The sequence below is a fragment of the Allobosea sp. OAE752 genome (assembly GCF_050433265.1).
GTDB lineage: Bacteria > Pseudomonadota > Alphaproteobacteria > Rhizobiales > Beijerinckiaceae > Allobosea > Allobosea spartocytisi.
This window is the reverse complement of the sequence record NZ_JBNPXO010000011.1, coordinates 56,352-111,420: the sequence shown is the minus strand read 5'-3', so window position 1 is coordinate 111,420 and position 55,069 is coordinate 56,352. Positions and strand designations below refer to the sequence as shown.

Annotated in this window: 53 protein-coding genes (2 of these 53 only partly in view); 15 read left to right on the top strand and 38 right to left on the bottom strand. The window is 67.2% G+C overall.

The genetic code is table 11. The features are described from left to right. Together cyoB and cyoA are read right to left on the bottom strand one after the other, a co-directional pair. A protein-coding gene (cyoB, locus tag GGC47_RS23480) for a cytochrome o ubiquinol oxidase subunit I (protein WP_142022671.1) crosses the window boundary here: on the bottom strand, positions 1–1,920 show its 5' portion. It extends 81 nt beyond the left edge of the window; the window shows 1,920 of its 2,001 coding nt (coding positions 1–1,920); its start codon is at positions 1,918–1,920; its stop codon lies beyond the left edge, outside the window. Positions 1,921–1,969: 49 nt separating this feature from the next. After that, positions 1,970–3,049: a ubiquinol oxidase subunit II gene (gene cyoA, locus GGC47_RS23475; RefSeq protein WP_081925532.1), complete on the bottom strand. Its 1,080-nt coding sequence runs from the start codon at positions 3,047–3,049 to the stop codon at positions 1,970–1,972. Between the two features lie 181 nt (positions 3,050–3,230). Here cyoA and GGC47_RS23470 point away from each other — a divergent pair, with 181 nt between their 5' ends. Beyond that, positions 3,231–4,556, top strand: a complete 1,326-nt coding sequence (locus GGC47_RS23470; protein ID WP_142022670.1) for an MFS transporter — start codon at positions 3,231–3,233, stop codon at positions 4,554–4,556. A gap of 24 nt (positions 4,557–4,580) precedes the next feature. Here GGC47_RS23470 and GGC47_RS23465 read toward each other — a convergent pair whose 3' ends face one another. Continuing rightward, entirely contained in the window at positions 4,581–5,378 is a 798-nt protein-coding gene (locus GGC47_RS23465) for an enoyl-CoA hydratase/isomerase family protein (RefSeq protein WP_142022669.1), read from the bottom strand. Further along, positions 5,375–6,568, bottom strand: coding sequence for a CaiB/BaiF CoA transferase family protein (locus GGC47_RS23460; protein ID WP_142022668.1), 1,194 nt, complete (start codon positions 6,566–6,568; stop codon positions 5,375–5,377). The genes GGC47_RS23465 and GGC47_RS23460 overlap by 4 nt, the downstream gene beginning before the upstream one ends. 313 nt (positions 6,569–6,881) lie before the next feature. On the opposite strand from GGC47_RS23460, the gene GGC47_RS23455 reads away from it, so the two are divergent. Continuing rightward, positions 6,882–9,284, top strand: a complete 2,403-nt coding sequence (locus tag GGC47_RS23455; RefSeq protein ID WP_142022667.1) for a heavy metal translocating P-type ATPase — start codon at positions 6,882–6,884, stop codon at positions 9,282–9,284. A gap of 64 nt (positions 9,285–9,348) precedes the next feature. On the opposite strand, the gene GGC47_RS23450 is transcribed toward GGC47_RS23455, so the two are convergent. After that, positions 9,349–9,690, bottom strand: coding sequence for a hypothetical protein (locus tag GGC47_RS23450; protein ID WP_142022666.1), 342 nt, complete (start codon positions 9,688–9,690; stop codon positions 9,349–9,351). Positions 9,691–10,282: 592 nt separating this feature from the next. Here GGC47_RS23450 and GGC47_RS23445 point away from each other — a divergent pair. Next, on the top strand, positions 10,283–10,438 hold the full coding sequence (locus tag GGC47_RS23445) for a DUF1127 domain-containing protein (RefSeq protein WP_081925531.1): 156 nt from the start codon (positions 10,283–10,285) through the stop codon (positions 10,436–10,438). A gap of 240 nt (positions 10,439–10,678) precedes the next feature. After that, positions 10,679–12,100 carry a methylenetetrahydrofolate--tRNA-(uracil(54)-C(5))-methyltransferase (FADH(2)-oxidizing) TrmFO gene (gene trmFO / locus GGC47_RS23440; RefSeq protein ID WP_370955823.1) on the top strand — a complete coding sequence of 474 codons (1,422 nt, stop codon included), beginning with the start codon at positions 10,679–10,681 and terminating at the stop codon, positions 12,098–12,100. 95 nt (positions 12,101–12,195) lie between these two features. Here trmFO and GGC47_RS23435 read toward each other — a convergent pair whose 3' ends face one another. From GGC47_RS23435 to yajC, 5 genes are all read right to left on the bottom strand, one after another. Beyond that, positions 12,196–13,104, bottom strand: coding sequence for a phytoene/squalene synthase family protein (locus GGC47_RS23435; RefSeq protein ID WP_142022664.1), 909 nt, complete (start codon positions 13,102–13,104; stop codon positions 12,196–12,198). 108 nt (positions 13,105–13,212) lie between these two features. After that, positions 13,213–13,590 (bottom strand): Mth938-like domain-containing protein, encoded by a 378-nt coding sequence (locus tag GGC47_RS23430; RefSeq protein WP_038365570.1) that lies wholly within the window; start codon positions 13,588–13,590, stop codon positions 13,213–13,215. Positions 13,591–13,601: 11 nt separating this feature from the next. Continuing rightward, positions 13,602–14,555 carry a protein translocase subunit SecF gene (gene secF, locus GGC47_RS23425; RefSeq protein ID WP_142022663.1) on the bottom strand — a complete coding sequence of 318 codons (954 nt, stop codon included), beginning with the start codon at positions 14,553–14,555 and terminating at the stop codon, positions 13,602–13,604. Between the two features lie 27 nt (positions 14,556–14,582). After that, a complete protein-coding gene (secD, locus tag GGC47_RS23420; protein WP_038365566.1) occupies positions 14,583–16,193 on the bottom strand; it encodes a protein translocase subunit SecD in 1,611 nt (536 codons plus the stop codon). Positions 16,194–16,263: 70 nt separating this feature from the next. Then, complete coding sequence (yajC, locus tag GGC47_RS23415; protein WP_166653019.1) at positions 16,264–16,539, bottom strand: preprotein translocase subunit YajC; 276 nt, start codon at positions 16,537–16,539, stop codon at positions 16,264–16,266. 338 nt (positions 16,540–16,877) lie between these two features. Between yajC and GGC47_RS23410 the strand changes: the two genes are divergently transcribed. Beyond that, the gene (locus GGC47_RS23410; RefSeq protein WP_142022662.1) at positions 16,878–17,780 is read left to right on the top strand and encodes an ATP-binding protein; all 903 of its coding nucleotides are present in this window, start codon (positions 16,878–16,880) and stop codon (positions 17,778–17,780) included. Between the two features lie 219 nt (positions 17,781–17,999). On the opposite strand, the gene GGC47_RS23405 is transcribed toward GGC47_RS23410, so the two are convergent. The 15 genes from GGC47_RS23405 to GGC47_RS23335 all read right to left on the bottom strand — a co-directional run bounded on the left by GGC47_RS23405 (position 18,000) and on the right by GGC47_RS23335 (position 34,899). Beyond that, a complete protein-coding gene (locus tag GGC47_RS23405; protein WP_142022661.1) occupies positions 18,000–19,256 on the bottom strand; it encodes a peptidoglycan DD-metalloendopeptidase family protein in 1,257 nt (418 codons plus the stop codon). 238 nt (positions 19,257–19,494) lie between these two features. Next, positions 19,495–20,157, bottom strand: a complete 663-nt coding sequence (locus GGC47_RS23400; RefSeq protein ID WP_142022660.1) for a protein-L-isoaspartate O-methyltransferase family protein — start codon at positions 20,155–20,157, stop codon at positions 19,495–19,497. Between the two features lie 32 nt (positions 20,158–20,189). Next, complete coding sequence (gene surE, locus GGC47_RS23395; RefSeq protein WP_142022659.1) at positions 20,190–20,951, bottom strand: 5'/3'-nucleotidase SurE; 762 nt, start codon at positions 20,949–20,951, stop codon at positions 20,190–20,192. Position 20,952: 1 nt separating this feature from the next. Continuing rightward, entirely contained in the window at positions 20,953–22,503 is a 1,551-nt protein-coding gene (gene serS, locus GGC47_RS23390; protein ID WP_142022658.1) for a serine--tRNA ligase, read from the bottom strand. Positions 22,504–22,706: 203 nt separating this feature from the next. Further along, positions 22,707–23,516 (bottom strand): twin-arginine translocase subunit TatC, encoded by an 810-nt coding sequence (gene tatC / locus GGC47_RS23385; RefSeq protein ID WP_038365557.1) that lies wholly within the window; start codon positions 23,514–23,516, stop codon positions 22,707–22,709. Next, entirely contained in the window at positions 23,513–24,193 is a 681-nt protein-coding gene (gene tatB, locus GGC47_RS23380; RefSeq protein WP_142022657.1) for a Sec-independent protein translocase protein TatB, read from the bottom strand. The genes tatC and tatB overlap by 4 nt, the downstream gene beginning before the upstream one ends. A 99-nt stretch (positions 24,194–24,292) precedes the next feature. After that, complete coding sequence (locus GGC47_RS23375) at positions 24,293–24,538, bottom strand: twin-arginine translocase TatA/TatE family subunit (protein ID WP_038365555.1); 246 nt, start codon at positions 24,536–24,538, stop codon at positions 24,293–24,295. A gap of 80 nt (positions 24,539–24,618) precedes the next feature. Then, positions 24,619–25,659 carry an ABC transporter ATP-binding protein gene (locus tag GGC47_RS23370; protein WP_429069123.1) on the bottom strand — a complete coding sequence of 347 codons (1,041 nt, stop codon included), beginning with the start codon at positions 25,657–25,659 and terminating at the stop codon, positions 24,619–24,621. A gap of 243 nt (positions 25,660–25,902) precedes the next feature. Next, on the bottom strand, positions 25,903–26,601 hold the full coding sequence (gene scpB, locus GGC47_RS23365) for an SMC-Scp complex subunit ScpB (protein WP_429069121.1): 699 nt from the start codon (positions 26,599–26,601) through the stop codon (positions 25,903–25,905). Then, the gene (locus GGC47_RS23360; RefSeq protein WP_429069118.1) at positions 26,598–27,428 is read right to left on the bottom strand and encodes a segregation and condensation protein A; all 831 of its coding nucleotides are present in this window, start codon (positions 27,426–27,428) and stop codon (positions 26,598–26,600) included. The genes scpB and GGC47_RS23360 overlap by 4 nt, the downstream gene beginning before the upstream one ends. Before the next feature lie 118 nt (positions 27,429–27,546). Next, the gene (nagZ, locus tag GGC47_RS23355; RefSeq protein WP_429069116.1) at positions 27,547–28,557 is read right to left on the bottom strand and encodes a beta-N-acetylhexosaminidase; all 1,011 of its coding nucleotides are present in this window, start codon (positions 28,555–28,557) and stop codon (positions 27,547–27,549) included. A gap of 94 nt (positions 28,558–28,651) precedes the next feature. Next, positions 28,652–29,746, bottom strand: coding sequence for a TRAP transporter substrate-binding protein (locus GGC47_RS23350; RefSeq protein ID WP_038365551.1), 1,095 nt, complete (start codon positions 29,744–29,746; stop codon positions 28,652–28,654). A gap of 229 nt (positions 29,747–29,975) precedes the next feature. After that, entirely contained in the window at positions 29,976–31,598 is a 1,623-nt protein-coding gene (locus GGC47_RS23345; RefSeq protein ID WP_429069112.1) for an SPOR domain-containing protein, read from the bottom strand. A gap of 100 nt (positions 31,599–31,698) precedes the next feature. After that, positions 31,699–33,465 carry an arginine--tRNA ligase gene (gene argS, locus GGC47_RS23340; RefSeq protein ID WP_142022653.1) on the bottom strand — a complete coding sequence of 589 codons (1,767 nt, stop codon included), beginning with the start codon at positions 33,463–33,465 and terminating at the stop codon, positions 31,699–31,701. A gap of 186 nt (positions 33,466–33,651) precedes the next feature. Then, complete coding sequence (locus GGC47_RS23335) at positions 33,652–34,899, bottom strand: deoxyguanosinetriphosphate triphosphohydrolase (RefSeq protein WP_142022652.1); 1,248 nt, start codon at positions 34,897–34,899, stop codon at positions 33,652–33,654. A gap of 86 nt (positions 34,900–34,985) precedes the next feature. On the opposite strand from GGC47_RS23335, the gene GGC47_RS23330 reads away from it, so the two are divergent. Further along, positions 34,986–35,336: a HesB/IscA family protein gene (locus GGC47_RS23330; RefSeq protein WP_038365549.1), complete on the top strand. Its 351-nt coding sequence runs from the start codon at positions 34,986–34,988 to the stop codon at positions 35,334–35,336. 6 nt (positions 35,337–35,342) lie between these two features. Here the strand turns inward: GGC47_RS23330 and GGC47_RS23325 are convergent, their stop codons facing one another. The 3 genes from GGC47_RS23325 to GGC47_RS23315 all read right to left on the bottom strand — a co-directional run bounded on the left by GGC47_RS23325 (position 35,343) and on the right by GGC47_RS23315 (position 38,216). Continuing rightward, positions 35,343–36,323 (bottom strand): HD-GYP domain-containing protein, encoded by a 981-nt coding sequence (locus GGC47_RS23325; RefSeq protein ID WP_370955859.1) that lies wholly within the window; start codon positions 36,321–36,323, stop codon positions 35,343–35,345. Positions 36,324–36,661: 338 nt separating this feature from the next. Next, positions 36,662–37,276: a cold-shock protein gene (locus GGC47_RS23320; RefSeq protein ID WP_038365547.1), complete on the bottom strand. Its 615-nt coding sequence runs from the start codon at positions 37,274–37,276 to the stop codon at positions 36,662–36,664. A gap of 184 nt (positions 37,277–37,460) precedes the next feature. Further along, positions 37,461–38,216 (bottom strand): SIR2 family NAD-dependent protein deacylase, encoded by a 756-nt coding sequence (locus GGC47_RS23315; protein ID WP_142022651.1) that lies wholly within the window; start codon positions 38,214–38,216, stop codon positions 37,461–37,463. A 108-nt stretch (positions 38,217–38,324) separates the two neighbouring features. Between GGC47_RS23315 and GGC47_RS23310 the strand changes: the two genes are divergently transcribed. Further along, a complete protein-coding gene (locus GGC47_RS23310; protein ID WP_142022650.1) occupies positions 38,325–39,509 on the top strand; it encodes an aminotransferase in 1,185 nt (394 codons plus the stop codon). Positions 39,510–39,653: 144 nt separating this feature from the next. Here GGC47_RS23310 and GGC47_RS23305 read toward each other — a convergent pair whose 3' ends face one another. Both GGC47_RS23305 and GGC47_RS23300 read right to left on the bottom strand, forming a co-directional pair. Continuing rightward, positions 39,654–40,046 (bottom strand): hypothetical protein, encoded by a 393-nt coding sequence (locus tag GGC47_RS23305; RefSeq protein WP_112763188.1) that lies wholly within the window; start codon positions 40,044–40,046, stop codon positions 39,654–39,656. 107 nt (positions 40,047–40,153) lie between these two features. Beyond that, entirely contained in the window at positions 40,154–41,683 is a 1,530-nt protein-coding gene (locus GGC47_RS23300; RefSeq protein WP_142022649.1) for a UxaA family hydrolase, read from the bottom strand. Positions 41,684–41,892: 209 nt separating this feature from the next. On the opposite strand from GGC47_RS23300, the gene GGC47_RS23295 reads away from it, so the two are divergent. After that, complete coding sequence (locus tag GGC47_RS23295) at positions 41,893–42,612, top strand: L,D-transpeptidase (protein ID WP_142022648.1); 720 nt, start codon at positions 41,893–41,895, stop codon at positions 42,610–42,612. A gap of 87 nt (positions 42,613–42,699) precedes the next feature. After that, the gene (locus GGC47_RS23290) at positions 42,700–43,014 is read left to right on the top strand and encodes a hypothetical protein (protein ID WP_038365539.1); all 315 of its coding nucleotides are present in this window, start codon (positions 42,700–42,702) and stop codon (positions 43,012–43,014) included. A gap of 392 nt (positions 43,015–43,406) precedes the next feature. Here the strand turns inward: GGC47_RS23290 and GGC47_RS23285 are convergent, their stop codons facing one another. Further along, positions 43,407–43,754 carry a phasin family protein gene (locus GGC47_RS23285; RefSeq protein ID WP_038365537.1) on the bottom strand — a complete coding sequence of 116 codons (348 nt, stop codon included), beginning with the start codon at positions 43,752–43,754 and terminating at the stop codon, positions 43,407–43,409. A 381-nt stretch (positions 43,755–44,135) separates the two neighbouring features. Here GGC47_RS23285 and GGC47_RS23280 point away from each other — a divergent pair, with 381 nt between their 5' ends. After that, positions 44,136–45,743 carry an SPOR domain-containing protein gene (locus GGC47_RS23280; RefSeq protein WP_248311218.1) on the top strand — a complete coding sequence of 536 codons (1,608 nt, stop codon included), beginning with the start codon at positions 44,136–44,138 and terminating at the stop codon, positions 45,741–45,743. 55 nt (positions 45,744–45,798) lie between these two features. On the opposite strand, the gene GGC47_RS23275 is transcribed toward GGC47_RS23280, so the two are convergent. Together GGC47_RS23275 and GGC47_RS23270 are read right to left on the bottom strand one after the other, a co-directional pair. After that, positions 45,799–46,518 carry a DnaJ domain-containing protein gene (locus GGC47_RS23275; RefSeq protein WP_038365536.1) on the bottom strand — a complete coding sequence of 240 codons (720 nt, stop codon included), beginning with the start codon at positions 46,516–46,518 and terminating at the stop codon, positions 45,799–45,801. Then, positions 46,515–47,255, bottom strand: coding sequence for a VWA domain-containing protein (locus tag GGC47_RS23270; protein ID WP_370955807.1), 741 nt, complete (start codon positions 47,253–47,255; stop codon positions 46,515–46,517). Before GGC47_RS23270 ends, GGC47_RS23275 begins: the two co-directional genes overlap by 4 nt. A gap of 93 nt (positions 47,256–47,348) precedes the next feature. On the opposite strand from GGC47_RS23270, the gene panC reads away from it, so the two are divergent. The 3 genes from panC to GGC47_RS23255 all read left to right on the top strand — a co-directional run bounded on the left by panC (position 47,349) and on the right by GGC47_RS23255 (position 49,372). Continuing rightward, positions 47,349–48,197, top strand: coding sequence for a pantoate--beta-alanine ligase (panC, locus tag GGC47_RS23265; RefSeq protein WP_429069104.1), 849 nt, complete (start codon positions 47,349–47,351; stop codon positions 48,195–48,197). Between the two features lie 213 nt (positions 48,198–48,410). After that, positions 48,411–48,863 (top strand): hypothetical protein, encoded by a 453-nt coding sequence (locus GGC47_RS23260; RefSeq protein ID WP_429069101.1) that lies wholly within the window; start codon positions 48,411–48,413, stop codon positions 48,861–48,863. Between the two features lie 5 nt (positions 48,864–48,868). After that, positions 48,869–49,372 carry a MarR family winged helix-turn-helix transcriptional regulator gene (locus GGC47_RS23255; protein WP_429069099.1) on the top strand — a complete coding sequence of 168 codons (504 nt, stop codon included), beginning with the start codon at positions 48,869–48,871 and terminating at the stop codon, positions 49,370–49,372. Between the two features lie 24 nt (positions 49,373–49,396). On the opposite strand, the gene GGC47_RS23250 is transcribed toward GGC47_RS23255, so the two are convergent. Together GGC47_RS23250 and GGC47_RS23245 are read right to left on the bottom strand one after the other, a co-directional pair. Further along, positions 49,397–49,834, bottom strand: a complete 438-nt coding sequence (locus tag GGC47_RS23250; RefSeq protein ID WP_038365531.1) for a DUF1489 family protein — start codon at positions 49,832–49,834, stop codon at positions 49,397–49,399. Between the two features lie 66 nt (positions 49,835–49,900). Then, positions 49,901–50,257, bottom strand: coding sequence for a VOC family protein (locus tag GGC47_RS23245; protein WP_429069097.1), 357 nt, complete (start codon positions 50,255–50,257; stop codon positions 49,901–49,903). A 34-nt stretch (positions 50,258–50,291) separates the two neighbouring features. Between GGC47_RS23245 and GGC47_RS23240 the strand changes: the two genes are divergently transcribed. Together GGC47_RS23240 and GGC47_RS23235 are read left to right on the top strand one after the other, a co-directional pair. Continuing rightward, positions 50,292–51,059: an SDR family oxidoreductase gene (locus tag GGC47_RS23240; RefSeq protein WP_429069094.1), complete on the top strand. Its 768-nt coding sequence runs from the start codon at positions 50,292–50,294 to the stop codon at positions 51,057–51,059. Then, positions 51,056–51,907 carry an aminoglycoside phosphotransferase family protein gene (locus GGC47_RS23235; RefSeq protein ID WP_429069091.1) on the top strand — a complete coding sequence of 284 codons (852 nt, stop codon included), beginning with the start codon at positions 51,056–51,058 and terminating at the stop codon, positions 51,905–51,907. Before GGC47_RS23240 ends, GGC47_RS23235 begins: the two co-directional genes overlap by 4 nt. 148 nt (positions 51,908–52,055) lie before the next feature. Here the strand turns inward: GGC47_RS23235 and GGC47_RS23230 are convergent, their stop codons facing one another. From GGC47_RS23230 to GGC47_RS23220, 3 genes are all read right to left on the bottom strand, one after another. Further along, positions 52,056–54,041, bottom strand: coding sequence for an acetyl-CoA carboxylase biotin carboxylase subunit (locus GGC47_RS23230; protein WP_185748002.1), 1,986 nt, complete (start codon positions 54,039–54,041; stop codon positions 52,056–52,058). A gap of 40 nt (positions 54,042–54,081) precedes the next feature. Then, a complete protein-coding gene (locus tag GGC47_RS23225; protein WP_185748001.1) occupies positions 54,082–54,777 on the bottom strand; it encodes a cation efflux transmembrane domain-containing protein in 696 nt (231 codons plus the stop codon). 176 nt (positions 54,778–54,953) lie between these two features. Further along, positions 54,954–55,069 carry the 3' portion of an SDR family oxidoreductase gene (locus GGC47_RS23220; protein WP_038365528.1) on the bottom strand. 646 nt of this gene lie beyond the right edge of the window, so 116 of the gene's 762 nt are visible here — the last part of the coding sequence; the start codon falls outside the window, past its right edge; it ends in the stop codon at positions 54,954–54,956.

Genomic DNA, 55,069 nt, shown 5'->3' with positions numbered 1-55,069 from the left:
GTTGAAGGTATGGGCGATCGCCGTCGCGATCACCGCGATGAAGGCCAGCGCCGCCAGCCACCAGATGTACCAGACCAGCGCGAAGCCGCAGATCGTCGCGAAGGCGGAGATGATCAGGCCTGCGCCGGTGTTCTTCGGCATGTGGATCGGCTTGAAGCCGGTCAGCGGTCGCCGGTAGCCGCGCTTCTTCATGTCGGCCCAGGTGTCATGGTCGTGGATGACGGGCGTGAAGGCGAAATTATAGGCCGGCGGTGGCGAGGAGGTCGACCATTCCAGCGTACGCCCATCCCAGGGATCGCCGGTCGTGTCGCGCAACTGCTCGCGACGCAGGATGCTGACGCCGATCTGGATGAGGAAGCAGAGGATGCCGAGCGCGATCAGCACGGCGCCGAAGGCCGCGATCACGAACCAGATCTGCAGCGACGGATCCTCGAAATGGTTCACCCGACGGGTCACGCCCATCAGGCCGAGCACATAGAGCGGCATGAAGGCGACGTAGAAGCCGATCACCCAGAACCAGAAGGAGAGCCTGCCCCAGAACTCGTCGAGCTTGAAGCCGAAGGCCTTCGGGAACCAGTAGGTGATGCCGGCGAAGGCGCCGAAGACCACGCCGCCGATGATCACGTTGTGGAAATGCGCGATCAGGAACAGGCTGTTGTGCAAGATGAAATCGGCTGGCGGCACCGCCAGCATGACGCCGGTCATGCCGCCGATGACGAAGGTCAGCATGAAGGCGAGCAGCCACATCATCGGCAATTCGAAGCGGATGCGGCCGCGATACATCGTGAACAGCCAGTTGAAGATCTTCGCGCCCGTCGGGATCGAGATGATCATCGTCGTGATGCCGAAGAAGGAGTTCACGCTGGCGCCCGAGCCCATCGTGAAGAAATGGTGCAGCCAGACGAGGTAGGACAGGATGGTGATGACCACCGTCGCATAGACCATCGAGGTATAGCCGAAGAGCCGCTTGCCGGAGAAGGTCGAGGCCACCTCCGAATAGACGCCGAAGACCGGCAGGATCAGGATATAGACCTCCGGGTGCCCCCAGATCCAGATCAGGTTCACGTACATCATCGGGTTGCCGCCGAGATCGTTCGTGAAGAAGTTGGTGCCGACATAGCGGTCCAGCGTCAGCAGCGCGAGCGTGCTGGCCAGGATCGGGAAGCTCGCCACGATCAGCACGTTGGTGCACAGCGCCGTCCAGGTGAAGACTGGCATCTTCATCATGTCCATGCCGGGCGCGCGCATCTTCACGATCGTCGCGATCAGGTTGATGCCCGACAGCGTCGTGCCCACGCCCGCGATCTGGAGCGCCCAGAGGTAGTAGTCCATGCCCACCCCGGGCGAGTAGGCGGCCCCCGACAGCGGCGGATAGGCGAGCCAGCCGACCTTGGCGAACTCGCCGACGAAGAGCGAGGCCATGACCAGCACGACGCCGCCGACGGTCATCCAGAACGAGAAATTATTGAGGAAGGGGAAGGCGACGTCGCGCGCGCCGATCTGCAGCGGCACGACATAGTTCATCAGCCCCGTGACCAGCGGCATCGCCACGAAGAAGATCATGATCACGCCATGCGCCGTGAAGATCTGGTCGTAGTGATGTGGTGGCAGATAGCCCTCGTTCGCGCCGAAGGCGATGGCCTGCTGCCCACGCATCATCAGCGCGTCGGCGAAGCCGCGCAGCAGCATGACGATGCCGAGCACCATATACATGATGCCGATCTTCTTGTGGTCGACGCTGGTGAACCACTCGTGCCAGAGATAGCCCCAGGCCTTCATCCGGGTGATGAGCGCGATGAGCGCGAGGCCGCCGATCACCACGCCAGCGAAGGTCGCGAGCAGGATGGGCTCATGATACGGAATCGCCTCGAGCGTGAAGCGTCCGAACACGAGCTTCCACCAGTCGGGATAGGAATTCATGGCTTCCTCGGATCGCTAGGCTTGGCCAGGCGGCCGTTCAATTGGCGGCTCAATTCGCGACTTGGGCTGTCACGCCGCCCTTGCCGTAGACATCGGCCGGCGTGCAGATCGCGGTGACGAAGGGGCGCGGCGGCAGGGGCGCGCCGCCCCGGCGCACCGACTTGTCGTATTCGAGCGCCATGACGGTGGAGATGCCCTCCTTGCCGCCGCCGCCCTTGGCATCCATCGCCATCATGTCGCGCATGCACATCTTGGCGCGGTCGACGCACATGTTGAGGATGGCGTCGTAGAGATCGGGCGCGACGCTGCCGAACTGGCGGGCCGGCTCACGCTCGCTCGGCCGCTCGAAGACGAGATATTCCTCGCGGCCGAGCTTGTCGCCCTTGTCGCGCGCAGCCTTCACCCAGTCCTCGAATCCGTTGCCTTCGACACCACGGAAGCGGAAGCGCATCCCGGAGAAGCCCTCCCCGCTATAGTTCGCCGAGAAGCCCTCGAAATCGCCGGCATGGTTGATGACGGCGTTGAGCTTGGTCTGCATGCCCGGCATCGCATAGATCTGGCCGGCGAGCGCGGGGATGAAGAGCGAGTTCATCACCGAGGAGGCGGTGATGCGGAATTCGATCGGCTGGTTCACCGGCGCCACCACCTCGTTGACCGAGGCGATGCCCTGCTGCGGGTAGAGGAACAGCCATTTCCAGTCGAGCGCCACGACCTGGATGACGAGCGGCTGCTTGCGTACCTGCGCCTCGCCGCCCTGCGGCGTCGCGATCGGCGCCGTCGCGCTGATGCGGTTGAGCGGCCGATAGGGGTCGAGCAGATGCGTGCCCATCCAGGTCAGCGCACCGAGAATGACGATGATCAGCAGCGGCACCGCCCAGATCACCACTTCGAGCGGCAGCGAGTGATTCCAGTCCGGATCGTACTCGGCCTTCGCCGAAGCGCGGTAGCGCCAGGCGAAGAACACCGTCAGCGCCATCACCGGCAGGATGACGGTCAGCATGAGCCCCGTCGAGATCAGCATGAGGTTACGTTGCTGCAATGCAACATCACCGGAGGGCGACAACAGCACCGCCTGACAGCCCCCAAGCAGGGCGAAAAGCGGCAACAGCGCCAGAAAACGACGATTCATCAAGAGACCAAGCCCTCCGTGACCGGAAAGTCGCCGTCCTTCTATCGCATTCTATTGCACTGCACAGAGGACAGAATGTCCCATTGGCAGATGATCGACGCTCCGCTTTTATCCGCCGCATCCATGGCGTCCGGAGCGGGGGAATGTTATCCCTTTTCCGCGCGAACGAGGAAGCCCCCGAATGAGCGCCCATGTGGCAAGCCCGGCATCGAGCCATCCGACCGACGAACATGGTCGCGATCACGTCACCCCGGGCGAGATCGCGCTCGGCGTCATCATCGGCCGGACATCGGAATATTTCGACTTCTTCGTCTTCGGGCTGGGCTGCGTGCTGGTATTCCCCCAGCTGGTCTTTCCCTTCGCGGATCCGCTGACCGGAACGCTCTATTCCTTTGGCATCTTCGCCCTCGCCTTCCTGACGCGACCGATCGGCTCCGTGCTGTTCATGTCGATCGATCGCGTCTATGGCCGCGCCACCAAGCTCACCGCCGCGCTGTTCCTGCTTGGCGGCTCGACGGCCGCGATCGCCTTCCTGCCAGGTTACGAGACCATCGGCATCTGGTCCGGCATCATCCTGGCGACCTTCCGCCTGCTGCAGGGCATCGCGCTCGGCGGCGCCTGGGACGGCCTGTCCTCGCTGCTTGCGCTCAACGCCCCGCAGAACCGGCGCGGCTGGTATGCGATGCTGCCGCAGCTCGGCGCCCCCATCGGCTTCATTCTCGCCGCCGGGCTGTTCGCCTTCTTCGAGGGCTCGCTCTCGACCGAGGATTTCCTCGGCTGGGGCTGGCGCTATCCCTTCTTCGTCGCCCTGACGATCAACGTCGTCGCGCTGTTCGCTCGCTTGCGCATGGTCGCGACGCAGGAATTCGCGCAGCTCATGGAAACGCGCGAACTCATGCCCAGCCCGGTCATGCAGCTCATCCGCAAGCGCGGCAGCACGCTGGTCCTCGGCGCCTTCGTGCCACTGGCGAGCTTCGCGCTCTTCCACATCGTCACGATCTTTCCGGTGAGCTGGATCAACCTCTTCACCAACCGCTCGGTCTCGGAGTTCCTGATCGTGCAGGGCGCGGGCGCCGTGGTCTGCGCCGGGGCGATCATGACGTCGGGCCTGATCGCCGACCAGATCGGCCGGCGCCGGACGCTGATTCTCTCCGGCCTGATGATTGGCCTGTTCAGCCTGGGCAGCGTCATCGCTCCCCTGCTCTTCGGAGACAGCCAAGCCGGCCAGACGGTCTATGTCATCATCGGCTTCGGCCTGCTCGGCCTCTCCTACGGCCAAACCGCAGGCGCCGTCGCCTCGAGCTTCGGCCGGGAGTATCGCTACACCGGCGCGGCGCTGACCTCCGACCTCGCCTGGCTGATCGGCGCCGGCTTTGCGCCGCTGGTGGCGCTGACGCTCTCCAGCAAGCTCGGCCTCGCCTGGGTCGGGCTCTATCTGCTCTCGGGCGTGATCTGCACGCTCGTCGCGCTCTGGTTCGACCGGCGGCTGGAAGCCCGCTACGGCTGAACGAAGCGTCTTCCGCCGCCTGCCTCAGCGCCCCCGCCAGACCGGGGGACGCTTGGCGAGGAAGGCCTCCATGCCTTCCCGGAAATCCTCGCTCGTGTAGCAGAGCGTGACCAGGTCCTCGCCGGCGACAGCTTGCGCCGTGGCGGTCGTCAGCCGCCGCATCGCCTCCTTGGTCGCCCGCATGGTCAGCGGCGCATGCCCGGCGATGGTCGTGGCGAGCTCGGTCGCCCGCAACATCAGCGCGGGATGATCCGGCAGCAATTCGCTGTAGAGCCCGGCCCGGCGCCCCTCCTCCGCCTCGACGAGCCGCGCCGTGAAGACGATGTCCTTGACCAGCGCCGGGCCGAGCAGGGCGAAGAGCCGGGCATAATTCGCCATCGACAGGCTGTTGCCGAGCGTGCGCGCGATCGGGAAGCCGAAGCGTGCCGTCACCGTCGCGATCCTGAGATCGCAGGCGAGCGCGATGGCCGCCCCGCCACCGGTGACGGCTCCGGAGATCGCCGCCAGCGTCGGCACGGCGCAGCGCTCGATGGCATCGATCACGCCTTCGATCCGCTCCTCATAGGCCAGAGCATCCGCCGCGCTCGCAAAGGAACGGAACTGCGCGATATCGGTGCCCGAGGCGAAAGCCTTGTCGCCGGCGCCGGTCACGATGATGACGCGCGGGTCGCCATGGGCCGCCGGATCGCGGCAGATCTCGGCCAGCCGCTCATACATGGCGAAGGTCATGGCATTGCGCGCTTGCGGCCGGTTGAGCGTGATCGTCCCGATCCCGCCCTCTACCGCATAGAGAATGTCTTCGCTCACTCCGGCCTCCGTCAGATCACGCCCTCGGCCCGCAACCGCGCGAGCCCGGCTTCGTCATAGCCGAGTTCGGCCAGGACCTCGTCATTATGCTCCCCGGCGGCCGGCGTCGGCGTCGCCACCGTGGAGGGGGTGCGCGAGAGCGTCACCGGCTGGCCGACGACCCGGATATCCCCGAGCTGGGGGTGTTCCAGCGGCTTGGCGATGCCGAGATGGCGCACTTGCGGGTCGTCGAACATCTGGTCGACCGCATAGATCGGCCCGGCCGGCACGCCATGCGCCTCCATTACAGCGAGCCAGTGCGAGCTGCCAGCCGCGGAGAGGCGCTCCTCGATCATCCGCCGCAGCTCCGGGCGCTGGTCGAAGCGCTTTTCCATGCTGTCGAAGCGGGGATCGCTGCCCCATTCCGGCCGCTCGACAGCCCGGCAGAAGGAGCGCCATTGCTCCTCCCCGCCGACGCCGAGATTGATGGCGCCGTCCCGGGTTTTATAGACCCCCATCGGCGTGGAATAGGGATGGTCGTTGCCGGCCTGCGGCGGCACCGAACCTTCGACGAGATAGCGCGCGGCCTGGAAATCCATCATCGCAATCTGCGCCTCGAGCAGCGAGGTCTGCACCCATTGCCCCTTGCCGGACAGGGCCCGCTCCTGCAGCGCCACCAGCGCGCCGACGGCCCCGTAAAGCCCCGCCGAGGAATCGGCCAGTGCGATGCCGGCGCGCACCGGCCCCTGCCCCGGCAGGCCGGTCACCGACATCATCCCGCCCATGCCCTGCGCGATCTGGTCGAAGCCGGCCCGCGTCCGGTACGGGCCGGATTGCCCGAAGCCGGAGATCGAGACCAGGATCAGCCGTGGATTGATGGCATGCAGGGTCTCGAAATCGAGGCCGAGCCGTTCCTTGACGTCCGGCCGGAAGTTCTCGACCAGGAGATCGGCTTCCTCGACCAGCCGCATCAGGATCGCCTTGCCCTCGGCCGTCTTCAGGTTGATGGCCAGGGAACGCTTGTTGCGATGCAGATTCTGCATGTCGTAGCCGAGGCGCGGGCCGCTCATGTTCTCGTTCGGATCGAAACCCGGCGGGCTTTCGACCTTGATCACGTCAGCCCCGAAATCCGCGAAGATTCGCACGCAGGTCGGCCCGGCCCGCACCCGCGTCAGGTCCAGCACCCGCAGCCCTCTCAGGGCCATCGATGGCTCGGCTTGTGCCATGCCGTTTTTCCTCCCTGCCCTGCCGGACGCGTGGCCGGAACGCGCCGACTGCATCGGGACGGCTCAGCCGCCAGCGCACCGGTCGCGTCCTGCCGCAATGACCCAGCCGGGCTGTCCGCCAGCTTTGAGGAGCTATCGATTTCTAGCTGCATACTGCATGCAGAAACAAGACCAGCGGCAATGCAAGGTTGCGCCGGCCTGGGATCGCGGCATCGGCGCGCTGTTCGCGGCGGCGATCATTTTTCTCTTGAACCTGAAGTGGCTACAGCTTGTAGAAGCTGTGTCCCGTAGCGAAGGCAGACGGAGACAGGCCATGGCGACCCGCACCGAATCCGAACCGAAGACCCTCTCCTGGAAGGTCGGCGGCATGGATTGCGCGAGCTGCGCGACGAAGATCCGCGGCGCGGTGGAACGCATGCCCGGCGTCAGCGACGTCAGGCTTTCCGTCATGTCGGAGACGCTGACGCTGGCGCTCGACGAGGCGCAGACCAGCGCCGGCGCCGTGGAAAAGCGCGTCAACGGGCTCGGCTATACAACCTCCGCGCTCGCGGCCGCCCCCGCTCGGAAGCCGGCCGCCGAAGCGGCGCCCTGCTGTGGCGGTCACGACCATGACCACCATGGTCATGCCCAGGAATCGCACGACCATGAATCGCATGACCACGGCGCGCACGCCCATGACGGCGCCGGCTGCTCGGGTCACAATCATGGACACGACCACGCTGGCCACAATCACGCCGGCCATGACCATGCTGCCCATGGCCGGCACGGGCAATCGGCCGGAGCCGCCGCGAAGGCCGACGAGGGCCACGGCCTGCCCGGCCATGTCCACGAGGTCACGCCGGACGGTGTGAGCTGGTACCAGACCGGCAAGGGCCGGCTGGTGCTGGTGACGGGTGCGCTGCTCGCCGCCGCCTGGATCGTCGGCACGGTCCGGCACGACATCGCCTATTGGGCTTTCGTCGTCGCCTGCGCGATCGGCGTGGCGCCGGTGGCGCGCCGTGCTCTAGCGGCGGCACGCTCCGGCATTCCCTTCACCATCGAGATGCTGATGACGATTGCCGCCATCGGCGCGCTCTTCATCGGCGCCGCAGAGGAAGCGGCGCTGGTCGTCTTCCTCTTCGCCGTCGGCGAGGTGCTCGAAGGCGTGGCGGCCGATCGCGCCCGCGCCTCGATCCGCGCGCTCGGCGACCTCGTACCGAAGACCGCCATCGTCGAGGAGAACGGCGCCACCCGACAGGTCGATGCCGCCAGCCTGACGATCGGCCAGATCGTGCTGGTGCGCCCCGGCGACCGCATTCCGGCGGATGGCGAGATCACCGACGGCATCTCCGGTATCGACGAGAGCCCGGTGACGGGCGAGTCCGTGCCGAAGACCAAGGGGGTCGGCGAGCCGGTCTATGCCGGCTCGGTCAACCGCGAGGCGGCGCTGCGCGTGCGCGTCGACAAGGCAGCGCAGGACAACACCATCGCCCGCATCATCCGCCTGGTCGAGGAGGCGCAGGAGGCCCGCGCGCCGACCGAACGCTTCATCGACCGCTTCTCGCGCTGGTACATGCCGGCGATCGTCGGCCTCGCCCTGCTGGTCGCGCTGGTGCCGCCGCTCCTCTTCGCCGGCGAGTGGTCGGTCTGGGTCTACCGCGCTCTGGCGCTGCTGCTGATCGGCTGCCCCTGCGCGTTGGTCATCTCGGTTCCGGCCGCCATCGCCGCCGCGCTGTCGGCCGGCGCCCGCCAGGGCCTGCTGATGAAGGGCGGCGTCGTCATCGAGACGGCCGCCCGCACCGGCCTCGTCGCCTTCGACAAGACAGGCACGCTGACCCAGGGCAAGCCTCGCGTCACCGACATCGTCGCCCTCGACCGGGAAGAACGCGAGGTTCTGGCCTTCGCGGCCGCCGTCGAGGCCGGCTCCGCCCACCCCCTGGCGGAGGCCGTTCTGGAGCGCGCCCGCGCTGACGCGGTCGCCTTCGCACCGGCTGCGGAAGCGGCGGCGCTGGCCGGCCAGGGCGTCACCGGCAAGGTCGGGAGCCGCGCCGTGTTCGTCGGCGCCCCGCGCCATGCCACGGCCCGCGCCCCATTCGACGATTGGGCCAAGGCCTCTGTCGAGTCGCTGGAATCGGCCGGCAAGACCGTTGCCGCCGTCATCGTCGACGGCACGCTGGCCGGGCTGATCGCGCTGCGCGACGAACCGCGGGAGGATGCCGCCCCCGCCATCGCCGAACTCAAAGCGATGGGCGTCCGCGCGACCATGCTGACCGGCGACAACGCCCGCACCGCGGCCGCCATCGCCGGCGCGCTCGGCATGGAGCACAAGGCCGAGCTGATGCCGGACGGCAAGGTCGCGGCGCTGCGGGAACTCGCCGCCGGCACGCCGGTGATGATGGTGGGCGACGGCATCAACGACGCTCCGGCGCTGGCCGCGGCGAGTGTCGGCATCGCCATGGGCTCGGGAACCGACGTGGCGCTGGAAACCGCTGACGGCGCCGTGCTGAAGAGCCGGGTGCGCGACATCGCCGCGATGATCCGGCTGGCCCGCGCGGCGATGGGCAATATCCGCGCGAACATCGCCATCGCGCTCGGCCTCAAGGCCGTGTTCCTGGTGACGAGCGTGCTCGGCTATACCGGGCTCTGGGTCGCGATCCTGGCCGATACCGGCGCGACGGTCCTCGTCACGGCGAATGCGCTGCGGCTGCTGCGCTTCGACGCGGGTAAGGCTGCGTGACTCTGGGCGCACTTATATAAGACGGCCCGGTGGCGCGATCGCGTGCCGCCGGGTTCCGCATTGTTCAGACCTTGATATCGGCGACAGTGCCGGTGCGGCGCCCGCCCTTCGTGTCCATCTGGCGCAGGATCTCGTCGCGGACCTTGGCGAGGACATCGCCCTTGGCCTTGGCGTCGAGCTTGTTGAACTGTTCCTCGGTCATGCCGAGCTTCGACAGGACCGCCTGTTGGACCCGCTCCTCCGGGCTCATCCGCGCGAATTTCAGGAAATCGGCCTTGACCGAGGAGGAAGCCGAAGCGTCGCCCCCCTTGCCATCCGCTTCCGTCGCGGCGGTGCTCGTTGAACGCGTCCCGAGCGGGAATGTGGAAACCGGCGCGGGGGACCGGCTGGAGATGGCGACCGACATGGCATCCTCCGGATGTGATCCATATGCCCAGCAAGCCCCGGGCCGCACCGCCAGGCGGGGAAATGCCTTCTTTTTCAGTGAGATAATCGCGAGAGCCCATTCGCCCCTCGCCCAAGCGGCACAAATTGCCCGGCAAAAGCAGCCGATGGGCGGCTCGGAATCGGCTTCGCGGCTCGCTCCGCCGCTTCCGGGAATCGGCCCGGCTTCCGTTGCCGGCCGGCACCTCCGATTGCGACCGGACAATGACGATCGCTCCATTTTGCAGCGCAGAGCCTCAGCTGTCCCCGCCATGCATCAGTGAGCACATGCAACATGGTCAAAACGCAGGCACCCGTTCGTTCGACCTGGATCGCGAATGGAGGAAAGACAAAATAATAGGCAGGAAATCGGTTGCATTTGAAACGAGGCACGTCTCCAGCGCAGGGCAACGGCACAAAAGTAACCGACATCTTAATGGTTCATGCGTAAGGCGCATAACGGAATTGAGGCAGAGCCTCTGTAAGCGGCAGACCGCCTGGCTTATATGCACTGCACAACGAGATTGTCGCTGTGGGCACCGCCCCGCTCCGGAATACACGCAAGGAAAACCACCATGTTCGTCACCATGATCGCTGCCAAGATCCGCGCCTACCTCCGCTACCGCGAGACCGTTCGCGAGCTCTCCCGTCTGACCGACCGTGAGCTCGACGATCTCGGCCTTTCGCGCTCGGAGATCAACTTCATCGCCCGCTCGCACGCCGCGGCCTGAAGTGACCGAATACGAACCGCCACGCGTCGTGCGTGGTGCGTTCCGTGTAGTTTCTCCTGAGGCTCGTGTTTCCCCTCCCCTCGAGCTTCGGTCGAAGAGCGAATGCCCGCCTCCCGGCGGGCATTTTGCATTTTGGGGCCGTCTGACCCCGCCGTCATTGCTTCGCCGCTACGCGTCTCGCAATGATGCAGCCCGAATTCATCCCTTGACCTGAAAGCCGGCTGCGGACACATCCGAGCCATGGCAACCTCGTCAGTTCAACCCGTACACGTCATCGGCGGCGGCCTCGCCGGCTCGGAAGCTGCCTGGCAGATCGCTCAGGCCGGCATTCCCGTCATCCTCCACGAAATGCGTCCGGTGCGCGGCACCGACGCACACAAGACCGAGGGGCTGGCCGAGTTGGTCTGCTCCAACTCCTTCCGCTCCGACGATGCGTCGAGCAATGCCGTCGGCCAGCTCCATTGGGAGATGCGCCGGCTCGGCTCGCTGATCATGGCCAAGGGCGACGCGCATCAGGTCCCGGCCGGCGGCGCGCTCGCGGTCGATCGCGACGGCTTCTCGCAGGCCGTCACGGCCGCGCTGGAGGCTCACCCGCTCGTCACCATCGAGCGTGGCGAAATCGCCGGCCTCCCGCCTACGACATGGGACAATGTCGTCATCGCCACCGGCCCGCTCACCTCCTCGGCTTTGGCGCAGGGCATCCTGTCGCTGACCGGCGAGAGTTCGCTCGCCTTCTTCGACGCGATCGCGCCGATCGTCCATTTCGACTCGATCGACATGGATCAGGCCTGGTTCCAGTCGCGCTATGACAAGGCCGGTCCGGGCGGCACCGGTGCCGACTACATCAACTGCCCGCTCGACAAGGACCAGTACGAGGCCTTCATCGACGCGCTCCTCGCCGCCGAGAAGACCGAGTTCAAGGAGTGGGAAGGCACGCCCTATTTCGACGGCTGCCTGCCGATCGAGGTCATGGCCGAGCGCGGCCGCGAGACCCTGCGCTGGGGCCCGATGAAGCCGGTCGGCCTCACCAACAAGCATAACCCGACCGTGAAGGCCTATGCGGTGGTGCAGCTTCGCCAGGACAACGCGCTCGGCACGCTGTTCAACATGACCGGCTTCCAGACCAAGCTGAAATATGGCGAACAGGCCGCGATCTTCCGGATGATCCCCGGCCTGCAGAACGCCGAGTTCGCGCGGCTCGGCGGCATCCACCGCAACACCTATCTCAACTCGCCGAAGCTGCTCGACGAGCGGCTGCGGCTGAAAGCCGATCCGCGGCTGCGCTTCGCCGGCCAGATCACCGGTTGCGAGGGCTATGTCGAGAGCGCCGCGATCGGCCTCCTCGCCGGACGCATGGCGGCGGCCGAGCGGCTCGGTCGCGACCTGCCGCTGCCGCCCGCGACGACGGCGCTGGGCGCGCTGGTCAACCACATCACTGGCGGCCACATCACCACCATCGACGAGGGACCGCGTTCCTTCCAGCCGATGAACATCAATTTCGGCCTGTTCCCGCCGATCGAGGGCGTCGCCAAGACGGGCCCCGACGGCAAGCGCCTCAAGGGCCCGGCCAAGAGCCTCGCCCGCAAGCAGGCGCTGACGGCGCGCGCCAAGCAGGTGATGGAGGAATGGGCCGGGAGTGAGCAGGCGGAAGCGGCCGAGTGAAGCGCTGACCGTCATCCCCGGTTGGAAGCGAAGTGCAGCGCCGGGGGCTCTTTTGGAGGAGATGCTCGGTCCGAGCCCGAGCATGACGGAGCCTTTCAGCTTTTCCGCGCCGCCCGCCACAGGATCCACTGCCGGCGCCAGGCCGGCAAGGCGATGATGGTGCGATAGGGATCGTAGCCCTTGCCTTCCATCTTGCGCAGATAGGGCTCGACCAGCGCGACCGGCAGGAAGGCTGCCTGCACCGCCGGCGGAATCGTGTCGCTCAGGCTCGCGAGCTGCTTGAGATGGTTGCGCGCGATCTCGCGCAATTCCTTGAGCGTATAAAGCACACCGGGCCCGCCGCGCCCGCGCACGATGTCGTCCCGCGTCACGCCGTTGCGGGCCAGGATGTCGGCCGGCAGATAGACCTGCCCCTCCGCCGCATGCCAGGGGAAGGCGCGCATCAGCCCGGCCAGCGCATAGGCGACGCCGGCATGGCCGCAAGCCACCGCCCCGCCGGGGTCACGCCCGCCGGCCAGCACGATGCAGGCGAGCCGGATCAGGGCGCTGGAAGTCTCTCCCGCATAGCCATCCAGATCCCGCAGCGACGGCATGGGGTCGTCATAGAGATCGAAGGTGCGGGCATCGATCAGCCCGGTCAGCGGCGCGATCGGCAGGCGATAGCGCTTCACCGTGTCGAGCAGCGCCGCAGCGACAGGGTGGCCCTGCACCTCGCCATTCGGCTGGCCTTCGAGCAGGTCGCGCCACCATTGCATCCTGACCTCGCCCGGCAGCGGCTCGCTGACGAGCGCCCTCACCCGCGCGATCTCCTGGCTGAAGGCATAGAGCGCGAAGAGCCCGTGGCGGCGCGCCTCAGGCGCGTAGAGCGTCGCGATATAGCGATCCTGATCCTGCTCCCGGATCAGCGCCGCGCAATGCGCATAGGCCTCCGGCAGGCGCGCAGGCACCCTATCGTCGCGCTGATCTGTCTGAACCTGCGGTGTCGTACCGTCTCGGCCCGCCATGCCCGGCCTCGCTTTCGTCCTCAGTCTAGGCCAATGCCCCCGCGGGGGCTACGCCCACGATTCATGGCTGCCAAAACGCCGCAGCCGGATGCGGCCCGTGCCGCGATCTCAGGGGATCGCGATCAGCGCCGCAGCAACGCGGCGATCCTCGGCGACGAGGACATTATAGGTCCGCGCGGCGGCGCCGGTCGCCATGCCTTCCACGGTGATGCCGGCCTGCTTCAGCGGCTCGCGCAAGGCCGGCGGAATGAAGGCGATGTCCGGCCCGGTGCCGATGATCAGGAAGTCGATCGCCCCGGCCTCATCGAGTATCGGCTGGAGGCTGTCGAGCGTGACCTCGGAGAATTGCGTCACCGGCCAGAGCCGTATCCCGGCCGGCGTCGCGATGATCGAGCCCTTGTGGCTCATCTCGGCGAAACGGAAGCCACCGGCTCCGATCGCATCGAGCGCCCAGCGCCCCGGCACGAAGCCCTCGAAGCGTGCCATGGCCGCCGGTCTCAGCCGGCCTCGGGCTTGGCGCCGGCGAGCGTCTTCTCGCGGGCTTCCTCGCGCTGGCCCTGGCCGCGAACGTCCATGTAGAGCAGCACCGGCGTCGAGACGAACATCGCCGAATAGGTGCAGACCACGACGCCGAACAGCATGACGAGCGCGAAGCCCTCGATCGCCGAGCCGCCGAAGATGACGAGCGCGAGCAGCGACAGGAAGGTCGTCGTCGCCGTCATCGCGGTGCGCGACAGGGTCGAGTTGACCGAAAGGTCGAGCAGCTCCGGGATCGGCATCGTCTTGTAGCGGCGCAGCAATTCGCGCGTGCGGTCGAACACCACGACCGTCTCGTTCAGCGAATAGCCGACGATGGTCAGGATCGCCGCAATCGAGGTCAGGTTGAATTCGAGCTGCGTGATCAGGAAGAAGCCCATCGTCAGCACGATGTCGTGCAGCGTGCCGAGGATCGCGCCAATGGCGAGCGGCATCTCGAAGCGGAACCAGAGATAGATCAGCACGCCCATGATCGCGAGCACGACGCCGAGCGCGCCGGCCTGAACCAGCTCGCCCGAGACACGCGGCCCGACCGTCTCGACGCGGCGGAACTCATAGGTCGAGGCGAAAGCGTCGCGCGCCTTCGTCACCACGCCCTGCTGCGCCGCCTCGCCGCCCGCCTGGAGCGGAAAGCGCATCGACAATTCGGTGCCGTCGCCGAACTCCTGCACCTCCGCCTCGCCGAAGCCGAGGGCATTGGCGGTCTGACGCACTTGCGCGATCTCGATCTTGCCGCTCTTGGCCTGCATCTCGATCAAGGTGCCGCCCTTGAAGTCGATGCCGAAATTCAGGCCGACCGTCAGGAAGAGCGCCAGCACCAGAATCGAATAGGCGGCCGAGATCGGATAGCTGAACCGGCGGAACCAGACGAATTTGAAGCGGGTATTGTCGGGAACGATACGAAGCAGGCGCATGGCCAATCTCCTGGAGCTTGGGCTGCGTCAGAACGGGAGGTGCTTGGGCTTGGCCCAGCGATACCAGACGGCGATCAGCATCCGAGTCAGCGTCACCGCCGTGATGACGGTGGTGAGGATGCCGAGGATGAACACCACGGCGAAGCCGCGCACCGGGCCGGAGCCGAGCGAGAACAGCGCCACGGCCGCGATCAGCATGGTGACGTTCGAGTCGATGATCGTCGCGAAGGCGCGCTGGAAGCCGGCCTCGAGCGCCGAGACGAGGCTGCGGCCCTGATGCTCCTCCTCCCGCATGCGTTCATAGATCAGCACGTTCGAATCGACGGCCGTGCCGATGGTGAGCACGATGCCGGCGATGCCGGGCAGCGTCATCGTCGCCCCGATCAGCGACATCAGGCCGAAGATCAGGCAGACATGGACGAAGAGTGCGACGCTCGCGATCAGCCCGAAGATGCCGTAGGTCCCGAGCATGTAGAGCACGACGAGAACGCCGGCGATCAGCGTCGCGAGCTTGCCGGCATGGATCGAGTCGGCGCCGAGGCCCGGACCGACCGTGCGCTCCTCGACGATGGTCATCTTGGCCGGCAGCGCGCCGGCGCGCAGCAGGATCGCCAGGTTGTTGACCTGCTGGACGGTGAAGTTGCCGGAGATCTGACCCGAGCCGCCGGTGATCGGCGACTGAATGACCGGCGACGAGATCACCTTGTTGTCGAGCACGATGGCGAGCGGGCGGCCGAGATTTTCGGTGGTGATCTGGCCGAAGCGCTGCGCGCCGCGGATGTTGAAGCGGAAATTCACGATCGGCTGGCCGGTGCGCGAATCGAAGGAGGGCTGCGCATCGACGAGATCGGCGCCGTCGACGACGGGCTGGCGCAGCACCGGCACGGGCTGGCCGCCGGAATCCTGCGAGGGCAGCATGTCGACATCGGTGCTGTTGGCATCGCCCAGCAGGCGGAACTCCAGCTTGGCGGTGTCGCCGAGGATTTCCTTCAGCCGCTGCGAATCCTGCAGGCCGGGCACCTGGACGAGGATGCGGTCGAGGCCCTGGCGCTGGATGTTCGGCTCGGTCGTGCCGAGCGCGTCGACGCGCCGGCGCAGCACTTCCATCGCCTGCTCGACGGCGCGGCGGATGCGCTCGTTCGAGCCGGCTTCCGTCACGGTGAGCTGGATCAGTCCGTCGGGCTGCTCGGTGATCGCGATCGACTGGTTGCCGGACGGGCCGAAGGCGCCGAGCGTGCCGACCGGCTGCGAAAGCTCTTGCAGCTTGGGCAGCACACGCGCGCGCTCGGCCGCATCGGGGATGCGCATCTGCACGCCGCGCGTCGTCGTCTGGATGCCGCCCTGGAGGCTGATGCGCTCCTCGCGCAGGATGCGGCGCGTATCGTCGCGCAACTGCGTTACCTGGCTGCGGATCAGATCGGCGCGGTCGATCTCGAGCAGGACGTGCGAGCCGCCCTGCAGGTCGAGGCCGAGCACCACCGCATGGGTCGGCAGCAGGAAGCGCGGAATCCAGGAGGGGGCATTCTCCTCGATCGACTTGCGCGTCTCCGGCGAGAACAGGTTCGGCACGGCGAGCCCGCAGCCGAAGAACAGCACGAGCAGGACGAGAATGACCTTGCGGGCCTGGAGACGAAGCATCTGCGTGAACAGCCTTGTTGTGGGGGCTGGCCTCACGAGGAGGCCAGTCGTCGTCTTGGGCGACGTCGCCTCAGTTCTTGACCGGCTCGCTCTTCGAGCGGACGTCCTGGATCATGCCGCGCACGATGCGCACCCGCACGCCTTCGGCGATCTCGGCCTCGACCTCGCCGTCGTCGACGACCTTCGACACCTTCGCGACGAGCCCGCCGGAGGTGACGATCGTATCGCCGCGACGCACGTTCTTGATCATCTCCTGATGCGCCTTGGCCCGGCGCTGCTGCGGCCGGATGATCAGGAACCACATGATGACGAAGATCAGAAGGAACGGCACCAGCTGAATCAGCATGTCGGAGCCGCCGCCGGCTCCAAGCGACTGGGCAAAAGCGGGGGTGATCACAAAAACACTCCTCTGGTGCGACGGCAACGAGCCGCCAAGCCGCAAGACACGCCGCGAAAAGACACGACAAAAGCATCGCCCGGCCGGAAAATCGCGCGGACTATAGCCAGCAATGCCGTGAAATCAATCGGACACGCCCACTCGCGCAAGCGCGCTCCTCACCTATGGGCTTGCCGCCATTCGCGCAATGCCCTTGCGCAAGATCGCACAACGCGGTTTAGCTAGGCACGCAACCGTACCGGACGGTACGGTACGGTTGTCAGCCAAACCATGAAGGCGCATGCCAGATGACCGACAAGACCACCGAGAAGACCATCGACCAGACCGCCACCGAGACGCTCGCGACCCTGCTGCGGATCGCTTCCGCGCTGGAGCGCATCGCCCCCCTCCCGCGCAAGCCGATCGACCTTGCGGCGGCGGACGCCTTCGTCTGGCACGCGGCGGGCTCGGAGCTCGTGCCGGTGCCGAAGGTCAACCGCGTCGCCCTGTCCCTGCTGCGCGGCGTCGATCGCGTCCGCGACACGCTGGCCGAGAACACCGAGCGTTTCGCCCGCGGCCTGCCCGCCAACAACGTCCTGCTCTGGGGCGCGCGCGGCATGGGCAAGTCCTCGCTGGTCAAGGCGGTCCATGCCGACACCAACCAGCACCTCGCCAAGGGCGAACGGCCGCTGAAGCTGATCGAGATCCACCGCGAGGACATCGAGAGCCTGCCCGCCTTGATGAGCCAGCTCCGCAGCGATCCGCACCGCGCCATCGTCTTCTGCGACGATCTGTCCTTCGACGGCGACGACACCTCCTACAAATCGCTCAAGGCTGCGCTCGATGGCGGCGTCGAGGGGCGGCCCGAGAACGTCGTGTTCTACGCGACCTCGAATCGCCGCCACCTGCTGCCGCGCGACATGATGGACAATGAGCGCGCGACCTCGATCAATCCCGGCGAGGCGATCGAGGAGAAGGTCTCGCTCTCCGACCGCTTCGGCCTCTGGCTCGGCTTCCACAAATGCAGCCAGGACGAATATCTCGCGATGATCGACGGCTATGTCGCCCATTTCGGGCTCACCGTCACCCCGGAGGAGTTGCGCCGCGACGCGCTCGAATGGGCGACGACGCGCGGCTCCCGCTCCGGCCGCACCGCCTGGCAATACATCCAGGATCTTGCCGGCCGGCTCGGAAAGAAGCTGGAGGGGTGAAGCTCGAACGTGATGGTCGGGCCTGTCCCGGCCATCCACGTCTTCATCGACGCAGCGCACTGCTCAGGATCTGGATGCTCACCACAGGAGCGAGCATGACGGTATCCGAAAAAGCAAACAAAACGGGGCGCCTCTTCTGGAGGCGCCCCGTTCCGTATTCGATCGGCGGGGTCTCGCGGGTACCGATCGAAGGCTGAAGCCGGATTTGGGCAGCTTCGATCAGTTGTTCAGATAAGGCGTCGGATCGACCGGGGTCGAACCCTTGCGCAGCTCGAAGTGCAGCTGCGGCGACGAGACGTTGCCGGTCTGGCCGGAGCTGGCGACGACCTGGCCCCGCTTGACCGTATCGCCGCGCTTCACCTTGAGCTCGCCATTATGGGCATAGGCCGAGACATAGCCGTTGGGGTGACGGATCAGGACCAGGTTGCCATAGCCCTTCAGCTCGCTGCCGGCATAGGCGACGGTGCCCTCCTCGGCTGCCTTGACCGGGGTGCCGTCCGGCACCGCGATGTTGATGCCCTCATTGCCACCCTTGCCGCTGAAGCCCGAGATGACGCGGCCCCGGGCCGGCCAACGGAAATCGGCCTTGTCGGCGCTCGACGTCGCCGCCTCCTGCTTCGGCAGGCTGGCGGTCGTCTTGGGCTCGGGAGCGGGCTCGGCCTTCGCGGCCGGTGCAAGCTTCTCGGTCGCCGGAGCGCTGGCGACGGCGACGGGCTTCGTCGACTCGACCGCCGGCGTCGCAACCTTGGGCTGGCGGAGCTGCGCCGGGGCTGCCGCAGGCTTGGCCTCGGCGACGGCGGCCTTGCGGGCCTCCGCCTTGGCCTTGGCCTCGGCAGCGAAGCGGGCACGCGATTCCTTCATCGCCTGCGCATCGGCCTCCGCCTTGGAAGCAGCCGCAGTCCTGGCTTCGGCGACCGGCTTGACCTCGGCGGCGCTACGAGCCTGCGAGCGGACCTCGGTCGCAGCCTGGCGCACCGGCGCCGCTCCCTGAACGAAGCCGCGCGACTCGGGCGTGGGGGAAGCCGCACGCCGAACCGGCTCGGCCGCGGCCGTAGCCGCTCCACTGGCATTGTAGATCGGGATCGTCAGGCGGGTGCCCGGCGCCACATTGGCATTGCTCAGCCCGTTCGCCGAGATCAGCGCCGCGCGCGGCACGCCGTAGCGGGAAGAGATCATGTCCAGCGTTTCGCCCTGGGCGAGCACGATCGGCGTGCCGCCCTGCGCGGTCCAGCCAGCGGCGCTGCCCCCGACAGGCTGCGCCGACGGAGCGGCCGCGACCGGAGCGACCGGCGCCGGCCGCATTGCGGCGGAGGCCTGCGGCGGCGGCAGCGACTGCGAGCGCACGACCGGAGAAGACGGCACCGGCTGCAAAGCGCCGGAGCTGGAGCCGATCGAACCGGTGGTCACCGGGTCGCGCACAGGCGCGGCCTGCGCCGTCCTGAACGGATTGTCGAAGGGAGTCTCGGTGAAGCGCATCGTATCCGACGAGCAGGCGCTGACACCGAGGGCAAGCAGACAGACCGTCGAAAGACGGCAAAGGAGACGGGATTTGACCGTTCCGGCTTGGCTACGCATGGACAGAGTACTCGCGAACGACGCAACTCGATGAAGGCCATTAAAGTCCCGTTCAGGTTACGAAAGCGTTTCTCTCGCGAGTCCCGATTCACCTTTTTCGATTTTTTGCCGGCGTGGCCGCGGTCCGGCGGGAAAGCCGTCAAAGGGCCTGCGAGCGGCCCGGAATCAGCGGCGGCAGCCGCAGGATCGGCCCCGTCGCGTAATCGAACTGGCAGTCACTGAGGCGGGTCACCACCACGCGCCGCGCCACGCCTTCGACGCGCAGCGCCCCGACCAGCCGGCCGCCGGGCGAAAGCCGCATCAGCAGGGCCTCCGGAACGGAATGCGTCACGCCATTGACGAGGATGCGGTCGAACTGGCCCAGCGTGCGATCGGGCTGGAAGCCATCGGCGTGGCGCAGATCCACCACCTTGCCGAAACCGCTGCCGGAGACGCGCTCATGCGCAGCGAGCGCCAGTGAGCGATAGCGCTCGAGCGAGACGACCTCGCCGCCGAGAGCGGCGAGAAGCGCCGTGACATAGCCCGAGCCGGTTCCGACCTCGAGCACGCGCGCGCCTGCCTGCAGGTCGAGCGCGCCGATCAGATTCGCGACCGTATGCGGCGCCGTCATCGTCTGGCCGCAGGGCAGCGGCACCGAGACGTCCTGCCGCGCGAGATCGGCGAAGCGGGCCGGCGCGAAGCGGTCGCGCGGCACGCGCTCCATCGCCCGCAGCAGCGCAAGATCGCGCACACCCCGCGCCCTGAGCGACAGGAGAAAGGCGACGGTGCGCTCGCCCTCGCTGGCCGGCACCTCCTCCCCCATCTCTGCCCTCCCCTCAGCCTTCCCGAATCGCCTCAGGCGAAGACCTGCGCGAAGCGCGTCAGCGTCGGCTCATGGGTCAGGTCGAGTTCCAGCGGCGTCACCGAGATGCGGTTCTCGGCCATGGCGCGCAGATCCGTGCCGTTGGCCGGCTCCTTGCGGCTGCGCTGGAAGGCGATCCAGTAATAGGGATTGCCGCGCCCGTCCTTGCGGGGCTCGAGCTTGACCAGCTCCTGGTCGCGCCGGCCCTGCACCGTGACGGAGACGCCCTGCACCTCGCCCGGCCCCGCATTGGGGAAGTTGAGGTTGAACAGCACGCCCTCGGGAATCCCCTCCTCCAGCAAGCGGCGGATGATGCCCGGCGCATGATGCTCGGCGCAGTCCCAGCGGATATTGTTGCGGTCGCCCGGCGTATAGGCCTGGCTGATCGCGATCGAGGGGATGCCGAGCAGCGTGCCCTCCATCGCCGCGGCGATAGTGCCGGAATAGGTGACGTCCTCGGCGACGTTCGAGCCGCGATTGACGCCCGAGAGCACGAGGTCGGGCCGCACCTCGGTCATGACCGAGCGCACCGCCATGATGACGCAGTCGGTCGGCGTGCCCGCCACGGCGAAGCGCTTCTCGCTGATCTGACGCAGCCTCAGCGGATTCGACAGCGACAGCGAATGGGCGACGCCGGACTGGTCGCTCTCCGGCGCCACCACCCAGACATCGTCGGAGAGCTGATGCGCGATACGCTCCAGCACTTCCAGCCCCTCGGCATGGATGCCGTCATCGTTGGTGACGAGGATTCGCATCTCAGGCTGCCTTCTCGATCCGCGTCACGCCGCGCATATAGGGCACCAGCAGGTCCGGCACGGTGATCGAGCCGTCGGAATTCTGGTAGTTCTCCATCACCGCGATCAGCGCGCGGCCGACCGCCGTGCCCGAGCCGTTGAGGGTGTGCACGAAGAACGGGCCCTTGCCGTCCTTGGTCTTGTAGCGCGCATTCATGCGCCGCGCCTGGAAATCGCCGCAGACCGAGCAGGACGAGATCTCGCGATAGGTCTTCTGCCCGGGCAGCCAGACCTCGATGTCGTAGGTCTTCTGCGAGGCGAAGCCCATATCGCCGGTGCACAAGGTCATCACGCGATAATGCAGGTCGAGCTTCTTCAGCACGGCCTCGGCGCAGGCAAGCATGCGCTCATGCTCCTCGCGCGATTTTTCGGGCGTGGTGATCGAAACGAGCTCGACCTTCTCGAACTGGTGCTGGCGCAGCATGCCGCGCGTGTCGCGACCGGCGGAACCGGCTTCGGCGCGGAAGCAGGGCGTGAGCGCGGTATAGCGCAGCGGGAGTTCCTCCTCTGAGAGGATTGATTCCCTTGCCAGGTTGGTCAGCGGCACCTCGGCGGTAGGGATGAGCCAGCGACGGGCAATTTGATCTCGAACCGCCAACAATTCTCTATTTGAAACGAGATTGTCAAAAAGATTTACCCATCCACCTGCACTTGGGATTTTAACTTGTATTGTACGAATCTCTTGACCGTCACGGTCAATACCGTAGCCACTCAGACGAATTTCTACACTATCCGATATATTTCCAATTTTGGCACGAAGGACATCGTCCAAACTTGTTGTTGCGCTCTTTTGGAAAATTTCGTTCAAAGACCCCGTTAAATTCTGCGTAGCAAGAAACTGATCTTCTTCAAATTTTGGCAGTTGAGCAGTACCAAACATAACATCGTCGCGCACCAGCAGCGGCGGATTCACCTCGGTATAGCCGTGCTCCTCCGTGTGCGTGTCGAGCATGAACTGCCCGATCGCCCGCGACAGCCGCGCGATCTGCTTTTCCAGCACGACGAAGCGCGCGCCCGAGAGCTTGGCCGCCTTCTCGAAATCCATCTGGCCGAGCGCCTCGCCCAGCTCGAAATGCTGCTTGGGATCGTTCACGCCCTTGAGCAGCCCGCGCTCCTCCGGTTTCACGCCATGGACATGCAGCACGACATTGTCGTGCTCGTCCGCGCCATCGGGCACGTCGTCGAAGGGGATGTTCGGGATCGCGGCGAGCTTCTCGTCGAGCGCGTCCTTGGCGGCCTTCTCCTGCGCCTCCAGCGTCGGCTGCTCTTCCTTCAGCGCCGCGACCTCGGCCTTCAGCTTGTCGGCGAGCGCGACATCCTTCGCGCCCATCGCCTTGCCGATTTCCTTGGAGAGCGCATTGCGGCGCTCCTGCGTGGCCTGCGCTTTGGCGATCGACGAGCGGCGCACATCGTCGAGTTCGAGCAGCGAGGACGACAGCGGCGCCAGGCCTCTGCGTTCAAGCCCCTTGTCGAACGCCGCGGCGTTCTCGCGAATCCATCTGATGTCGTACATCGTCGTCCGGCCATGCCATCGCTGCGGAATGCAGCGTTGGATGCTCTAGACCGGGATCGCGCGCGAGGGAACCACCGACATCGGCATTCGGCGCCCCGATCACGTCATGGTCGGGCTTGTCCCGACCATCCACGTCTTCGTTCGGAAGCAGCGGCGTTCAAGACGCGGATGCTTGCCACAAGGGCGAGCATGACGACAGCACCCTACTCCGCGTCCTCGGCTGCCTTCGCGGCCTCGCCCTTCTTCTCCACGCGGCGCACCGAGAAGATCGAAAGCTCGTAGAGCAGCAGCATCGGCACGGCGAGCATGAGCTGCGAGATCACGTCCGGCGGCGTCAGAACCGCCGCGACGATGAACACGAAGACGATGGCGTAACGGCGCTTGTCCTTCAGGAACTGCGAATCGATGATCCCCGCCTGCCCCAGCAGCGTTAGGATCACCGGAAGCTGGAAGGCGATGCCGAAGGCGAAGATCAGCGTCATGATCAGCGAGAGATATTCGCTCACCTTCGGCAGGAGCGCGATGCCGGCCTGCGTCTCGGTCGCCGCCTGCTGCATGCCGAGCGAGAACTTCATCAGCACCGGCATGGCGAAGAAGAAGACCAGCAGCGCGCCGAGCGTGAAGAACACCGGCGTCGCCACGAGATAGGGCGCGAAGGCGGCCTTCTCATTCTTGTAGAGGCCGGGCGCGACGAATTTGTAGATCTGCGTCGCGATCACCGGGAAGGCGAAGAAACCGGCGCCGAAGGCCGCCACCTTGATATGGGTGAAGAGCAATTCGAGCGGGCCCGTATAGATGAGCTGCGCATTGGCTGCGCTCCCCGCCGCCCAGACATAGGGCTTCACCAGGATGTTGTAGATCTGCGTCGAGAAGCCGAAGCAGATGAAGAACATGATCAGGAAGGCGATCAGCGACTTGATCAGCCGCGAGCGCAATTCGATCAGATGGTCGAGAAGCGGCGCGCGCGAGGCCTCGATCTCGTCTTCGCCCTCGCGAGGATTGGCGACGCTCATGCGGAAGTCTCCTCGCCCTTCGCCGTCTTCGTCTTACGCTTGCGGGCAGGCTTGGCCGGCTCCGCCGCGGTCGCTTCCGGCAAGGGCGTGTCCGGCTCTGCCGGCGCCACGGCCGCGATCGGCTTGACGCGCCGCGCGCGGGCCGGCTTGGGCTCAGCGCCATTCGTCTTCGCGGCGGGCTCGACGGCTTCCGCTGCCGGAGCGGCAGCGACAGGCGCAACCTCTTCGGGCTTTTCTTCCGGTTTGGCCTTGCGAACTCGCTTCGGCTTGGCGGCCGGCGTCTCGGCGGCAATCTCCACCGGCGGCAGCTCGGGAGCCGGCATCGCGGCGAGCTTGGCTTCCGCCTCCTTCAGCGCGGCCGTATCGGGCTTGGCCACATCGCCGGCCGTTCCGGAAGCCGAAAAATCCTTCGGCTCCTCAATCGGCTTGTAGTCCGTATGGGTGTTGAGCGAGCTCGACACGCTGCCGCCGACATCCTCGACCTGCTTCTTCAGGTCGGCGAGCTCGGCCTCGCGCATGGCCTCGTTGAACTGGCCCTGGAATTCGGCCGCCATGCGCCGGACCTTGCCGATCGTCTGGCCGACCGTGCGCAGGACTTTCGGCAGATCCTTTGGACCGATCACGACGAGCGCGACCGCCCCGATCAGCACCATTTCGCTCCAGGCGATGTCGAACATCGACGGCTCTTCCTATCGGCGCGCTCGCCGTTCGGCCACAGGGCCGAACGGTCGGGCCGCGCGCATCACCAACACCACGCCCTCGGGGCGCGCGCCGCGTCAGGCCTTGTGGTCGGCCTTGGCCTGCGCCTGAGCCGCCGCGTTGCTGGCCTGCGTCTGGTCGATCACCTTGGGGTCGACAGTGGTGGCGGTCGGCGTCGGCTCGTCATCCTCCGCCATGCCCTTCTTGAACGATTTGATGCCCTTGGCGACATCCCCCATCAGCTCGGACACCTTCCCGCGCCCGAACAGAAGCATCACGATGACGCCGACGACGATCCAGTGCCAAATGCTCACGCCACCCATGGCGAAACTCCTCCGAAATTGCCCCGACCGGGGCCTGTCCCCGACCAATTCTGGCCCGGTCGTTCGCTCGGCGGCGGAACCTATTGATCCGCCGCGGGAAACACAAGGACTTCGTCCGACGGAATGTCGACGCCGACCTCGTCGCCCACGCCGACCTCGTCCGACAGTGCCATGCGCGCGGTGAGCGGCCGGTCGAAGCCGTCGACGGCCACGAGCACATGATCGATCTCGCCGAGAAAGCGCCGAGCGACCAGCCGCCCCTTGAGATAGTACCCCTTCGGCACGATCCGCACCCGATGCGGCCGGATGCAGACGATCGCCTCGCTGCCTTCCGCCACGCCCTGCGCCGCGAAGCGCCCGAACGGCGTCTCGACCGTTCCGCCCGAGACCCGGCCCTCGATCTCGGTAAAATCGCAGAAAAATCGGGCGGCAAAGAGGCTGGCAGGCCGGCGGTAGAGCTCCTCCGCGGTGCCGATCTGGGCGATCCGCCCGGCGCGCATCAGCACGATGCGGTCGGCGATGCGCATCGCGTCCTCGGGGTCGTGCGTGACGATGATCGAGGTCGCGCCCGTCTCCTCCAGCAGCGCGGCGGTCTCGTCGCGCACCACGTCGCGCAGCCGCCGGTCGAGGTTGGAGAAGGGCTCGTCCATCAGCAGGACGCCGGGGCGTGGCGCAATGGCGCGCGCCAGCGCGACACGCTGCTGCTCGCCGCCCGAGAGCATATGCGGATAGGAGCCGGCCAGATGCTCGAGCCCGACGCGCGCCAGCGCCCGCAGCGCCGTGGCGTCGGCGGCGCTTCCCGACCGGTCGCGCAGCCCGAAGCGAACGTTCTCCCGCACGCTCAGATGCGGAAACAGCGCATAGTCCTGAAAGACGAAGCCGATGCCGCGATGTTCCGGCTCGACGAAGGCGGTGGGCGACGAAACATCACGCCCTTCCAGCAGCACCCGCCCCGCGCTCGGGCGCTCTACTCCGGCCGCGAGCCTCAGCAGCGTCGTCTTGCCGCAGCCAGACTGGCCGAGCAGCGCGACGATTTCCCCGGGTCGAACCGAGAGGGACACGTCCGACAACGCCGTCACCGTGCCGAAGCGCTGGGTCACGCCATCGAATCCGAGCGTCATCGGGATCGCGGCTCCCGCCGTCCCGCGCCGGCCCCAGCCGAGCCAGCTTCTCGCAGTTTCGCTTCCCGCCAATCCTTGTCCTCTCAGCAAATGGGCCGTCATCCCGGGCAGAGCGATGCCTAGACCTAGACCCGGGATCCATGTCTGAACCGATCCAGGTAAGCTTCAGGCATGGATCCCGGATCGGCGCCGCCAGAGGCGGCTTGTCCGTGATGACCAGCGAGGAGAGCCGAGTGTTCGCCCTCACTCCTGTTGCGGGCCGCCCTCGCCGTCGTCAAGCGGGCTGAACAGATCGCCGAGCGGATCCTCGTCGTCGCGTAAGGACGGATCGTCATCGGGAACCGGCACGGTGAGGTCGCGCGTCAGCCGGCCCTCGATGAAGCCCGCCCCCTTCAATTCGTCGAGCCCCGGCAGGTCGTCGATGCGGTCGAGCCCGAAATGATCGAGAAAGCCGCGTGTCGTGCCATAGGTCACCGGCCGGCCCGGCGAGCGCCGCCGCCCGCGCAATCGCACCCAGCCAGCCTCGAGCAGGATGTCGAGCGTGCCCTTGGCGGTGGCGACGCCGCGGATCTCCTCGATCTCGGCGCGCGTCACCGGCTGGTGGTAGGCGATGATCGCCAGCACTTCGAGGGCCGCCCGCGACAGCTTGCGCGGCGGCTCGGCCTCGGCGGCGAGCAGATAACCGAGATCGGACGCCGTCCTGAAAGCCCAGCCGCCGGCGACCTGCCGCAGATTGACGCCGCGCGCCGCGTAGAACGCGACGAGACGGGCCAGGACCTGCCCGATATCGATTCCCGCCGGCACCGAGCGGCTGAGTTCCTCCTCCGACAGCGGCGCCGCGGAGGCAAAGAGCAACGCCTCGACGATGCGCAGCGCCTGCGCGAAGGCTTCCGCCCCGCCGCCATCCTCCTCGTCGCGCGTCTCGGCCATCGCCGCCGTCATGAGGCGTCCTGTCCGACGAAGGGCAAGGCCGGTGGCCGCGCCGAGCGGCGGCGGACATGGATGGGCGCGAAGGCGTCGTCCTGCCGGATGTCGAGCATGCCTTCCCGCACCATCTCCAGCATGGCTGAGAGTGCTGACGCCCTGACAGTCGCCCTCATCTCACCCACCGGCAGCCCATGCGCCTGCATGTAGCGCGTCAGATAGGGGTCGATATCGGTCCAGTCCCCCGCTTCGCCGACGAGTTTCTGCAATGCCTCGCGCGCCTCGACCAGCGACCAGACGACGCGATGGCCGACCGAGATATGCCCCTGCACCCGCTTCTGCCGCTGATGCGCATAGGCGGCGAGCAGATCGTAGAGCTCCGCCTCCCAGACCGGCCGGGCCCCCGCGACGATCTCCTCCGGGGCACCGCGCGCGAAGAAATCCTGCCCGAGCCGGTCGCGCGAGGCGAGCTTGTTGGCCGCGGCGCGGATCGCTTCCAGCCGGCGCAGACGCAAGGCGAGCGCGGTGGCGAGATCGGCCGCGCTCGGCTCCTCGCCCCTCGGCGGCTCGGGCAGCAGCAGGCGCGACTTGAGATAGGCGAGCCATGCCGCCATCACGAGATAATCGGCCGCCAGTTCCAGCCTCAAGGCCCGCGCCTCCTCGACGAAGGTGAGGTACTGCTCAGCCAGCGCCAGGATGGAGATGCGGTGCAGGTCGACCTTCTGGCGGCGCGCGAGATCGAGCAGCAGGTCGAGCGGCCCTTCATAGCCGTCGACATCGACGACAAGCGCAGGCTCGTCCTCGCGCCGCGCGCGATCTTCCGCGAATGGCAAATCGGCCGTCATGCTGGCCTGCCCTCACCCGCCTTGCCCATCTCTCGCCGTCACCCCGGACGCAGCGAAGCGAATATCCGGGATGGCATGCGGGAAGATGTGATCAACCCCGTGGGACAGATTCGGCTTTTCAGCCGTCCAGCGCAAGGGCGCCGGCAACCTCGACGCGCGCGGCGGTGACATCGAGAGGCTCGGGCTCGTGGCGGATGCGGCCGAGCGCAGCGGCAGCCCGACGCGCGCGCGCGCCGGTCATCTCCGGCACCGCCCCGGCGATGGCGACCATCTCCTCCATGATGCCGTGGCAATGCAGCACGACGTCGACCCCGGCGCGGATGGCGGCCCGGGCCTTCGCCTCGAACGTGCCGGAGAGTGCCTTCATCGAGATGTCGTCGGTCATGATCAGCCCGTCGAAGCCGATCTCCTCGCGCATGATCCCGCGCACGATCTTCCGCGACACGGTGGCCGGGTGCTTCGGATCGAGCGCAGTGAAGACCACATGCGCCGTCATTGCCAGCGGCATGTCGGCGAGATGGCGGAACGGCCGGAAATCATGCGCCCTGAGCTCGTCGAGCGTCGCATCCACCACCGGCAGGTCGTGGTGGCTATCCGCCCGCGCCCGGCCATGGCCGGGCATGTGCTTGACGACCGGCAGCACGCCGCCGGCGAGAAGCCCCTCCGCCGCCGCCCGGCCGAGGCGCGCCACCTGATCCGGCTCATAGGCATAGGCGCGGTCACCGATGACGTCGTGGCTGCCGGCGACCGGCACGTCGAGCACCGGAAGGCAGTCGACATCGATGCCGACACTTTTCAGGTCATGCGCCATCAGTCGCGCCGAAAGCCGCACGATCTCGCGCTGGCGCACCGCATCGTTGATGGTCAGGAAGGCCCGCGCCGACGCGTATTTCGGCCAGTTCGGCGGCCCCATGCGCTGCACGCGGCCGCCTTCCTGATCGATCAGGATCGGCGCCTTCCAGCCGACGGTCTCGCGCATCTCGGCCGTCAAGGCCGCGACCTGCTCGGGCGACTGCGTGTTGCGCCGGAACAGGATGAAGCCCCAGGGACGGGCATCACGGAAGAAGGCGCGCTCGTCGGGCGTGAGGCTTGTGCCGAGGCAGCCGGCGATGAAGGCGCGCGAGGTCATGGCACCGGGTTAGAAACTGGCGCGGGCGCGGTCAAGCACCACGCGTCCCCTCCCCCGCTTGCGGCGGGGAGGGAACGGCGGAGTGCCGACCGCCTCACTTGATCTGTTGGAAGTTCTGCGCGTTGAAGGCGTCGAAGGGCAGCTCCGCGATGCGGAACCAGAGCTGCTCCTTCTTCCAATAGGGCAGGAAGGAATCGTAGAAGGTCTTGAACTGCGGGTTGCTGGCGGCGAGCTCCGCATACATGGCGAAGGCCTCCTTATAGGCGGCCGCCATCACCTCCTGCGGGAAGGCGCGCAGCTCGGCCCCGGTGCCGACCAGCCGCACCAGCGCATCCGGGTTGCCGTGATCGTATTTGGCGACGCAGAGCGCGTTGGCCTCGGCGCAGGCCGCCTCGAGAATCGCCTTGTAGGACGCCGGCAGCGCGTTCCACTTATCGAGGTTAGCGATGAAGCTGACGTTGGCGTTGCCCTCCCAGAAACCGGGATAGTAGTAATATTTCGCCACCCGGACGAAGCCGAGCTTCTCGTCGTCGAACGGCCCGGAGAACTCGACCGCGTCGAGCGTGCCGCGCTCCAGCGCCGGATAGATGTCGGCCCCGCCGATGGTCTGCGGCACCACGCCGAGCCGCGCCATGATCCGCCCGCCGAGCCCGGCGATGCGGAACTTCAGCCCCTTCAGATCCTCGAGCGTCTTGATCTCCTTGCGGAACCAGCCGCCCATCTGCGCGCCGGTGTTTCCCGAGGGGATCGTGTAGCAGTTATAGGTCTTCATGAAGGCGCGGCAGAGCTCGAGCCCGCCGCCCTGATAGAGCCAGGCGTTCTGCTGGCGGGTGTTGAAGCCGAAGGGCAGCGAGGTCTCGAAGGCGAAGGCCGGATCCTTGCCGATATAGAAGCTCGACAGCGTGTGGCTGCATTCGACCGTGCCGTTCTGCACCGCGTCGAGCGCCTGCAGCGCCGGCACGATCTCGCCCGGCGCGAAGACCTGGATCTGGAAATTGTTGTCGGTCGCCTCCGCCACGCGCTTGGCGACATGGGTCGAGATTCCATAGAGCGTGTCGAGGCTCTTGGGATAGCTTGAGGTCAACCGCCAGCTGATCTTGGGCTGAGACTGCGCGAGCGCCGGCGCCGCGATGGCGGCGCTGCCGGCGGCGCCCACACCGGCGACCTTGACGAAGTTGCGACGATCCATGGGTATCCTCCAGCTGGTGCTTTGCGTCGCGCCGGCGGCACGCGGCCTTCCGACGCATCGTTGATTGTTGTCAGCTAAGTCGCATGCGCCTTCGGGCGCGACAAGTATGCCCGGCGCCATGCCTGCTCGCACGAAAAGCGCAGGCGGCCGGAGCATGGACGCAGCGAGACGGCCAAACAAAAGGGCAGCGCCCGAAGGCGCTGCCCTTTCATGGCGAGACGAGGCTGTCTCAGTTCTTGGCGATGAAGCACTGACCGCCCGCGGCCTGAAGCGCCGAGCACATCGAGGTGGCGTCATCGCGGGAATAAGGCCCGACGCGCAGGCGATAGACCGTCTTGCCGCCAGCGAGCTCCGTCTTGCGGACGATCGGCGACTGACCGCCGAGCTGCTGCGGATATTTGCGCTGCAGCGCCGCGAAGGTCGCCCGCGCCTCCTGCTCACTGCCCGGCGCCCCGAGCTGGACCACGAAATCGCCGGTTCCGGCGCGGATCGCGGCGTTGGCGGGAGCCGGCGTCGGAGCGGCAGGCGCTGCGCTGGCGAGGCGGGTCGGAGCGGCGGGCGTGGTCGCGGCCGGCGGTGTCGTCGCGCGCTCCTGCGGCTTCGGCGCAGCCGGCGGCGGCACGGCGGCCGCGATCGGCAGATTCGCACTGGCCGGGCTGCCCGCGATCGAGCGGCTCGGCGCCGAGCCGGTCGCGATCGGGCGGTTGCCATTGGCGTCGGCAGCGGCCGCCTGCGCCGGCGAGCCGTCGGGACGGATCGAGACGGTGCGGACCTTGCGCGGCTCGCCGAGGCCCGGCACCGGCGGCATCGGGGTCAAGGCGGGCTCGGGCATCACGATGCTGCGCTCGGCGCCGCTGGGCGCCGGAGCGGTGACGGTTTCGCTCGAAGCGGTGCCCGGTCCGGGCAGAACCACCCGCGAGGGCATCGAGCGGGCCGCTTGCTGGATGTCGACCGGCTGCTCCTGGCTGTCGACGAGCTTGGTCTTGCCCTGCGGGTCTTCGGCGGAGCGCTCGTAGATCTGCTTGTTCTGGTTCGGAATTTCCCGGCCGCCCGGATTGGCGGGCTCGACCTTGACCGGGCCGCTATCGGCCGCGATCACCGGCGGCGCGCCGCTCTTCGAAGACGAGCCGCCGCGCAGCAGCATGGTTCCGCCGACGCCGATGACGCCAATGGCGATCACCGCAGCCGCCGCCCAGAGGCCCTTGCGAGAGCGCCGGGGCTCGAGATCGGGCAGGTCGTCTTCGGCATATTGAGGATGGTAGGTCTGCTGCCGCGCATCGAAGCCCTGGTCCGAAGCCTCGGCGTCATAGGCGGGTTCCTGCTGATAGACCGGGGCCCGGTAGAAGCCCTGCTCCTCGTCAAGGTCGCGCGCGGCTGGCGCCCCTTGGGCCGGCACCGGCCGGGAATAGGCGGCCGGCTCGGGATGAGCGTAATCCTGCTCCGCGGGCTCGTCGTCGTATTGATAGTGTTGCCGGGGCTGAACCGGCGCGGCCGCGGGCTTGCGCTCGGGCTCGGTCCGGCGCAACAGGGCCTCGAACTCGTCGAGGGCGCCGCGCATCTCGGCCGGCGGCTCGGCGACGGGCAAAGGAGCCTGCGCCGCACGCGGCGGCACATAGACGGGCTGCTGCGGCACCACAGCGAAGCTGGGCTCCTGGCGCGTCGCCGGCGCAGCAGGCTGCTGCCTGCGCTCGGTGAAGATGTCCTTGAGCGGATCGTCCTGACTGACGATACGGGTCAGCTCCGCCAGCGGATCGGGCGAGTGCGCGGGGCGCTGCGCCTGCCCTGCCCCCCGAAGCTGGCGCTCGAGATCCTCGAGATCGAGCGCGAAACGATTCCTAGCTGGCTCACTCATGGTACGATCCATTCCAGCACAAGCCGCTTCCCCCTATGGAAGAACCGGGAACTCTGTGCGGTCAACCTGACCTTGTGCGCGCCGCCGGAATAGTGCCCCGTCAGCGCATCTCTTCCGGCGCCGCAACTCCGGCGACAGCCAGACCGGAAGCAAGGACGCTGCGCACCGCATGTACGAACGCCAATCTCGCCAAGGTCGACTTTCGATCAGTTTGATTAACGAACCGTAATTGCGGCGAGTCTTTGCCCTTGTTCCAGAGAGAATGGAACGCGCTCGCCAGTTCATGCACGAAGAATGCCACGCGATGCGGCTCGTGGGCCGTGGCCGCGCCTTCGATGATCCGCGGATAGGCGGCGATCATCTTCACGATGCCGACCTCGGCCTCATCCACCAGAATCGACAGATCCGCCTGCGACAATGCAGCGGGGGACAGGTCGAGATCGGGGAACGCCTCGCGGGCCTGCCGGAAGATCGAGGCGCAGCGCGCATGGGCATACTGGACATAGAAGACGGGATTGTCCTTCGACTGCTCGACCACTTTCGCAAGATCGAAGTCCAGTGTCGCGTCGTTCTTGCGGAAGATCATCATGAAGCGCACCGCGTCGCGGCCGACCTCGTCGATGACCTCGCGCAGCGTGACGAAGTCGCCGGAGCGCTTCGACATGCGCACCTGCTCGCCATTGCGCAGCAGCCTGACGAGCTGGCAGAGCTTGACGTCGAGCGAGCCCTCCCCGTTGGTCACGGCCTTCACCGCGGCCTGCATCCGCTTGACGTAGCCGCCATGGTCGGCGCCCCAGACGTCGATCATCTCGGCAAAGCCGCGCGTGAACTTCGAGCGGTGATAGGCGATGTCGTTGGCGAAATAGGTATAGCTGCCGTCCGACTTGAGCAGCGGCCGGTCGACATCGTCGCCGAACTGCGTGGCGCGGAACAGCGTCTGCTCGCGATCCTCCCAGTCCTCGTCCTTCTGGCCCTTGGGCGGCGGCAGGCGGCCTTCATAGACCAGGTCGCGCGCGCGCAGATCCTCGATCGTCTCAGCGACGGCATCCTTGTTGCCGTCGACGGCCTGCAGCGAGCGCTCCGAGAAGAAGACGTCGTGGACGACGCCGAGCGCGGCGAGATCGTCGCGGATCATCGCCATCATGCCGTCGATGGCGGCCTGCCGGACGAGCGGCAGCCACTCGCTCTCGGATTTGTCCTTCAGCGCCGGACCGTACTGCTTCGCCAGCGTCTCGCCGACCGATTTGAGGTAGTCGCCCGGATAGAGCCCCTCGGGAATCGCCCCGATATCCTCGCCCAGCGCCTCGCGATAACGCAGGAAGGCCGAGCGGGCGAGCACGTCGACCTGCGCGCCGGCATCGTTGATGTAGTATTCGCGCGTCACGTCATGGCCGGCGAAGGCGAGCAGGCGGGCGAGCGCGTCGCCGAACACCGCGCCGCGGCCATGGCCGACATGCATCGGCCCGGTCGGATTGGCCGAGACGTATTCGACATTGATCTTCGGCGCAGGCTTGCCCCTGCCGCGGCCATAGTCGAGCCCCGTCTCGATCGCGGATTTCAGGATCGCAGTGAACACCGCCGGCTGCAGCGTCAGATTGATGAAGCCCGGCCCGGCGATCTCGGCCTTGGCGATCTCGGGATCGCGCGACAACTCCTCGACCAGCAACGCGGCCAGCGCGCGCGGATTGGTGCCGGCCTCCTTGGCGAGCACCATCGCGGCGTTGGTGGCGAGGTCGCCATGCGCCGGGTCCTTGGTCGGCTCGACCACGACACGCCCGAGATTGAGCCCGGCGGGAAGCGCGCTTCGCTCAGCAAGCGCCCAGAGCGCGGCGTGAAGGCGAGCGGAATAGGTCTCGAACAGGTTCATCGTGGTCATCTTGTCGGCAGGAAACTTCCGAGCCCTCATCCTGAGAAGCGTTTCTGCGAAGCGCGTCTCGAAGGATGATCCAGGAGGCTCCGGAAACCGCTGGAGCATCCTTCGAGACGCGGCCTTCGGCCGCTCCTCAGGATGAGGGCTCACCAAGCTCGAACATTTTTGTACGGCCGCCCGGCCCTATCGCAGCGAGGGGGTGACGTCAAACAGGCGGCGATGCTCGTCGAGCGCGTACCAGTCGGTCATGCCGGCGATGTAGTCGGCGATGCGGCGCATGCGGCGATGCTCGTCGAGCCCGTCGCAACCCGCCGCCCACTCCTGCGGCATCGCCAAGGGATCGGCGCTGAAGCGCGCAAACAGCTCCCGCACCACCTGCGCGGCCTGGGCGCGGATCGGCGCGATGCGCGGATGACGGTACATATTGGGATAGAGAAAGCCCTTGATGTCCCGGTCGGCCGCCTCGATCGCCGCCGAGAAGGCGACGACCGGCTGCCCTGCCCGCCTGATCGCATCGGCCTCAGTGGGCGCGAGCGCCTCGAGCCGCCGCTGCGATTCTGCGATCACATCCTCGACGAAGCGGGTGATGACGCGCCTGACGAGCTCATTGGTCAGGCGCGCTTTTTCGAGCCCCGGATGCAGCCGCTCGATCTCGTCGAGCAGCCCGGCCAGGAACGGCACCGAGCGCAGGGCGGCATGGCCGAACAGCCCGGCCCGCAAGCCATCGTCGATGTCGTGGGCGTTGTAGGCGATGTCGTCGGCGAGCGCGGCGGCCTGCGCTTCGGCCGACGCATAGCTGTCTAGCCAGAGATCCTGCCGATGCTGGTATTCGACGATCGCCGCCGGAATGCCGGTTTTGGCGTAGCGCGCCGTCGGCTTCCCTTCGGCGTCGAGCAGCGGGCCGTTGTGCTTGACCAGCCCTTCCAGCGTCTCCCAGCTCAGGTTGAGCCCGTCGAAATCGGCATAGCGTTGCTCGAGCCGGGTCACGATCCTCAGCGTCTGGGCGTTGTGGTCGAAACCGCCGAACCCCGCCATGCATTCGTCGAGCGCATCCTCGCCGGTATGGCCGAAGGGCGTGTGGCCGAGGTCATGGGCCAGCGCCAGCGCCTCGGCCAGATCCTCGTCGAGACCAAGCGCACGCGCCAGCGCCCGGGCGATCTGCGCCACCTCGATCGTGTGGGTCAGCCGCGTGCGGTAATGGTCGCCCTCATGCGAGACGAAGACCTGCGTCTTGTGCTTGAGCCGCCGGAAGGCGGTCGAATGGATGATGCGGTCGCGATCGCGCTGGAATTCGCCCCGCGTCGCCGAGGCGGGCTCACCGACGAGCCGGCCGCGGCTCATGCTGGAGCGGCACGCATAAGGAGCGCGCCAGCGCTCACCGGGCTCAGCGCCCGCTGAGAAGACCGATGTCGGGATGTGCGGATGCGGCATGGCAGCCTCGTCGCCGCCCCGTGCTTGTAGAGGCGCTGCCGGGCCATTACCTTTACGGACAACCAGGGTGCAAGGAACATCTGCCCATGTCGACCGATCTTGCGGTCAACCCGCGCGGCATCGCGGTGACGGCAAACGCCGCGAAACGGATTCTCTCGGTGATGGCAAAGGAGCCGCCGGGCGCGATGCTGCGCGTCAGCGTCGCCGGCGGCGGCTGCTCCGGCTTCCAATATGTCTTCGATATCGAGGAGAAGAAGGCGCCCGACGATCTCGTCATCGAGCGCGATGGCGCGACCGTGGTGATCGACGAAACCTCGCTCGACCTGCTCGAAGGCTGCACCATCGACTTCGTCGACGACCTGATCGGCCAGTCCTTCCGGATCACCAATCCGAACGCGACCAGCTCCTGCGGCTGCGGCACGTCCTTCGCGGTCTGAGCCGGTTCAGGCCGCGTCCTCGGCCGCAGCGCTGGCCGCAGGCCGCGCCATCATCTTGCCGAGCCGCGCCACGGAGCTGCTCAGGACCACATTGCCGAAGGCGCGCAAGAGGTCCCGGTCGAGCTTGTCGCCCATGCCGATCAGCGTGGCGAAGGCTTCCTCCGGCGACATGGGCGCCTTGTAGGAACGACGTTCGATCAGCGCGGCATAGATGTCGCAGATCGTGATCATCCGGACCGGATCGGGAATTCTGTCGGCGCCGATGCCATGCGGGTAGCCGGAGCCGTCGAGCATCTCGTGATGCGACAGCACGGCGGCGAGCACCGCCGGCGCGAAACCGCCCTGCGCGACCAGCATGTCGTGCCCGATCTGCGGGTGCTGGCAGATGACGGCACGCTCTGTCGGCGTCAGGCGTCCTGGCTTGCGCAGGATATCGAGCGGGATTCGCGCCTTGCCGACATCATGCAGCACGGCGGCCGTCGTCATCAATTGCCGGTCGCTCTCGCCGAAGCCGAGCTTGCGGGCGAAGGCGGCGACCAGTCCAGAGACCAGAAGGCAGTGCTGGTAGGTGGCGTCGTCATGCTGCCAGACCATATCCAGCCAGGCATCGAGATTGCCGTCATCGGCCGCCCGGTTGATCGCCTCGACACTGTCGTTGATCGCCTGCACGGGCAGCGGCCCGTCGGAGCCGGCGGCTTCGAGCAGGCCGGCGAATGCGGCGGAAGCCCTGACGAATCGCCGCTGCAGAACCGTTTCCGGCCCACTGCCCCGCAGCAAGCCGAGCATGGCCCCGACCTTGTCGAGCAGCGCCGACGGCGGCGTTTCGGCCGGCAGGATCGCCTGGGCCCCGAGAGCGTTCGCCTGCATCTGGCTGCGCGGCGACATGTCCCGCAGGAGGAAGAGGAAGGGGGCGCCGGACTGTCGGTGAGTCGCGAGCGCCGCGCTCGCCGAGACGATCGTCGCGGGCCGGGAGAGATCGAGATCCACGATGAGCAAACGACCAGCGGCCTTGCGGATCTCGTCGATCTCGGCGAGGTCGAAGGCCCTGCACGCTCCCCAGACCGAGAGCGCGCGTTGCAGCGACTGACGCTGCTGATCACGATCGCTGACGAGAAGGACGATGGCGCTAGGTCTCCGGCAAGACCTCCATCTTAGCCCGGCCGATTGACGAAGCGTAAAAACCGCAGCCGGAATTCGCCCCAGGCGGGTGCCGGCGCGATAAAAAACCGGCAAGGGACGATAACCTTGCCGGCGTGCTTACCGGATTCTCAATTTAGAGCTCCCAACAACCCCAGAGGGGTTTCGATGGGGTTTGTCGAAGGCCCTCAGTGCGATGCGGCGGCGCCGCCCGGCTCGAGCCGGATCTCCGCAGCCATGAGCCCCTTCGGCCCCGGTCCGTAGCGCACCAGCACGGTCTGTCCCGGAACGAGCTCGACGAGCCCGTAGCGGCGCAGCGTCTCCATATGCACGAACACGTCCGGCGCCCCTTCGCCCTTCGAGACGAAGCCGAAGCCGCGCAGCCGGTTGAACCACTTCACCACCATCGGCTCCAGGCCGCTCGTCGGCGCCACGGTGACGTTGGTGCGGGCGAGCGGCATCTCCGAGGGATGCCGCGCCACTGTCGTATCGATCGAGAGAACGCGGACCGCCTGACGCCCCCGCGGCTTCTCGACCGCCTCGAGCACGATGCGAGCACCTTCCGCTATCGCATTGAATCCGTCGCGTTTCAGGGTCGTGACATGGAGCAGCACATCCGCCCCGCCGGTCTCGGGAACGACGAAGCCGTAGCCCTTCGACACGTCGAACCATTTGACGTAGCCGCTGGTCTCGACCGGGACCTCCGAAGCGTGAGGGCTTGGCCCATCGAGGCGCACGACACGGTTGAGTGACTGGATGGGACCCATCGGTGGTCGCCCGCTCTCACCGAATTCGTCGGACATTTGCCGCTCACCCCACGCAGAACGTCTTGATTCGTGACATTACGATAGCACTGCTGCGGATTCGGGGAACACCCCCGAAGATCTCGTCCACATAATCTCCAGCGGAAAGTTCACTTTTTCGATCGGGAAAGCTGGAGCCGTGAGCGAGTCGGTGCCTTGTCTCGGATCGGCGCAGGCCTGTCGCTCAGGACAGGAGCGGCGCCAGGGCCTTGCCGCTTTCGGCCCGGATCACGAGATCGGCGATCGCGTCGAGCTCCGTCGGCTCGCGGTTGAGGATGACGAGCCTCGCCCCCTGCCGTTTGGCGATGACGGGCAACGTCGCCGCCGGAAAGACCACGAGCGACGAGCCGACGACGAGGAAGAGGTCGCATTCCAGCGCCAGTCCTTGCGCCCGCATCATCGCCTCCTGCGGCATCGCCTGCCCGAAGGAGATCGTCGCGGATTTCACCGGCCCGGTGCACATCAAACAGGACGGCGGCTCGCCCGTCGCCTCGAAGGCCGGCCGGATCGCGGCGAGCTCATGCCGCCAGCCGCAATCGAGGCAGGTCGCATAGGTGCCGTTGCCGTGAAGTTCGATCACCTGCTCCTCCGGCACGCCGGAAGCCTGGTGCAGCCCGTCGATGTTCTGCGTCACGATGGCGGGCGAGCGCCCATCCGCCACGAGTCGCGCCAAAGCGCGATGGCCGATATTGGGCTGCGCGTCGCGGTAATGGTCGTCCATCGTGAATTTGCGCCGCCAGGCCTCCCTGCGCGCCTCGCGGCTCGTCACGAAGGCCTCGAACGGGATCGGCTTGTTGACCATCCAGGGCGAGCCCGGCGAGCGGAAATCCGGCACGCCCGATTCGGTCGAGATGCCCGCGCCGGTAAAGCTGACGATCCGGTTCGCGCGATCCAGCATCGCGTGCAGCTCGGCGATCGCATCCTCTGTCTCGTCCTGCATCGGCTCGCCCGGTTTTATGGAAATGGAACACCTCCAGATATGGAACGCCGCTGCGACGCTTCCAAGGCGATTGACGCAAGGCCGGCGCCGCAGCAAACCAGACTGATCATGCCGACACTCTCCCCCGCCGCGCTGAATCCCGACCTGATCGATACCGGCACTCCGCCGATTCCGGAGGCGCAGGGCTGGGCCAGGTCCTATGACGGCCGCCATGGCCCGCTGATCGACCTGTCGCAGGCCGTGCCCGGCTCGGCCCCGCCGGAAGCGCTGCTGCGGAAGCTGGCGGAAGCGGCGGCGGAGCCCGGCAGCGCCCGCTATGGCGGCATCACCGGCGATGCCGCTTTGCGTGAGGCCTATGCCGCCGAGATCGCGGGCATCTATGGCGCGCCCTTCACGCCGGCGGAGATCGCGATCACGTCGGGCTGCAACCAGGCCTATGTCGTGACGATGATGGCGCTGGCCCGGGCCGGCGACAACGTGCTGCTGCCGACGCCCTGGTATTTCAATCACGAGATGACGCTGACCATGCTCGGCGTCGAGGCACGCCCGCTGCCCTGCACGCCCGAATCCGGCTTCGTGCCGGATGTCGCCACTGCCGAGGCGCTGATCGACGAACGCACCCGCGCCATTGTGCTGGTGACGCCGAACAACCCGACCGGCGCCGTCTATCCGCCGCAGACCATCGCCGCCTTCGCCGCGCTCTGCGCAAGGCGCGGCCTCTGGCTCGTGCTCGACGAAACCTATCGCGACTTCCTGCCCGAGGGGCTTGCCAGGCCGCATGAGGTTTTCTGCGCAAGCGACTGGCAGGATTCCGTGATCGGCCTCTACAGCTTCTCGAAGGCCTATGCCGTTCCGGGCTGGCGCCTCGGCGCGATCACGGCCGGCGAACAAGTCCTCGCCCAGATCGGCAAGGTGCTCGACTGCGTGCAGATCAGCCCCGTCCGGGCCGGTCAGGCCGCCGTGACCTGGGGCATCGACGGCATCCGCGACTGGCGCGAGCGCAACCGCGCCGAGATCAACACCCGTGCCGGCCTCTTCCGTGAGACGATGGCGCCGCTGAACGGCTGGCGCGTGCTCTCGGCCGGTGCCTATTTCGCCTATGTCGCGCACCCCTTCGCGGGCGCGAAGGCGGCCGAAATCGTGCGCCGGCTGGCGCAGGAGCGCGGCGTGCTCGCCCTGCCCGGCCCCTATTTCGGCCCCGGACAGGAAAACCATCTGCGCATCGCCATCGCCAATGTCGCCGCCGACCGGATCGGATTGCTGGGCGAGCGGCTCAGGGGCTTTTCGTTCTAACCTGATCTGAACGCCGTCATCCCGGACAAGCCGCGGTAGCGGCGCTGGTCCGGGATCCATCGAAGGGCGCTGCGCTCCATGATGGATTCCGGGCCTCCGCTTCGCTCCGCCCGGAATGACACGATAGTTCCAAGGCCTAAAGGCCTACCGAAACATCTCCGCATAACGGTCCCGGTAGGCCCAGACCAGCGGCAGCCCCAGGACGACGAGGACCGCTGCCACCGGCAGACCCTGCGGGTTGATCGTGGCGTGGAAGAGCACGATTACCGCCATCACCGGCGCGATCAGCGCGAGCCCGAAGGCCGGCACGACGTTGGAGATCAGGCTCAGGCCCCCGGTCAGGTTGATCGCCTTCACGAAGGGCCAGAAGAAGCCGGAATCCTGCAAGGCCGCCTCGAAGGCGGCACCCCGCGCGCTGGTCGGCGGATGGATCAGGTTCATGCCCGTAGCGAGCCACCAGAAACCGTCGACGGCGCTGATGAGGAAAATCAGCCCAAGCAGGATGCGCGGGGCGGTCACGAGAAAAAGATTCTTCATGGGAATCCAGGCCGATGCGAGAACAGGCCGGCGCCGCTCTCGAGCAGCGCCGGCCTGTTCCTTGATCGCTTCGGCCTCTCGCCGGGTTCAATCGGCGAGACGAAAAACTACATCGTCGCGCCGATCTGCCACGGCACGTATTCCGCGTCGCCATAGCCGAGCAGCTCAGACTTGGTCTTCTCGCCCGACGCGACCTTCAGCAGCTTCTCGAAGATCTCGCGGCCCTTCTGCTCGAGGCTGACGCCGTCGAGCACATCGCCGCAATTGATGTCCATGTCGTCGATCATCTTCTCGTAGATCGGCGTATTGGTGGCGAGCTTCACCGAAGGCGTCGGCTTGCAGCCATAGGCCGAGCCGCGCCCCGTGGTGAAGGCGAGGATGTTGGCGCCGCCGGCCACCTGCCCCGTCGCCGCGACGGGGTCGTAGCCGGGCGTGTCCATATAGACGAAGCCCTTCGCCCTCACCGGCTCGGCATAGTGATACACCGCCGAGAGCGTCTTGGTGCCGCCCTTGGCCGCCGCACCGAGCGACTTCTCCAGAATGGTGGTCAAGCCCCCCGCCTTGTTCCCCGGCGAAGGGTTGTTGTTCATGCTCATCCGGGCGCGTTCGGTATAGTCCTCCCACCACTTGATGATGCCGACAAGCTTCTCGCCGACCTCGCGCGTCGCGGCGCGGCGCGTCAGGAGATGCTCGGCGCCGTAGATCTCGGGCGTCTCGGAGAGGATCGCCGTGCCGCCATGCTCGACCAGGATGTCGACGGCCGCACCCAGCGCCGGATTGGCGGTGATGCCCGAATAGCCGTCAGAGCCGCCGCATTGCAAAGCCAGCATCAGTTCGGAAGCCGAGACCGTCTCGCGCACCGCCCGGTTGGCGATCGGCAACATCACCTTCAGCGCATCGATGCCGGCGGCGACGGCCTTCTTGGTCCCGCCCGTCTCCTGGATCGTCAGCGTGCGGAAGACGTCGCTTTCGGTAACACCGTAGGCTTCCTTCATCCTGCTGATCTGGAAGCCCTCGCAGCCGAGGCCGACGACCAGCACCGCCGCCATGTTGGGGTTGCAGGCATAGCCCCAGGTGGTGCGCTTCAGCACCTCGAAGCTCTCGCCATTATAGTCGATGCCGCAGCCGGTGCCGTGGGTCAGCGCGATCACGCCGTCGACATTGGGATAATCGGCGAGCAGGCCGGAGCGCTTCACCTCCTCGGCCATGAAGCGCGCGGCCGAGGCCGAGCAGTTCACCGAGGTCAGGATGCCCACGTAGTTGCGCGTGCCGGCCTTGCCGTTGGCGCGGCGGAAGCCCTCGAAGGTCGCCTGCTGCTCGACCGGCAGCACGAATTCGGGCTTGGCCTCGGCCGCATAGGCATAGTCGCGCTCGAAGGCGTGGAAACCGGTATTGTGCTCGTGCACCCAATCGCCCGGCACGATGTCATCCGTCGCGAAGCCGATGATCTGGCCGAATTTGCGGATCGGTTGATCCTTGGCGATCGGCACGATCGCCATCTTGTGCCCGCGCGGAATGCGCTTCAGCGCCTCCACGCCGGCCGCGGTCACGCCTAGATCGACCGGATCGACGGCGACGACGACATTGTCGGCGGCGTTGAGCTTCAGCGTGCGGGGCGGCGCGGATTTGTCGAGCATGGCGGGAACCGAGATCTCCGGACGCCGCGATGGCGGCGCGCGTCCCTAGAGATGCGCCCAACCGGCCGCGTTTTCAATCGGTTCAAAGGAGGAAACGGTCATGCGTCAGACTCGGGCGCCGGCTAAAGAACGAACGCCCGCGGCAAGGTTCACCCAACAGTAACCATCCAAGCCGATGTATCTCCTCAGACCTGCCTGAGAGATACCCCATGCTGACGCGCCGCTCGTTTACGTTTCCTGCTCTGTCCGTCGCGGCGGCAGGCTTGGCCGGCTGCGGGTCGAGAAGCATCGTCGCGCTGCCGGAGATCGGCTCAGGCGCGATCGCCCAGAGCCCGCAGGGCCTCGTCACGCGCACCTTGGCACGGCCCAACTATGCCGAGGTCTATGCCGATTATCCCGGCGAGCGCTTTCCGATTTCGGCCATCGACTATCAGCGCATCGATCCCCGCTTCCTCCGGCAGACCGTGGCGTTTCCGCGCGACGACAAGCCCGGCTCGATCGTCGTCGATCCCGCCGGCTACCATCTCTATTTCGTCGAGTCACCGCGCGTCGCGACGCAATACGGTGTCGGCGTGGGGCGCGAAGGCTTCGGCTGGTCGGGCGCCGCCCGGATCAACATGAAGCGGGACTGGGCCGACTGGGTCCCGCCGCCGGAGATGATCGCGCGCGATCCCGAGATCAGGTCCCAGCTCGAGCAGACGCCGCGCGGCCTTGGCGTGCGCGGCGGCTCGAAAAGCCCACTCGGCGCCCGAACGATGTACCTCTTCGGCGAAGGACGGGACCTCGGCTACCGTATTCACGGCACATTCGAGCCCTACACGGTCGGCACCAATGTCTCGTCGGGCTGCATCCGCATGATCAATCAGGATATCGCGCATCTCTACGCGCGCGTATCGCTCGGCACCCCCGTGACGGTGCTGCCTGCGTGAGCAGGGCCGGATGAACGGCAGCGCTCGGACCGGTTCATGTTCCGTTGAACTTCTGTGTGTTTTGATGGGTATTGAAAGGAGTTTGCCATGCGCAAGCTGTTGATTTTTGCGACGATTGCGGTCGGGAGCGCGCTCGCCGCGCCGGCCATGGCCACCGAGGCCCTGCCAAGGGAACTGGCCGCGCGCCTCGACAAGGCGCCGGCCGAATATTCCTGGTCGGCGGCAGCCGAGCGGCGGCACATGATCATGGAAGAGACGATGCGCCAGCAGCGCTACGGTCGCGGCTACGGCCCGCCGCGTGGCTATGGCCCACCGCGCGGTTATGGCTACGGTCCCCGCCCGGGCTGGGGCCCGCCGCCTCCGCGCTATTATGCTCCGCCCCCGCCTCCCGGCTGGTGGTAATTCCGAGAGCGACGGGCAACCGTCGCTCTTTTTTTTGATAGGCAGGCGCGCTTGCCAGCCGGGCCATCTGGCGGCGATCTCCGCCACGCTCCACCTTCTACTGACCTGAGATCCTGAAGGCCGCGCTCGATCCGCCTGGGCAGGCGGCTGCGACAAGCCGATGCTCATGACCGGCTCGAAGAAGCCTTCCACGCTGGCGCTTTTCGAGGCAGCGGGTTTCGAGCCATCCAAGACCGGCCTTCAGGCCAGACGGCTTCCGGCCCGCACCGGATAAGCGGCAGCCGGCGCAACGAAAAACCCCGGCCTTGCGGGCCGGGGCTCTCAAACGCAACTGAACTCTAGGCAGCACCGGCAACGCGGATCAACCGCGCCACAGGATCACTTGCCGCAAATCACTTGCCGGCGGCGGCCGGGACAGCCTTCGAGACGATACCTTCGAACGGCTTGTAGGCGTCCTTGGCGAGAGCGGTGTAGAGCTCGCCCATCTTGGTGAGCTGGGCGACAGCGCCCTCGAACGAGGTCTTGACGTAGTCGGCCTGGATCTCGAGAGCCTTGTCGAAGGTCTTCACGCCGGCGAGCTTCTCGAGCGTCGCGGTGCTGGCCTCGAAGGACTTCTTGGCATAGTCGGTCGCCTCGACGGCGATCGTCTGAACGCCCTTGGAGGTGGCGCCGAAAGCCTTCAGAGCGGCATCGACGTTCTCTTTGGAAGCCTTCTGGATGGTCTCGAATTGCTGGATCATGGCTGGTCTCCTGGCACCTTGGGTGCGGCCTCTGGTGACGGGCGTTGTCTCGCCCTGACGTGTCGCCCCAAGGTCGGATGAAGAGATCACCACCGGGGACTGCCGCTATATTGTGCAGCGCAACATGAATGTCAAGCGAACGCTGCAATGCACCAAACGCATATCGTTCCGATCGCAACCATTCAAGTTTTAACGGCTCCGTAACCGCGTCCGCCTAACCTCTCCCTCTGTGTCCTTCGCGCCACGTCAACCAGCGCGCGGAGGTCGGACTTTTGAGTATCGAGTTCGGGGCGTTTCATGGTGTTTGGTTGCGTTGGGTTGCGGCGTCCGCGTCTGCGGGTCGTCGCCGGGCTGATCGGAGTTGTCGCCATTGCGGCTACGATGGCCGCTTCCCCCGCCGAGGCGCGCAAGCGTCGCCATCATGCTGCGGGCGGCGGTGGCTACACCCCGCCCTATGCCGCGATGGTCGTCGACGTGAAGAGCGGGCGCACGCTGCACGCCGTCAATGAAGACGCGGCCCGCATCCCCGCCTCGCTCACCAAGGTCATGACGCTCTATCTGTTGTTCGAGCAGATGGAACGCGGCCGCTTCGACATGGATTCCGAGCTCAAGGTCTCGTCCTATGCGGCCTCGCAGCCGCCGACCAAGCTCGGCCTGCGCGCCGGCTCCACCCTCTCGGTCGGAGACGCGATCCGCAGCATGATCACGCTTTCGGCCAATGATTCCTCCGTCGTCGTCGCCGAGAATATCGCCGGCTCCGAGGATGCCTTCGCCGAGATGATGACGCGCAAGGCGCGCTCGCTCGGCATGAGCTCGAGCCGCTTCTACAATCCGCACGGCCTGCCGCATTCTCCGCCGAACCTGACGACCGCGCGCGACCTCACCATCCTGGCCCGCGCCATCCAGGAGCGCTTCCCGCGCTATTTCGCGCTCTTCCAGACCCGCGCCTTCCAGTATGGCAGCCGCACCATCCGCGGCCATAACCGCCTGCTCGGCAAGGTCGAGGGCGTCGATGGCATCAAGACCGGCTACACCCGCGCCTCCGGCTTCAACCTGATGACCTCGGCCAAGGCGGACGGTCACCAGATCGTCTCCGTCGTGCTCGGCGGGCGCTCCGGCGCCTCCCGCGACAAGATCATGACCGACCTCGTCCTCGCCAATCTGCCGCGCGCCTCGACCAGCGGGCGCTCCTCGGTGATGGTCGCCGAGGCGCCTGAGCGCGAGGAACGCCCGCGCCAGGAAGAACGCCCGCGTCCCGAGGAGCGCGTCCGGCCGGAAGAGCGCCCGCGCGTCGCCGCCCTCGCCGAGCCTGCGCCGATCCCGGTGCCGCGTCCGGAGAACGTCGCCGCGCCGCAGCCTCAGCCGCTGCCGGTGGCCGCCCGCTCCTATGCGCCGATGCCGACCCAGACGCCGATCGCGCCGCCGCGTCCGATTGCCGCCGGCCAGCCGCTGCAGATCTCCGGCATGCGTCCGGTCACCGCGACCACCACGCCTTCGGCGATGCGCTGGTCCATCGGCGCCCAGCCGGCCGATGCCAAGGTCCTGCGCCCGCCGGCGAATGTCGACACCACCTCCTCGATCGCGCGACTGGCCGAGCCGGCCACCGAGCCCGTGAAGGTTGCGGAGAACAAGGTCGAGGCCCCGGCCGCCACCATCGCCCGCAAGTCGGACGCCGTTCCCGCCAAGGCACAGGCTCCCGAGCCTGCCCCGGCCATGTCGCATCAGGCCGCGGTCGTCGCCTCCGGCAAATGGGTGATCCAGCTCGGCGCCACCGACGACAAGGGCAAGGCCGAAGAGATCCTGGCCCGGGCCCGCGCCAAGGCGGCCGGCTCGCTCGCCAGCGCCTCCGGCTTCACCGAGAAGGTCGAGAAGGGCGGCTCCACCCTCTTCCGCGCCCGCTTCGCCGGCTTCGACGACTCGAAGGACGCGCAGAACGCCTGCAACAGGCTGAAGCGTGGCGGCTTCTCCTGCTTCGCCACCCGTAGCTGACCGGACCGGGAAAGGAGTTCACGCCATGTCGCAGACCTACTCCGGAAGCCCGTCGCTATCCCCGCTTCAGAAGGATGTCCTTGGCCTGGTTGACGCGAGCGGCAAGGCCGCTCGTACCCCCGGCATCCGGATGAATCCGCTTCATCAGGGATCGGTGGGCCTCACGGACCGCCTCCTCGCCCGCCCCCTGCTGAAGCCCCAGGATCTCGTAGGCCTCCTGCTGCGACATCGTGCCCGTGCCCGGCGCGCCGCGCTGCCCCGCGTCACCGTCACGATCAGCGTCTTCACGCCAGCCGGGCGACCGGCGGTCGAGATATGCCTCTAGCAGGCGAGCCCCGTCAGGATCTCGCGCCAGGCAATCGCGCATCAGAGCGCCGAGATCCGCCTGGCCCAGGCTGTCGAGATCGAGCCCGGCATAAGCTCCGCTCTTGACCCGGCCCCGCATCGCGCCGCTGTCGTGATCGAGTTCCATCGCAAGCAGGACCGACTGCACCTGCGAGGTCGCGCCCGGCGCCGGCCCGGCGCGATCGGCCCAGGGAAAGCGGATGCCGCCCGGCCCGGTGGCGCTCCAGCCGAGCAGCCAGGCGCCGATGCCGCCGAGAAAGACGGCCATGTCCAGCCGTCCGCGCACCATCAGCAGGGCGGCGACACCCAGCGCAGCGACCCCGCCCACGGTCTTGGCAAGCTTGGCGACGATCTTCGGATTGGCGCCGGCGAACAATTTCACCAGCCACCAGACGAGAATGAGAACGGCGACGCCGTAGAGCAGGCTCACCCGCGCCCTCCTTCCATCGCCGCGATCAATCCTTTGACCGCCGGGCTCGCGCCGGCGAGACGCAGCATCGCCTCGCGCCCGCCCGCGGCATAGGCCGCCGCGCCGCGCAGGAGCTCCAGCAGCGAGGCCGGTGCATTGACGTCGAAGCGCGCATGGGCGCCGCCGGTCAACCTTGCGATGCCGGCGAAGGCACGGCTCGCCGCCGGCTCGGAACCCTCCTGGAACACAAAGCCGCGGATACCGCGCAGGCCGAGCTCGCCGGCCAGCGCCGCGAGCGCATCGGCATCCTCCTCCATCGCATCGCCGACGAAGACGAAGGCCCGGATCGGCACGCTGCGCGCCTCGTCGCGCACATGCCTCAGCACGCGCGCGATCTGCGTCTGCCCACCCTCGCAGGCGATGCGGCCCATCAATCCCTTCAGCCGCTCGGGCTCGCCGACCCAGCCGGACGCCCGGCACTCGCCGAGCCCGCGGAAATAGACGAGCTGGACAGCGAGGCCGCCGCTCTCGGCCGCCACCTCGAACATCCGGCCCTGCAACGAGCAGGCGAGATCCCAGCTCGGCTGCCGGCTCATCGTCGCGTCGAGCGCGAAGACGAGGCGGCCCGCCGTTCCCGCCGCGAGCGGCGCCAGACGCTGCGCCGCGCCGAGAAAACGGTCGATCTCGCCCGGCTGCGACCGGCTGGCCGCCGCCGTCCCGGCGGCCTTGCCAACGGCACGGTCATTCTTCTCGCTCATGACGCGACGGGGACCTTTCTGAATCACTTCCCATCCTGATATTGGCCACAGCGGCCGCATTTGCTACCCGTCCGCCAAACGGAGGACGCGAGAGTGGCTGGGATCACGGTTTTCGAGACGGTCGCCGCGATGCGGGAAGCCGTCGCCGGCTGGCATGCGGCAGGCGAAAAGGTCGCGCTGGTACCTACGATGGGCGCGCTGCATGAAGGCCATATCGCTCTGGTGAGCGAAGGCCAGCGTCACGCCCGGCGGGTCATCGTCTCGATCTTCGTCAACCCGACGCAGTTCGCCCCGCACGAGGACTTCAAGAAATATCCGCGCACTTTCGACGACGATTGCGCCAAGCTCGTCGCCGCCGGGGCCGATGCGGTGTTCTTCCCCTCGGTCGAGGAGATGTATCCGGCCGGCTTCGCGACCCGCGTGCTGCTGCTCGGCCCCGCCGCGGTCGGGCTGGAGGATCGCTTCCGGCCGACGCATTTCGAAGGCGTGGCGACCGTCTGCTGCAAGCTCTTCACCCAGTCGCGCGCCGACTGCGCCGTCTTCGGCGAGAAGGACTACCAGCAGCTCAAGGTCGTCACCCGCATGGCTGGAGATCTCGATCTCGGCATCCAGATCGTGCCGCTGGCGACGATCCGCGAGGCGGACGGCCTCGCCATGTCCTCGCGCAACCGCTACCTCTCGGCCGAGCATCGCGCGCTGGCCCCCACGCTTCATCGCGTCATGCAGGAACTCGCCGCACGCATCCGCAACGACGACCCGCTCTTCCAGGCGGTGACGGAGGCGCAGAACGCCATCATCACAGCCGGCTTCGAGCTCGACTATCTGGAAGCCCGCCATGCCGAGACGCTCGCGCCGGTCACCGCGCGCACGGACGGCCCCATCCGTCTGATCCTGGCCGCCCGCATTGGCGGCACGCGGCTGATCGACAATATCGCGGTGTAAGCGCTCGCAGCGATCTGCGCCGGCCGGCTCGTCCGCCTTTGCCGCGTCTGCACCGTTTCCTGATGAACTGCGGCCCGTCCCGCTTCGGGCGGAAGCCGCATGCCTGCGACAGTGCCAAAGCGCGTCTGCCAATTTATCTTGATGGTCAAGATAAATTGAAGTAAGCCCGCTCCGAACGCCCTTGGTAAGCGGGCGCAGGACGGGGCAACGGCAGTGGCGCTGATCATCGGAATGGCGATCCTCGCCGCCGCCACGGGGATCGGCGGCGGGCTATACGAGTTCATCGTGATCGATCCGGCCTGGCCGAACCGGCCGTCCCTGGTCCAGCCGAAGCATGGCGGAGTATCCCGCAAGCGCTTCTGGATCCCGCAGCATATCGTCTTCGAGTTTCTGCTCGTTGCGGCGCTGGTCGCGGCCTGGACGGCATCCGGCGTTCGGCAGTGGCTGCTGGTCGCCGTCGCGACCCATGCGGCGATGCGCATCTGGTCGGCATTCGACTTCATCCCGAAGGCCCTCGCCTTCGAGCGAGCCGAGGCTGACAGCGTCGCGCCCGAAGCGGCCCGGCGCTGGACCAGGCGCAGCCGCTTCAGAATGCTGCTCGATCTCGCGACGCTGGCTGCGTTGCTCGCCGCATTCCGGGCAGCCACCCAGAGCGCTGGCCTCTGATCGCCATGTCCGATCGCGACAATGACGCACTCCTGCGCCAGCTTGGCCTCGCGGTGAGGCGGATGGGCGCGCAGAGCGTGCTCAGCAGCGCCGCCATGGCGAGGCGGTTCGGGCTGCATCCGACCGATCTGGAGGTTCTCGACCTCATCTTCCTACGTGAGACCGTCACGGCCGGCGAGCTCGCCACGGCCACCGGCCTGACCTCGGGCTCGGTAACGGCGCTGGTCGACCGGCTGGCGGCGCGCGGTTACGTCACCCGCCGCCGGGACGAAGCCGATCGGAGGCGCATGCTGATCGGCGTCGTGCGGGCCGCGACGGCGCCGATCGAAGCAGCCTTTGAGCCGCGCCGGGTCGCCATGCACGCGCTCTGGTCGAGCTACGACAATGAGACGCTGCGCGCCGTGACCGACTTCCTGACGCGCAGCACGGAGCTGCTCGTCCGCTACACCGAGGACATTGCCGCGCCGGCTGAAACCGGAACGATCAATGGAACGACCGAGCCGGGCTGAGGCGCGGCACGACCCGCCCTCACTCTACAGCAGCCCGAGCCCCGCCAGCTCCCGCCGCAATTCCTCCGGCATCTCGCCGAGATCGCCGCCATGCTCGGAGAGGTCGCGCGGCGCGTCCTTCGCCTGCAGATAGCGCCAGCCCTGGAAGGGCCGGAACGGGCGCGGCTCGACCGGCACCACCACCGGCTCCATGACCAGATGGCAGCGGCCGATGCCCTCGCCATCGGTGAAGGGGCGGATGTCGGTGAGACGCTGCCGCGCCGAGATCTGTCCCTTGATCACCCAGTAGAGCGAGCCGCCGTCGAGGATCTCCTCGATCTTCTTGGGGACCATGCGCGTGGTGTGCAACTGCTCAAGCGGCTCGCCGCGGGCACGCCGCTGCGCCTGGCGTTCGGCGATCCAGTCCTCAAGGTCGCTGATCGATTCGGCGCCGACGCAGAGCTTGAGCAGATGAAGGGACATGGCCGGTAAAATAGGCTCCTCTGAGCCGCCGGGCCAGCCTCCCGCACGCTTCTCCACAGACGCTCCTCAACGGCCATGCGCGAGCACGTTGACCAGCCGTCCGAAGGGATCGCGCAGGAAAAAGCGCCGCACGCCCCAGGGTTCCTCAATCGGCCCGTATTCGATCGGGAGGCCCGCGGCCCGAACCCTGCGCAAGACCGCCTCGATATCGTCGACCTCGATCGAAAGATCGGGTACTGGCGTGCCCGAGCCGCCTTCGCTGGCGAAGCCGAGCTGCGGCCCGGCGGGGTCTCCCTCCGCCGCATAGGTCTGGATCCAGCCGTGATCCATGACGGGGTGCATGTCGAAAATGCTGCCGTAGAAGGGCTTCGCGAGGCCCGGTTCGGCCGTTAGCATATTCGCCACGATACGCTTCACTGTCATTTTCCCTCCCGCAACTGGCTACGGACGTTTCATCATGCGCGGACTTGCAGGCAAGGCCATCCTCGTCACCGGCTCCTCGACCGGTATCGGCTATGCGATGGCGGAACGCCTCGTCGCGGAGGGCGCGAAGGTCCTCATCCACGGTCGCGACAAGGCGGAGGTCGATGCTGCCGTGGCGCAGCTCGGCGACGCCGCGAGCGGCACGACGGGCGATCTGGCCGAACCCGAAACCGCGCAGGCCATCGTCGACGCCACGATCGCCGCCTTCGGCCGCATCGACGGGCTGGTCAACAATGCCGGCATCTATCCGCGCGGCATCCTCGGCGAGACCACCGCCGCCTTCTTCGACCATATGTTCGCGATCAACACCCGCGCGCCGCTGCTCTGCGCCGAGGCCGCGATCCGCGCCTTCCGCGCCCAGAAATCGCCGGGCGCCATCGTCACGGTCGGCTCGATCAACGCCTATTGCGGCCTGTCCAACCTCACCGTCTATTCGATGTCGAAGGGCGCGCTGATGACGATGACGCGCAATCTCGGCAACACGCTCGGCCCCGAGCGCATCCGCGCCAACCAGCTCAATGTCGGCTGGACCTTCACCGCCAATGAGGACGCCACCCAGCAGCGCGAGGGGCGCAAGCCCGGCTGGCAGAACCATCTCTCGCTGCGCGAGGCGCCGACCGGCCGTATCATGCAGCCGGAGGAGATCGCCGCCCACACCGCCTTCTGGCTGTCGGAGGACAGCGCGCCGGTTTCCGGCCAGATCTACGAGGCCGAGCAGTACCCGATGATCGGGCGCGGATGAACGACACATCTCCCTCGCCCCTTCTTGCGCCCTTCGAGCCCTGGCTGATGCAATGGCGGCTGGTCCCGGACGGCGAGCCGATCAGGACCCATGCCAGCCGCCTGCTGCCGGTCCGGCAGGATGGCGCACCGGCGATGCTGAAGCTGCCTGAGGTGGAGGATGAGCGCCTCGGCTATCGCCCGCTCCAATACTGGGACGGCGATGGTGCCGCCCGCCTGCTCGCGCACGCCGACGAAGGCGCTGCCATGCTGATCGAGCGCGCCACCGGGCGGCGCTCACTCTCCGCCATGGCCCGCAACGGCGAGGACGATGCGGCGACGGCGATCCTCTGCGACGCCGTCGCGGCGCTGCAGAAGCCACGCGGCCCTTTCCCTATCGGGCTGATCCCGCTCGAAATCTGGTTCAAGGACCTGTTCCCGATGGCGGCCGAGCGCGGCGGCTTGCTGGCGCGATCGGCCACCATCGCGAGCGAATTGCTGCCGGCCCAGCAGGACATCCTGCCGCTCCATGCCGATTGCCACCACGACAACGTCCTCGATTTCGAAGAGCGCGGCTGGCTCGCCATCGATCCGAAGGGCGTCATCGGCGACCGCGCCTTCGAATACACGATCCTATTCTGCGATCCCGATCTCGGCGATCCCGAACCGCCGGTCGCGATCCTGCCCGGCCGTTTCGAGCGCCGTCTGGAAATCGTGCTGGCGAAATCGGGGCTGGAGCGGCGCCGGCTGCTGCGCTGGATCGTCGCCTGGTGCGGGCTCTCGGCCGCCTGGTTCATGGGCGACGACGATCCGCTGGCGGAGGTCAATCTGACGATACTGGGAAAGGCGGCAGCAGCGCTCCGCGAATAGCGCGCCGTCATGCTCGCCCTTGTGGCGAGCATCCACGTCTTGAACACCGCATGGCATCGACTAAGACGTGGATGGTCGGGACAAGCCCGACCATGACGCACTGAATCGAAACCTCAGCGATCGCCCACAAGCACCTCCAACGACTCGACTATTCGCCGATCACCACCACCTTCGCGCCCTCGGCCACCTGCGCTCCCGGCTCGCCGACGACCTCGCTCACCGTGCCGTCGCGCGGAGCGGTCAGCACATGCTCCATCTTCATCGCCTCGACGATGGCGAGGCGCTGGCCCTTCACCACCGCCTCGCCCGGCGCCACGAAGAGCGCGACGAGCTTGCCATGCATCGGCGCCTTGACCACGCCGCCGGAACCGGCAGCCCCATCGAGATCGACCGTAAAGGGATCGAACAGCGAAACGGCCGTCTGCCGGCCGCGATGCAGCGCGTACCAGACACCGCCCTCGCCCTCGGCCAGCGAGACCTCGTGCTCGCCCTCGCCGATCTCATGGCCCGGCAGGCTGACGCGGGCATCCTCGCCCCGCCACTCGATGCGCGCGTCGACGCGCTCGCCATCGACCGTGAGCGGCAGGCCAAGCGGCTGGCGCGGCATCAGCGAGAAGGCATCCGTCACCAGCCAGGGCGAGCGCGTCTCGCCCTCGGCTCGCCCGGCCGCCTCGACGATGCCGGCGACCTGCCGCTCTTCCTCGAGCTGCAGGGCGACGGCCGCGACCGCCGCGGCATCGAGCGGCTGCGGCTCGGCGCCGAGCGCCTGGATGTTGCGGTCGATGAAGCCGGTATCGAACGGCCCCTTCCGGAACCCCTCCGCCTCCGTCAGCTTCTTCAGGAAGGCGAGATTGCTGCGCGGACCGGCGACGACCGTCTCGCCCAGCGCCGCGCCCAACCGGTCGAGCGCCTCGTCGCGCGTCGCGCCATGGGCGATGACCTTGGCGATCATCGGGTCGTAGAACGGCGTCACCGTATCGCCGGCCTCGACGCCGGTATCGATGCGGATGCCTTCGCCATGCGGAAAGCTCAGCGCCCAGAGCTTGCCGGTGGAGGGCAGGAAGCCCTTCTCCGGATCCTCGGCATAGAGCCGCGCCTCGACGGCATGGCCCTTCGCCTCGACGTCGTCCTGCGTGAAGCCGAGCGGCTCGCCGGCCGCGACCTTGAGCTGCAATTCGACGAGATCGAGTCCGGTGATCGCCTCCGTCACCGGATGCTCGACCTGGAGGCGCGTATTCATCTCCATGAAGTAGAAGCGGTCGGCCTGCAGGCCCTCGCGCCCATCGGCGATGAACTCGACCGTCCCGGCCCCGACATAGCCGACGGCCCTGGCGGCTTCCGTCGCGGCCTTGCCCATGGCGGCGCGCACCTCCCGTGTCATGCCGGGCGCCGGTGCTTCCTCGATCACCTTCTGATGACGCCGCTGCAAGGAGCAGTCGCGTTCATAGAGATGGACGACATTGCCGTGGCTGTCGCCGAAGACCTGGATTTCGACATGGCGCGGCGAGAGAACGTATTTCTCGACCAGCACACGGGCGTCGCCGAAGGCGCTTGCGCCCTCGCGCTGGGCGCTGGTCAGCGCGTCGTCGAAATCCTCGGGCCGATCGACCTTCTTCATGCCCTTACCGCCGCCGCCGGCGACCGCCTTGATGAGCACGGGGTAGCCGATGCGCCGCGCCTCCCCGCGGAGGAAATCGGCGCCTTGCTCGGCGCCGTGATAGCCCGGCACCACCGGCACAGCGGCCTTCTCGACCAGAGCCTTGGCGGCGTCCTTCAGCCCCATCGCCCGGATCGCCGAGGCCGGCGGCCCGACGAAGACGATGCCCGCCGCGGCGCAGGCATCGGCGAATTCGGCATTCTCGGAGAGGAAACCGTAGCCCGGATGGATGCAGGCCGCGCCCGCCGCCTTTGCCACGGCCAGAATCTTCGCGGCGTCGAGATAGCTCTCTCGGGCCGGCGCGGGGCCGATATGATAGGCTTCGTCGGCCATCTGCACGAAGAGCGCCTCGGCATCGGCATCCGAATAGACGGCGATGGTGCGAAGCCCCAGCCGCTTCGCGGTGCGGATGACGCGGCAGGCGATCTCGCCGCGATTGGCGATCAGGATCGAGGGCAGCTTGGCAGCGATCGTCATGGAAGCGTCCTCGGCAACATCCTTGAAAGGCTTTTCGCCTTTATAGCCCGCCTGCCCCATCTGTCTGCGCCTTGTTGCGCAAACCGGTTTGGGCCGCTTCCGAATCCGCGCTCCGCCGCAACGAGCGCCAGATCGCCCATGTCGCCTGGAAGCAGATCCCGGCGACGACAAGGTCGAACAGATATTCCGGCCAGCGCACCACCGGCAGGGCACGGGCGGCGAGCCCGACCAGAGCGAAACCCGTGGTCGAGATCGCATCGTTGCGGCTCGACAGCCAGGTTGCCTTGATCACCGGATTATCCTCGCGGCGGAAGCGCCAGAGCACGGCAATCACGAGGAGCGCGATCACGATGGCGCTCACCGCGGCGAAGCCGAGCGTCCAGATCTCGATAGGCCTGGGATTCAGAATCTTGTCGTGGAGGTCGTAGAGCGTGTGCAGCCCGGCGACGGCCATCACCGCGCCGATCGCAATCGCAGCCAGGCGTTCGGCCCGGTCGTCGCGGCCGAAGACGATGGCGGCGATGCCGTAGAGCGCGACGTCATAGACCCAATCGACGCCGTCCTTGAAAAGCTGGGCATTGCCGATGGCATGCGCCCAGGCGACCGTCGCCGCCGCCTGGACGAAGATGCCGAGCGCGATGCCCCAGATGGTGAGGGTGTAGGCGCGGGCGATGGCGGGATCGGGAGCCGCAGTTCCGCCTCCCTCGCCATGGGCGGGCCTCTCCAGACCATCCATGTCTTGCGCCCCAGCGACCATCCTCACCTCGTCATCCTGGACAAGCGGCTTTAGCGGCGCCGATCCGGGATCCATGCCGGAACGCGAACCGATCAGGTTCAGGCATGGATCCCGGGTCTACGCTTCGCTCCGCCCGGGATGACAAGCAAGCGGGACGGCCAACGGGAAGGAACGCCTCACCCCCGCCCGACGAGCGGAGCCTTGGTCGCCATCACCGTGACGAAGAGGATGTTGGCGTCGAGCGGCAGCCCGGCCATGTGCAGCACGGTCGAGGCGACATGCGCGACATCCA

Excerpts from the sequence above, each read along its gene's own strand:
- cyoA (WP_081925532.1), bottom strand. The coding sequence starts at position 3,049 with ATGAATCGTCGTTTTCTGGCGCTGTTGCCGCTTTTCGCCCTGCTTGGG.
- GGC47_RS23470 (WP_142022670.1), top strand. The coding sequence starts at position 3,231 with ATGAGCGCCCATGTGGCAAGCCCGGCATCGAGCCATCCGACCGACGAA.
- GGC47_RS23460 (WP_142022668.1), bottom strand. The coding sequence starts at position 6,568 with ATGGCACAAGCCGAGCCATCGATGGCCCTGAGAGGGCTGCGGGTGCTG.
- GGC47_RS23455 (WP_142022667.1), top strand. The coding sequence starts at position 6,882 with ATGGCGACCCGCACCGAATCCGAACCGAAGACCCTCTCCTGGAAGGTC.
- GGC47_RS23450 (WP_142022666.1), bottom strand. The coding sequence starts at position 9,690 with ATGTCGGTCGCCATCTCCAGCCGGTCCCCCGCGCCGGTTTCCACATTC.
- GGC47_RS23445 (WP_081925531.1), top strand. The coding sequence starts at position 10,283 with ATGTTCGTCACCATGATCGCTGCCAAGATCCGCGCCTACCTCCGCTAC.
- trmFO (WP_370955823.1), top strand. The coding sequence starts at position 10,679 with ATGGCAACCTCGTCAGTTCAACCCGTACACGTCATCGGCGGCGGCCTC.
- GGC47_RS23435 (WP_142022664.1), bottom strand. The coding sequence starts at position 13,104 with ATGGCGGGCCGAGACGGTACGACACCGCAGGTTCAGACAGATCAGCGC.
- GGC47_RS23430 (WP_038365570.1), bottom strand. The coding sequence starts at position 13,590 with ATGGCACGCTTCGAGGGCTTCGTGCCGGGGCGCTGGGCGCTCGATGCG.
- secF (WP_142022663.1), bottom strand. The coding sequence starts at position 14,555 with ATGCGCCTGCTTCGTATCGTTCCCGACAATACCCGCTTCAAATTCGTC.
- secD (WP_038365566.1), bottom strand. The coding sequence starts at position 16,193 with ATGCTTCGTCTCCAGGCCCGCAAGGTCATTCTCGTCCTGCTCGTGCTG.
- yajC (WP_166653019.1), bottom strand. The coding sequence starts at position 16,539 with ATGCTGATTCAGCTGGTGCCGTTCCTTCTGATCTTCGTCATCATGTGG.
- GGC47_RS23410 (WP_142022662.1), top strand. The coding sequence starts at position 16,878 with ATGACCGACAAGACCACCGAGAAGACCATCGACCAGACCGCCACCGAG.
- GGC47_RS23405 (WP_142022661.1), bottom strand. The coding sequence starts at position 19,256 with ATGCGCTTCACCGAGACTCCCTTCGACAATCCGTTCAGGACGGCGCAG.
- GGC47_RS23400 (WP_142022660.1), bottom strand. The coding sequence starts at position 20,157 with ATGGGGGAGGAGGTGCCGGCCAGCGAGGGCGAGCGCACCGTCGCCTTT.
- surE (WP_142022659.1), bottom strand. The coding sequence starts at position 20,951 with ATGCGAATCCTCGTCACCAACGATGACGGCATCCATGCCGAGGGGCTG.
- serS (WP_142022658.1), bottom strand. The coding sequence starts at position 22,503 with ATGTACGACATCAGATGGATTCGCGAGAACGCCGCGGCGTTCGACAAG.
- tatC (WP_038365557.1), bottom strand. The coding sequence starts at position 23,516 with ATGAGCGTCGCCAATCCTCGCGAGGGCGAAGACGAGATCGAGGCCTCG.
- tatB (WP_142022657.1), bottom strand. The coding sequence starts at position 24,193 with ATGTTCGACATCGCCTGGAGCGAAATGGTGCTGATCGGGGCGGTCGCG.
- GGC47_RS23375 (WP_038365555.1), bottom strand. The coding sequence starts at position 24,538 with ATGGGTGGCGTGAGCATTTGGCACTGGATCGTCGTCGGCGTCATCGTG.
- GGC47_RS23370 (WP_429069123.1), bottom strand. The coding sequence starts at position 25,659 with ATGACGCTCGGATTCGATGGCGTGACCCAGCGCTTCGGCACGGTGACG.
- scpB (WP_429069121.1), bottom strand. The coding sequence starts at position 26,601 with ATGACGGCGGCGATGGCCGAGACGCGCGACGAGGAGGATGGCGGCGGG.
- GGC47_RS23360 (WP_429069118.1), bottom strand. The coding sequence starts at position 27,428 with ATGACGGCCGATTTGCCATTCGCGGAAGATCGCGCGCGGCGCGAGGAC.
- nagZ (WP_429069116.1), bottom strand. The coding sequence starts at position 28,557 with ATGACCTCGCGCGCCTTCATCGCCGGCTGCCTCGGCACAAGCCTCACG.
- GGC47_RS23350 (WP_038365551.1), bottom strand. The coding sequence starts at position 29,746 with ATGGATCGTCGCAACTTCGTCAAGGTCGCCGGTGTGGGCGCCGCCGGC.
- GGC47_RS23345 (WP_429069112.1), bottom strand. The coding sequence starts at position 31,598 with ATGAGTGAGCCAGCTAGGAATCGTTTCGCGCTCGATCTCGAGGATCTC.
- argS (WP_142022653.1), bottom strand. The coding sequence starts at position 33,465 with ATGAACCTGTTCGAGACCTATTCCGCTCGCCTTCACGCCGCGCTCTGG.
- GGC47_RS23335 (WP_142022652.1), bottom strand. The coding sequence starts at position 34,899 with ATGCCGCATCCGCACATCCCGACATCGGTCTTCTCAGCGGGCGCTGAG.
- GGC47_RS23330 (WP_038365549.1), top strand. The coding sequence starts at position 34,986 with ATGTCGACCGATCTTGCGGTCAACCCGCGCGGCATCGCGGTGACGGCA.
- GGC47_RS23320 (WP_038365547.1), bottom strand. The coding sequence starts at position 37,276 with ATGTCCGACGAATTCGGTGAGAGCGGGCGACCACCGATGGGTCCCATC.
- GGC47_RS23315 (WP_142022651.1), bottom strand. The coding sequence starts at position 38,216 with ATGCAGGACGAGACAGAGGATGCGATCGCCGAGCTGCACGCGATGCTG.
- GGC47_RS23310 (WP_142022650.1), top strand. The coding sequence starts at position 38,325 with ATGCCGACACTCTCCCCCGCCGCGCTGAATCCCGACCTGATCGATACC.
- GGC47_RS23305 (WP_112763188.1), bottom strand. The coding sequence starts at position 40,046 with ATGAAGAATCTTTTTCTCGTGACCGCCCCGCGCATCCTGCTTGGGCTG.
- GGC47_RS23300 (WP_142022649.1), bottom strand. The coding sequence starts at position 41,683 with ATGCTCGACAAATCCGCGCCGCCCCGCACGCTGAAGCTCAACGCCGCC.
- GGC47_RS23295 (WP_142022648.1), top strand. The coding sequence starts at position 41,893 with ATGCTGACGCGCCGCTCGTTTACGTTTCCTGCTCTGTCCGTCGCGGCG.
- GGC47_RS23290 (WP_038365539.1), top strand. The coding sequence starts at position 42,700 with ATGCGCAAGCTGTTGATTTTTGCGACGATTGCGGTCGGGAGCGCGCTC.
- GGC47_RS23285 (WP_038365537.1), bottom strand. The coding sequence starts at position 43,754 with ATGATCCAGCAATTCGAGACCATCCAGAAGGCTTCCAAAGAGAACGTC.
- GGC47_RS23280 (WP_248311218.1), top strand. The coding sequence starts at position 44,136 with ATGGCCGCTTCCCCCGCCGAGGCGCGCAAGCGTCGCCATCATGCTGCG.
- GGC47_RS23270 (WP_370955807.1), bottom strand. The coding sequence starts at position 47,255 with ATGAGCGAGAAGAATGACCGTGCCGTTGGCAAGGCCGCCGGGACGGCG.
- GGC47_RS23255 (WP_429069099.1), top strand. The coding sequence starts at position 48,869 with ATGTCCGATCGCGACAATGACGCACTCCTGCGCCAGCTTGGCCTCGCG.
- GGC47_RS23250 (WP_038365531.1), bottom strand. The coding sequence starts at position 49,834 with ATGTCCCTTCATCTGCTCAAGCTCTGCGTCGGCGCCGAATCGATCAGC.
- GGC47_RS23245 (WP_429069097.1), bottom strand. The coding sequence starts at position 50,257 with ATGACAGTGAAGCGTATCGTGGCGAATATGCTAACGGCCGAACCGGGC.
- GGC47_RS23240 (WP_429069094.1), top strand. The coding sequence starts at position 50,292 with ATGCGCGGACTTGCAGGCAAGGCCATCCTCGTCACCGGCTCCTCGACC.
- GGC47_RS23235 (WP_429069091.1), top strand. The coding sequence starts at position 51,056 with ATGAACGACACATCTCCCTCGCCCCTTCTTGCGCCCTTCGAGCCCTGG.
- GGC47_RS23230 (WP_185748002.1), bottom strand. The coding sequence starts at position 54,041 with ATGACGATCGCTGCCAAGCTGCCCTCGATCCTGATCGCCAATCGCGGC.
- GGC47_RS23225 (WP_185748001.1), bottom strand. The coding sequence starts at position 54,777 with ATGGATGGTCTGGAGAGGCCCGCCCATGGCGAGGGAGGCGGAACTGCG.